This is a genomic window from Mycobacterium paraense, assembly GCF_002101815.1.
Lineage (GTDB): Bacteria > Actinomycetota > Actinomycetes > Mycobacteriales > Mycobacteriaceae > Mycobacterium > Mycobacterium paraense.
This window is the reverse complement of record NZ_LQPM01000026.1, coordinates 1-52,536: the sequence shown is the minus strand read 5'-3', so window position 1 is coordinate 52,536 and position 52,536 is coordinate 1. Positions and strand designations below refer to the sequence as shown.

The 52,536-nt window shown below is 67.3% G+C and carries 36 protein-coding genes, 1 pseudogene and 1 riboswitch; of the genes and pseudogenes, 25 read left to right on the top strand and 12 right to left on the bottom strand.

Translation table 11 applies throughout. The annotated features are described in order from the left end of the window. Together AWB89_RS27080 and AWB89_RS20470 are read right to left on the bottom strand one after the other, a co-directional pair. Positions 1 to 255: pseudogene (locus AWB89_RS27080) on the bottom strand (hypothetical protein); the annotation flags it as partial. Between the two features lie 124 nt (positions 256 to 379). Beyond that, entirely contained in the window at positions 380 to 1,132 is a 753-nt protein-coding gene (locus AWB89_RS20470) for a TVP38/TMEM64 family protein (protein WP_085096760.1), read from the bottom strand. Positions 1,133 to 1,299: 167 nt separating this feature from the next. Between AWB89_RS20470 and mutA the strand changes: the two genes are divergently transcribed. From mutA to AWB89_RS20420, 10 genes are all read left to right on the top strand, one after another. Next, entirely contained in the window at positions 1,300 to 3,141 is a 1,842-nt protein-coding gene (gene mutA / locus AWB89_RS20465) for a methylmalonyl-CoA mutase small subunit (RefSeq protein WP_085176127.1), read from the top strand. A gap of 2 nt (positions 3,142 to 3,143) precedes the next feature. Further along, on the top strand, positions 3,144 to 5,396 hold the full coding sequence (gene scpA, locus AWB89_RS20460; RefSeq protein WP_085096753.1) for a methylmalonyl-CoA mutase: 2,253 nt from the start codon (positions 3,144 to 3,146) through the stop codon (positions 5,394 to 5,396). A 242-nt stretch (positions 5,397 to 5,638) separates the two neighbouring features. Then, entirely contained in the window at positions 5,639 to 6,940 is a 1,302-nt protein-coding gene (locus AWB89_RS20455; RefSeq protein ID WP_241520550.1) for a hypothetical protein, read from the top strand. Positions 6,941 to 6,967: 27 nt separating this feature from the next. Further along, positions 6,968 to 7,960 carry a methylmalonyl Co-A mutase-associated GTPase MeaB gene (meaB, locus tag AWB89_RS20450; protein ID WP_085096750.1) on the top strand — a complete coding sequence of 331 codons (993 nt, stop codon included), beginning with the start codon at positions 6,968 to 6,970 and terminating at the stop codon, positions 7,958 to 7,960. Positions 7,961 to 8,030: 70 nt separating this feature from the next. Then, positions 8,031 to 9,311, top strand: coding sequence for an esterase/beta-lactamase LipL (gene lipL / locus AWB89_RS20445; protein WP_276073958.1), 1,281 nt, complete (start codon positions 8,031 to 8,033; stop codon positions 9,309 to 9,311). A 193-nt stretch (positions 9,312 to 9,504) separates the two neighbouring features. Beyond that, positions 9,505 to 10,764, top strand: coding sequence for a nucleotide sugar dehydrogenase (locus tag AWB89_RS20440; RefSeq protein ID WP_085176123.1), 1,260 nt, complete (start codon positions 9,505 to 9,507; stop codon positions 10,762 to 10,764). Continuing rightward, the gene (locus tag AWB89_RS20435; protein WP_085176120.1) at positions 10,761 to 11,780 is read left to right on the top strand and encodes an NAD-dependent epimerase/dehydratase family protein; all 1,020 of its coding nucleotides are present in this window, start codon (positions 10,761 to 10,763) and stop codon (positions 11,778 to 11,780) included. The genes AWB89_RS20440 and AWB89_RS20435 overlap by 4 nt, the downstream gene beginning before the upstream one ends. 29 nt (positions 11,781 to 11,809) lie before the next feature. Further along, positions 11,810 to 13,273, top strand: a complete 1,464-nt coding sequence (locus AWB89_RS20430; protein WP_085176118.1) for a glycosyltransferase — start codon at positions 11,810 to 11,812, stop codon at positions 13,271 to 13,273. Next, a complete protein-coding gene (locus AWB89_RS20425; RefSeq protein WP_085176116.1) occupies positions 13,270 to 14,802 on the top strand; it encodes a hypothetical protein in 1,533 nt (510 codons plus the stop codon). The genes AWB89_RS20430 and AWB89_RS20425 overlap by 4 nt, the downstream gene beginning before the upstream one ends. A 91-nt stretch (positions 14,803 to 14,893) precedes the next feature. After that, positions 14,894 to 15,664, top strand: coding sequence for a methyltransferase domain-containing protein (locus AWB89_RS20420; RefSeq protein WP_085176114.1), 771 nt, complete (start codon positions 14,894 to 14,896; stop codon positions 15,662 to 15,664). A gap of 7 nt (positions 15,665 to 15,671) precedes the next feature. Here the strand turns inward: AWB89_RS20420 and AWB89_RS20415 are convergent, their stop codons facing one another. Then, complete coding sequence (locus AWB89_RS20415) at positions 15,672 to 16,520, bottom strand: class I SAM-dependent methyltransferase (protein WP_085176112.1); 849 nt, start codon at positions 16,518 to 16,520, stop codon at positions 15,672 to 15,674. A gap of 215 nt (positions 16,521 to 16,735) precedes the next feature. Between AWB89_RS20415 and AWB89_RS28045 the strand changes: the two genes are divergently transcribed. Further along, a complete protein-coding gene (locus tag AWB89_RS28045) occupies positions 16,736 to 17,527 on the top strand; it encodes a methyltransferase domain-containing protein (protein ID WP_241520549.1) in 792 nt (263 codons plus the stop codon). On the opposite strand, the gene AWB89_RS20405 is transcribed toward AWB89_RS28045, so the two are convergent. The 3 genes from AWB89_RS20405 to AWB89_RS20395 are packed head-to-tail and all read right to left on the bottom strand — an operon-like array spanning position 17,524 to position 20,330. After that, positions 17,524 to 18,546, bottom strand: a complete 1,023-nt coding sequence (locus tag AWB89_RS20405) for a glycosyltransferase (protein ID WP_142282590.1) — start codon at positions 18,544 to 18,546, stop codon at positions 17,524 to 17,526. The genes AWB89_RS28045 and AWB89_RS20405 overlap by 4 nt on opposite strands. Next, positions 18,539 to 19,678: a DegT/DnrJ/EryC1/StrS family aminotransferase gene (locus AWB89_RS20400; protein ID WP_085176108.1), complete on the bottom strand. Its 1,140-nt coding sequence runs from the start codon at positions 19,676 to 19,678 to the stop codon at positions 18,539 to 18,541. Before AWB89_RS20400 ends, AWB89_RS20405 begins: the two co-directional genes overlap by 8 nt. Further along, the gene (locus AWB89_RS20395) at positions 19,668 to 20,330 is read right to left on the bottom strand and encodes an LbetaH domain-containing protein (RefSeq protein WP_085176107.1); all 663 of its coding nucleotides are present in this window, start codon (positions 20,328 to 20,330) and stop codon (positions 19,668 to 19,670) included. The genes AWB89_RS20400 and AWB89_RS20395 overlap by 11 nt, the downstream gene beginning before the upstream one ends. A 190-nt stretch (positions 20,331 to 20,520) precedes the next feature. Between AWB89_RS20395 and AWB89_RS20390 the strand changes: the two genes are divergently transcribed. Next, positions 20,521 to 21,516, top strand: coding sequence for a rhamnan synthesis F family protein (locus tag AWB89_RS20390; RefSeq protein WP_158089839.1), 996 nt, complete (start codon positions 20,521 to 20,523; stop codon positions 21,514 to 21,516). On the opposite strand, the gene AWB89_RS20385 is transcribed toward AWB89_RS20390, so the two are convergent. Beyond that, a complete protein-coding gene (locus tag AWB89_RS20385) occupies positions 21,503 to 22,438 on the bottom strand; it encodes a glycosyltransferase family 2 protein (protein ID WP_085176102.1) in 936 nt (311 codons plus the stop codon). The two genes, AWB89_RS20390 and AWB89_RS20385, sit on opposite strands and share 14 nt — an antisense overlap. Positions 22,439 to 22,676: 238 nt before the next feature. On the opposite strand from AWB89_RS20385, the gene AWB89_RS20380 reads away from it, so the two are divergent. Further along, complete coding sequence (locus tag AWB89_RS20380) at positions 22,677 to 23,441, top strand: GAP family protein (RefSeq protein ID WP_241520548.1); 765 nt, start codon at positions 22,677 to 22,679, stop codon at positions 23,439 to 23,441. Next, positions 23,428 to 24,393, top strand: coding sequence for a glycosyltransferase family 2 protein (locus AWB89_RS20375; protein ID WP_263992928.1), 966 nt, complete (start codon positions 23,428 to 23,430; stop codon positions 24,391 to 24,393). The genes AWB89_RS20380 and AWB89_RS20375 overlap by 14 nt, the downstream gene beginning before the upstream one ends. On the opposite strand, the gene AWB89_RS20370 is transcribed toward AWB89_RS20375, so the two are convergent. After that, positions 24,346 to 25,665: a hypothetical protein gene (locus AWB89_RS20370; RefSeq protein ID WP_085176099.1), complete on the bottom strand. Its 1,320-nt coding sequence runs from the start codon at positions 25,663 to 25,665 to the stop codon at positions 24,346 to 24,348. The two genes, AWB89_RS20375 and AWB89_RS20370, sit on opposite strands and share 48 nt — an antisense overlap. A gap of 141 nt (positions 25,666 to 25,806) precedes the next feature. Between AWB89_RS20370 and AWB89_RS20365 the strand changes: the two genes are divergently transcribed. Further along, positions 25,807 to 27,561 carry an AMP-binding protein gene (locus AWB89_RS20365; protein ID WP_085176135.1) on the top strand — a complete coding sequence of 585 codons (1,755 nt, stop codon included), beginning with the start codon at positions 25,807 to 25,809 and terminating at the stop codon, positions 27,559 to 27,561. A gap of 121 nt (positions 27,562 to 27,682) precedes the next feature. Here AWB89_RS20365 and AWB89_RS20360 read toward each other — a convergent pair whose 3' ends face one another. Further along, positions 27,683 to 31,378 carry an MMPL/RND family transporter gene (locus AWB89_RS20360; protein ID WP_085176097.1) on the bottom strand — a complete coding sequence of 1,232 codons (3,696 nt, stop codon included), beginning with the start codon at positions 31,376 to 31,378 and terminating at the stop codon, positions 27,683 to 27,685. A gap of 204 nt (positions 31,379 to 31,582) precedes the next feature. Here AWB89_RS20360 and AWB89_RS20355 point away from each other — a divergent pair, with 204 nt between their 5' ends. Genes AWB89_RS20355 through AWB89_RS20345 form a run of 3 tightly spaced genes read left to right on the top strand, consistent with a single transcriptional unit; the run spans position 31,583 to position 34,466 of the window. Continuing rightward, positions 31,583 to 32,368, top strand: a complete 786-nt coding sequence (locus tag AWB89_RS20355) for a phthiotriol/phenolphthiotriol dimycocerosates methyltransferase (protein ID WP_142282589.1) — start codon at positions 31,583 to 31,585, stop codon at positions 32,366 to 32,368. A gap of 17 nt (positions 32,369 to 32,385) precedes the next feature. Beyond that, positions 32,386 to 33,633 (top strand): glycosyltransferase, encoded by a 1,248-nt coding sequence (locus AWB89_RS20350; RefSeq protein WP_085176133.1) that lies wholly within the window; start codon positions 32,386 to 32,388, stop codon positions 33,631 to 33,633. After that, complete coding sequence (locus AWB89_RS20345; RefSeq protein ID WP_085176092.1) at positions 33,633 to 34,466, top strand: glycosyltransferase family protein; 834 nt, start codon at positions 33,633 to 33,635, stop codon at positions 34,464 to 34,466. The genes AWB89_RS20350 and AWB89_RS20345 overlap by 1 nt, the downstream gene beginning before the upstream one ends. A 14-nt stretch (positions 34,467 to 34,480) precedes the next feature. Here the strand turns inward: AWB89_RS20345 and AWB89_RS20340 are convergent, their stop codons facing one another. Genes AWB89_RS20340 through pks2 form a run of 3 tightly spaced genes read right to left on the bottom strand, consistent with a single transcriptional unit; the run spans position 34,481 to position 43,582 of the window. Next, on the bottom strand, positions 34,481 to 35,728 hold the full coding sequence (locus tag AWB89_RS20340) for a glycosyltransferase (protein WP_085176090.1): 1,248 nt from the start codon (positions 35,726 to 35,728) through the stop codon (positions 34,481 to 34,483). A 55-nt stretch (positions 35,729 to 35,783) separates the two neighbouring features. Beyond that, positions 35,784 to 37,226, bottom strand: coding sequence for a condensation domain-containing protein (locus AWB89_RS20335; RefSeq protein WP_085176088.1), 1,443 nt, complete (start codon positions 37,224 to 37,226; stop codon positions 35,784 to 35,786). Positions 37,227 to 37,285: 59 nt separating this feature from the next. Continuing rightward, entirely contained in the window at positions 37,286 to 43,582 is a 6,297-nt protein-coding gene (gene pks2 / locus AWB89_RS20330) for a sulfolipid-1 biosynthesis phthioceranic/hydroxyphthioceranic acid synthase (RefSeq protein ID WP_085176086.1), read from the bottom strand. 773 nt (positions 43,583 to 44,355) lie between these two features. Here pks2 and AWB89_RS20325 point away from each other — a divergent pair. The 7 genes from AWB89_RS20325 to AWB89_RS20295 form a co-directional block, all read left to right on the top strand. After that, positions 44,356 to 44,937, top strand: a complete 582-nt coding sequence (locus AWB89_RS20325) for a carboxymuconolactone decarboxylase family protein (protein WP_085096681.1) — start codon at positions 44,356 to 44,358, stop codon at positions 44,935 to 44,937. A gap of 31 nt (positions 44,938 to 44,968) precedes the next feature. After that, the gene (locus AWB89_RS20320; protein WP_085176085.1) at positions 44,969 to 46,093 is read left to right on the top strand and encodes an NAD(P)H-dependent flavin oxidoreductase; all 1,125 of its coding nucleotides are present in this window, start codon (positions 44,969 to 44,971) and stop codon (positions 46,091 to 46,093) included. Further along, the gene (locus tag AWB89_RS20315) at positions 46,090 to 46,725 is read left to right on the top strand and encodes a TetR/AcrR family transcriptional regulator (RefSeq protein WP_241520547.1); all 636 of its coding nucleotides are present in this window, start codon (positions 46,090 to 46,092) and stop codon (positions 46,723 to 46,725) included. The genes AWB89_RS20320 and AWB89_RS20315 overlap by 4 nt, the downstream gene beginning before the upstream one ends. 94 nt (positions 46,726 to 46,819) lie before the next feature. Further along, positions 46,820 to 46,988, top strand: a riboswitch (M-box (ykoK) riboswitch). 275 nt (positions 46,989 to 47,263) lie between these two features. Beyond that, positions 47,264 to 47,497 carry an Rv1535 family protein gene (locus AWB89_RS20310; protein WP_085096672.1) on the top strand — a complete coding sequence of 78 codons (234 nt, stop codon included), beginning with the start codon at positions 47,264 to 47,266 and terminating at the stop codon, positions 47,495 to 47,497. A gap of 305 nt (positions 47,498 to 47,802) precedes the next feature. Further along, positions 47,803 to 50,931 carry an isoleucine--tRNA ligase gene (gene ileS / locus AWB89_RS20305; protein ID WP_085176083.1) on the top strand — a complete coding sequence of 1,043 codons (3,129 nt, stop codon included), beginning with the start codon at positions 47,803 to 47,805 and terminating at the stop codon, positions 50,929 to 50,931. Between the two features lie 64 nt (positions 50,932 to 50,995). Further along, positions 50,996 to 51,889 (top strand): DUF559 domain-containing protein, encoded by an 894-nt coding sequence (locus AWB89_RS20300; protein WP_241520546.1) that lies wholly within the window; start codon positions 50,996 to 50,998, stop codon positions 51,887 to 51,889. A gap of 162 nt (positions 51,890 to 52,051) precedes the next feature. Next, positions 52,052 to 52,536, top strand: a 485-nt coding sequence (locus AWB89_RS20295; RefSeq protein WP_420914896.1) for a hypothetical protein, incomplete at its 3' end; no start/stop codon positions are given.

Genomic DNA, 52,536 nt, shown 5'->3' with positions numbered 1-52,536 from the left:
GGGCGGGGCGGCCCAGGGCGGCGGCGGATGCCAGGCGAACGGCGGCGGTCCCCAGGCGCCCGCCGGCGGTGGCGGAAGACCGAGCCCCGGCGGCAGGGAGGGCGGGGCCCAGAGGCCGATCAGCGTGGCGGCCCCGAACGCCCCCACGACGAGCCCGGCCAGCCCGCTGCCGACCGCGACGCCGACGGGGTGCCGATGCAGGACCGAGGGTGGGGCTGCGGGGTGTGTGCTGTTTATCGGTTCCTCGACGGTCACTGTGCCTCCTGGTTTGCTGTGCTGGTGGCAGCGACGGTAGGAAGCGAAGCTGAAATCAAGCTGAAGCGGGCCGATTACGGCGCATGTCTTCAGGTTGGCTTCAGGAAACCGAGCCCCGGCGCGGTTAGCTGACGGCGGCGGGCTCGGGGGCGGTGTGCGTGGTGCGGCGGTGGTGCCGGCGGTGCTGGCGGATCTCGAAGACCAGCCCGGTCACCCCGAGGCTGGCCGTGCACAGCGACACCAGGAGCAGCGCCGGGCTGGGATGACCGGCGAGCGCATCGCCCAGGATCACCACCGCGGCGGTGCCGGGCAGCAACCCGGCGATGGTGGCGAACGTGTAAGGCGCCAGCCGCACGGTCGACGCGCCGGCGGCGTAGTTGATCGCCGAAAATGGCACCGCGGGGATCAGCCGCAGCGACAGGACGGCCAGCCAGCCGCGTTGGCGCAGGCGTTCGTCGACGGTGTCGATCGATCGGTGGCGAATCAGGCGGTTGAGCTGCCACCCGGCCGCGCGCACCAGCAGCAGCGCGAGCACCGCGCTGACCGTGCTGGCGACGACCGCGATCGCGACGCCCAGCAGCGGGCCGAACAGGAGCCCGGCGGCCAGGGTGAACGCCGTGCGGGGCACCGGCACCACCGTGGCCAGAACGTGAGTGCCCAGGAAAGCCAACGGGAACCAGGGGCCCACCGCCTCCGCCCAGTCCCGCATCTGCAGCGGCGTCGGCAGGGGGAGCCAGGTGGCCGCCGCGATCAGCGCTGTGATCCCGACCACTGCCGCAAGGGCCCGCGGTCGGGAGAGCTGACGCGCCGCCGCGCCCATCGTGGCACGGAGATCACGCAGTCTGGCGTTGATTTTGCAGGTGGCGGAAGCCGTCACGCCTGACAAGGGTACGGGCCGGGAGTGAATTATTCCTTTCCCGTCGCGGCGTTTCCCCGGCCATCCGCCTGTACTGCGGCCCGCGCGGTTTTTAGCCGGGAGGCCCCATCAATTAGCCTCATTAGTACGTGGCAGAGCCCCATTTGCAGGGATAAAGGGAGCAATCGGTGTCCATTGATGTACCCGAGCTCGCCGACCTAGAACAGGTTCGCGGGCGTTGGCGCAGTGCGGTCGCCGGTGTGCTGGCCAAGAGCACCCGCAAGGATCCCGACCAGCTCGGGGACGAGCCGGAGCGGCTGCTGGAGACCCCCACGTATGACGGAATCGCCATCCGGGCGCTCTACTCCGCGCTCGACGAGTTGCCCGAACCGCCGCTGCCCGGCGAGTGGCCGTACGTGCGTGGCGGAGACGCGCTGCGCGACGTCAACGCCGGCTGGAAGGTGGCCGAGGCGTTCCCCGTTGCCGGCGGCGACGGCAACGCGGCGGTGCTGGCCGCCCTCACCGAAGGCGTCAGCGCGCTGCGGATCAGGGTGGGCCAGTCCGGGGTCGCACCCGCCGAACTCGCGCAATTGCTCTCGGGGGTGTACCTCGACCTGGTGCCCGTCATCCTCGACGCCGGCGCCGACTACCCCGAGGCCTGCGACGCCCTGCTGGCGCTGATCGACGAGCTGGGTCCGGACCAGCGCGGCACGCTCTCGGTCGACCTGGGCGCCGACCCGCTGACCGCGAAGCTCAGCGGCCGCGAGTCCGCCTCGACGGAGCAAGTGGTCGCGGCGGCGACCCGCGCGGCCGCGAGCCGCGGCGTGCGGGCGATCACCGTCGACGGCCCCGCCCTGCACAACCTGGGCGCCAACGCGACCTGGGAGCTGGCCGGCAGCATCGCGGCCGCGGTCGGCTACCTGCGGTTGCTCACCGAATCCGGGCTCCCCGTCGCACAAGCCTTGCGGCAGATCAGCTTCCGGCTGGCCGCCGACGACGACCAGTTCCTGACAATCGCCAAGCTGCGCGCCGCGCGCCGGCTCTGGGCGCGGGTCGCCGAGGTCGTCGGCGACCCCGAGGGCGGCGCCGCCGTCGTGCACGCGGAGACCTCGCTGCCGATGATGACCCAGCGCGACCCGTGGGTGAACATGCTGCGCGGCACCGTGGCCGCCTTCGGCGCGGGGGTCGGCGGCGCCGACACCGTGCTGGTGCTCCCGTTCGACGTGGCCATCGCGGGCGGCTTTCCCGGTGTGGCCAACGGCTTCTCGCGGCGCATCGCCCGCAACACCCAGCTGCTGCTGCTGGAGGAGTCGCACGTCGGGCAGGTGCTGGACCCCGCCGGCGGGTCGTGGTTCGTCGAGGACCTCACCGAGCAGCTGGCGCAACAGGCCTGGAAGCACTTCCAGGACATCGAGGCTCGCGGCGGATTCGCCGACGCCACCGACCACATCGCGGAGCGGATCGCCGGCGTCGCCGCGGGGCGCGCCGACGACATCGCGCATCGGCGCACCGCGATCACCGGCGTCAACGAATACCCGAACCTCGAGGAACCGCCGCTGCCCCAAGCCGATTCGGCGACCGAAATCCGGCGCTACGCCGCGCAATTCGAGGAGCTGCGGGATCGGTCCGACGCCTATTTGGCCCGCACCGGCGCGCGCCCGAAGGCGCTGCTGCTGCCGCTGGGGCCGTTGGCGGAACACAACATTCGCGCGACGTTCGCCGCCAACCTGCTGGCCTCGGGCGGCATCGAGGCGATCAACCCCGGGCCGGTCGACGCCGCGGGGATCGCGGCGGCCGTAGCGGCGGCCGGCTCGCCGGCCGTGGCCGTTATCTGCGGTACCGACAAGCGCTATCACGACGAGGCCGCGGGCGCCGTCGAGGCGGCCCGGACCGCCGGCGTCAAGACGGTCTGCCTGGCCGGGCCCGAGCGCGCGCTGGGCGACGCCCAGCACCGGCCGGACGAATACCTGACCGCGAAGATCAATGCGGTGCAAGCCTTGTCGGATCTGCTCACGCGATTGGGGGCGTAGCTATGACGATGACCACACCCGCGATCGGCAACTTCTCGGACGTCCCGCTGCACGGCGATCGCGACGGGCGGCCGCCCACCGAGGCCGCCGCGGAAGAGCAGGCCGCCGCGTCCGCGTCGGCGCACGGATACGCCCCCGAACAGCTGCACTGGCACACGCCCGAGGGCATCGACGTCAAGCCGGTGTACATCGCCGCAGACCGCGCCACCGCGGTGGCCGAGGGCTATCCGCTGAACAGCTTCCCCGGCGAGCCGCCCTTCGTGCGCGGCCCCTATCCGACCATGTACGTCAACCAGCCCTGGACGATCCGCCAGTACGCCGGGTTCTCCACCGCCGCGGATTCCAACGCGTTCTACCGGCGCAACCTCGCCGCCGGCCAGAAGGGCCTATCCGTGGCCTTCGACCTGGCCACGCACCGCGGCTACGACTCCGACCACCCCCGCGTCCAGGGTGACGTCGGAATGGCCGGTGTGGCAATCGATTCCATCCTCGACATGCGGCAGCTGTTCGACGGCATCGACCTGTCGGCGGTGTCCGTGTCGATGACCATGAACGGCGCAGTGCTGCCCATCCTGGCGCTGTACGTGGTGGCTGCCGAGGAACAGGGGGTGCCGCCGGAGAAGCTGGCCGGCACCATCCAGAACGACATCCTCAAAGAGTTCATGGTGCGCAACACCTACATCTACCCGCCCAAGCCGTCGATGCGCATCATCTCCGACATCTTCGCCTACACCAGCGCCAAGATGCCGAAGTTCAACTCCATCTCGATCTCCGGTTACCACATCCAGGAGGCCGGTGCCACAGCGGATTTGGAGCTCGCCTACACGCTGGCCGACGGCGTTGACTACATCAAGGCGGGCCTGGACGCCGGCCTGGACATCGACAAGTTCGCGCCCCGGCTGTCGTTCTTCTGGGGCATCGGCATGAACTTCTTCATGGAGGTCGCCAAGCTGCGCGCCGGCCGGCTGCTGTGGAGCGAACTGGTGTCGCAGTTCGGGCCCAAGAATCCCAAATCGCTGTCGCTGCGCACACATTCGCAGACCTCCGGCTGGTCGCTGACCGCCCAGGACGCCTTCAACAACGTCGCGCGCACCTGCATCGAGGCGATGGCCGCCACCCAGGGGCACACCCAGTCGCTGCACACCAATGCGCTGGACGAGGCGCTGGCGCTGCCCACCGACTTCTCCGCCCGGATCGCGCGCAACACCCAGCTTTTGTTGGCGCAGGAGTCGGGGACCACCCGGCCGATCGACCCGTGGGGCGGTTCCTATTACGTGGAGTGGCTGACCCATCGGCTCGCGCAGGCGGCCCGCGCCCACATGGCCGAGATCGCGGAGCACGGCGGCATGGCGCAGGCCATCGACGACGGCATCCCCAAGATGCGCATCGAGGAGGCCGCCGCGCGCACCCAGGCCCGCATCGACTCCGGCCAGCAGCCGGTGATCGGGGTGAACAAGTACCAGGTCGACGAGGACCAGGAGATCGAGGTCCTCAAGGTCGAGAACAGCCGCGTGCGCGCCGAGCAGCTGGCGAAACTTCAAGAGCTGCGCGCGAACCGGGACCAGCAGGCCGTCGACGCCGCCCTGGCCGAGCTGTCGCGCGCCGCGGCCGCCACCGGCCGCGCCGGTGACGACGGTTTGGGCAACAACCTGCTGGCGCTGGCCATCGACGCGGCCCGGGCCAAGGCCACGGTCGGCGAGATCTCCGACGCGCTGGAAAAGGTGTATGGCCGTCACCAGGCGGAGATCCGTACTATCGCCGGGGTCTACCGTCACGAAGCCGGAAAGGCCACCAACATCGCCACCGCCACCGAATTGGTCGAGAAATTCGCCGAGGCCGACGGGCGCCGGCCCAGGATTCTGGTGGCCAAGATGGGTCAGGACGGCCACGACCGCGGGCAGAAGGTGATCGCGACGGCTTTCGCCGACATCGGGTTCGACGTCGACGTCGGGTCGCTGTTCTCCACGCCCGAGGAGGTCGCCCGCCAGGCCGCCGACAACGACGTGCATGTCATCGGGGTGTCCTCACTGGCCGCGGGCCACCTGACGCTGGTGCCGGCACTCCGCGACGCCCTGGCCGAGGTCGGACGGCCCGACATCATGATCGTCGTCGGTGGCGTCATCCCGCCCGGCGACTTCGACGACCTGTACGCCGCCGGGGCCACCGCCATCTTCCCGCCCGGGACGGTGATCGCCGACGCCGCGATCGGTCTGCTGCACAAGCTCGCCGAGCGGCTTGAATACAAGCTGGATTAGTTCGCGGTGCGCGGAACGCCGTGCTGATCTTGGCTTGTCACTGATGCGCCTGTAGCTTCGCCGACGGCCGTCGCGTTTCGTATTCATACCGGGCCATTTGATCGTGGATTTCGCCAATTTTGGATATTGTCCAAACAATTCCAAGAACCGAAAATCCCTTCCGCTGAAGGGCCAAAGTCCCTATCGCATTCGTGCGGTGTCGGTTATTCTCCGGCCAACCTTTATCGGGAAAGGTGGCCGCGATGCCGGTATTGGCAATTTACACGCATCCTGCCGGTCACCTTATTGGACGCAGACAGCCGGACCTGGCGGACCGGCTGCCACGCGTATACGCCCTGACGTCGGTTTGGGTGATCGCCTGGGTCGCCGCCCACATGTTTTTTCAGCGGATCGTCTTTTCGAACGATTTATGGTGGTTGCAGTACTACGTCGTCAATTACGAATCGGGATTCGTGCGCCGCGGGCTCGGCGGCGAACTCCTCCGCATATTTCCCCGGTCCCACTACTTCACCGCCGCGTATGCGGTCCTGTGGGTGTCCATGGCGGTTTGGCTGATCGCGCTGGCCGTGCTGATGTGGCGGATTGTGTCGACGGGCGCCAGATCGCAGCGCAAAACACTTCTTGCGCTGGTCGTTCCGGTGCTGCCGTTCGCGTTTTCCTATGCCGTCTACAGCCCGCATCCGGAACTGTTCGGCATGGCCGCATTGCTGGCCTTCAGCGTTTCGCTTACCGCGGTAAGCACGCCCCGCTCCCGGATGATCCTGAGCGCGTTATATGGCATCGCGATCGCGGTGCTGGCGTTCGTCCACGAAGCGATTCCGCTGGCGTTCGCGCTCGGCGCCGTGCTGGCGATCATCGTTCTGTCGAAGGACGCGACGCGTCGCTCACAACGAGTATGCGCGGTGTTGGCCGTCGGTCCGGGGATCCTTTCGACGCTGTCGGTCGCCGCGCTGAGCCGCCGCGATCTCGTGGCGCAGTTGTGTGCCCAAGTGCCCCACGGGATGGTGGAAAATCCGTGGGCGGTTTCGACGACGCCGAACAGGGCCCTGGATTACATGCTCGGTCGCGTCGAGAGCCGGACGGACTTCCACGACTTCATGTGCAGCCGCGTGATCCCGATTTTCGAGGCCGACACATCCGGCGCCGTCAGCATGCTGATCCGGTGGGGCTTTTTCCCGCTCCTTGGCGCATTCCTCCTCGGGTTGGTGTACTTCGTCGGCACGGCCTGGACGATCCGCTATTTCTCCGGCGTTCCGGTCCGGGCCTTCCTCCACGAGCTTCGGCACAATCTGACGTTGCCCCTGCTGGCGTCGGCGTTGCTGGTTCCGGTGTTCGTCACGGCCGTCGACTGGACCCGCTGGTGGATCCTGATCACCTGCGATGTGGCAATGGTCTACGTCCTCTACGCGATCAACCGTCGGGAGATCGAGCAAGCGCCGTCGAGGAGAAACCTGCTGGCCTTCGTCTGCATCGTGGCGGCGCTTGCCGTGATACCGACGGGAGCCGCCAACAACGTCGGCGTGTGGAGCGTGCACCTTTTCTGACCCGGCGGCCCTATACGCTGGTGGACCGTGCCGGTATCCGGAAACGACGACGCCGTCGATCAATTGGCCAAGGCCGTCCTCGGTGGCGACCGCGCGGCGCTGCCCCGGGCCATCACGCTGCTGGAGTCCACCCGTGCCGACCACCACGAGCAGGCCCAACGGCTGCTGCTGGAGTTGACGCCGCACGCCGGCAATGCCCACCGGGTCGGCATCACCGGGACCCCCGGGGTGGGAAAGTCCACCAGCATCGAGGCGCTCGGCATGCATCTGATCGAGCACGGCCACCGGGTGGCGGTGTTGGCCGTCGACCCGTCGTCGACGCGCACCGGCGGGTCGATCCTCGGCGACAAGACGCGGATGGCGCGGCTGGCGGTGCACCCCGACGCCTACATCCGCCCGTCGCCGACCTCGGGCACGTTGGGCGGTGTCGCGAAGGCCACCCGGGAGGCGATCGTGCTGCTGGAGGCCGCCGGGTTCGACGTGATCCTCGTCGAGACCGTTGGTGTGGGCCAGTCCGAGGTGGCCGTGGCAAACATGGTGGACACGTTCGTCCTGCTGACCCTGGCCCGCAGCGGCGACCAGCTGCAGGGCATCAAGAAGGGCGCGCTGGAGTTGGCCGACATCGTGGTGGTCAACAAGGCCGACGGGGAGCACCTGCCCGAGGCGCGTAAGGCCGCCCGTGAGCTGTCCGCGGCGATCAGGTTGATCCATCCGGGTGAAACGCTCTGGCGGCCACCGGTTCTCACCATGAGCGCGACGGAGGGAACCGGCCTGGCCGAGCTGTGGGAGACCATCGAGCGCCACCGCCGGGTGCTCGCCGACGCCGGCGAGCTGGACGAGCGCCGCCGGGCCCAGCAGGTCGACTGGACCTGGCAGATGGTTCGCGACGCCGTGCTGGACCGGGTGCTGTCCAACCCGGCCGTCCGCAAACTTCGCGCCGACGTGGAACGCCAGGTCAAGGCCGGGGAGCTGACCCCGGCGCTCGCGGCCCAGCAAATACTTAAGGCTGCGTCCGGCTAACGGAAAGGTAAATTAACGGCCGATTCCCCGACGGACGGTATGAATTCCAAGTAAATTCAATACTGTGACGATGGAGTCCCGGGTCGCTCGCCGCGCGGTCCCTGTCCACGATGGCCCCGACGCAGGCCACCGTGTGTCCGGTGCGGCGGACCCACATTTCGCCTGCGCCGTTCGAAGTTTTTCCACCATGTTCCCGGCCCGCCGGTTCGGCGGCGGGGCGCTGGCCGTCTACGTCGACGGTCAACCCGCCGTCGACGTGTGGACCGGCTGGGAGGACCGCGGCGGTGACATACCGTGGTCGGCCGACACCGCCCCGATGGTGTTCTCGGCGACCAAGGGCATGGCCGCCACCGTCATCCACCGGCTCGCCGACCGTGGGCTCATCGACTACGAGGCGCCCGTCGCCGAGTACTGGCCGGAGTTCGGGGCCAACGGCAAAGCCGAAATCACCGTGCGGCAGGTGATGAGACATCACGCCGGGCTGTCGGGCCTGCGCGGCGCCAGCCAGGAAGACCTGCTGGACCACGCGCTGATGGAGGAACGGCTGGCGGCCGCGTCGCCGGGACGCCTGCTGGGCAAATCCGCCTATCACGCGCTGACCTTCGGCTGGCTGATGTCCGGGCTCGCCCGGGGCGTGACCGGCAAGGGCATGCGCGCGCTGATCCGCGAGGAGCTCGCCGAGCCGCTGGGCACCGACGGAATGCACCTGGGCCGCCCGCCGGCCGAGTCCCCGACGCGGGCCGCGCAGATCATCATGCCGCAGAACATCGTCGTCAATCCGGTCCTCAACTACGTGACGCAAAAGGTCGCCCACGAGCTGTCCGGCGGCTGGCGGTCGATGTACTTCCCGGGGTTCATCGCCGCGGCCCAGGGCGAGATCCCGTTGCTGGACGCCGAGATCCCGGCGGCCAACGGCGTGGTGACCGCCCGCGCGCTCGCCCGCATGTACGGGGCGATCGCCAACGGCGGCGAGATCGACGGCACCCAATTCTTGTCCCGCGAGCTGGTCGCCGGGCTGACCGGTCGGCGGAGCCTGCGGCCGGACCGAAACCTGTTCGTGCCGTTGGCTTTCCACCTGGGCTACCACAGTCTGCCGATCGGCAACGTGATGCCGGGCTTCGGCCACGTCGGGCTGGGCGGTTCGGTCGGCTGGGCCAACCCGGCGGAGGGAGTGGCGTTCGCGCTGGTGCACAACCGGCTGCTCACGCCGTTCGTGATGACCGATCACGCCGCGTTCGTCGGGATCTACAAGCTGATCCGCGACGCCGCCGCGAAGGTGCGCAAGCGCGGTCTGCAGCCCGTGACTGAGTTCGGCGCGCCGTTCTCGGAGCCTGGAGCCGTCGCCGGCTAGCGGCATCGGCTCGTAAAGCCGAGGTGACGCGGTGCGTTATTTGGACAGCCTCGGTTTGCTGAAAACGCCCACGCTCGGATGCGTCAACTCGTACGCTCCAAACCGATGGGGCCCACATAGCAAACGTATCGCCCTTGTCGTCGCGCAACCCATGGGCCGGGTTTGAGGCAAGGGGCCGGAGGGGGCATCTGGCATGGTGAATCAACCCGATAAGCGCATCTGCATCATCGGCGGAGCCGGCCACGTCGGTCTTCCGCTCGCGCTGGTGCTCGCAGACGTCGGATTCAACGTCGACATCCTGGACACCAACGCGGCCGCGTTGAAGACGATCATGGCCGGCCGGATGCCATTCGTCGAAAACGGAGCCCAGGATCTGCTCAAGCGGTTGCTGCCGACCGGGCGCATCTCGGCCACCACGGACTCGTGGGCGGTCAGGAATTCCGACATCGTGATCTGCGTCGTCGGGACGCCGGTGGACGAATACCTGACGCCGCAGGCGCACACCTTCTTCCGCATCATCGACGAGATCAGCCCGTACTTCCACGACGGCCAGACGCTCGTGCTCAGAAGCACCGTCTACCCGGGCCTGAGCCAGCGCGTCCACGACATGTTCGCCGACCGGGGTATCGGCGTTCACGTCACCTTCTGCCCGGAGCGCATCGCGCAGGGCCACTCGATTCGCGAGCTGCGGATGATCCCGCAGATCATCAGCGGCTTCGACACCGAGGGGCGCCGGATCGTCCGCGAGCTCTTCTCGCAGATCACCAGCGAGATCATCGAGGTCGAGCCGCAGGAGGCCGAGCTGGCCAAGCTGTTCTGCAACGCGTACCGCTACATCCAGTTTGCGGTCGCCAACCAGTTCTACCTGCTCAGCCGCGAGGCCGGGCTCGACTTCGACCGCGTCCATCACGCGGCCACCTACAAGAACAGCCGGGTCGACAGCCTGCCCCGGGCCGGACTGGCGGCGGGCCCCTGCCTGCTGAAGGACACCATGCAGCTCGCCGCGTTCAGCAACAACAACTTCATGCTGGGGCACGCGGCCATGCTGATCAACGAGGGCCAGCCGCAGTTCATCGTCAACATGCTCAAGCGCCGGGTTGACTTGCGCGACAAGACCGTTGGCCTGCTCGGCATGACGTTCAAGGCGGACTGTGACGACACGCGCGACTCGCTGAGCTTCAAGCTCCGGCACCTGCTCATGCTGGAGGCCAAGAAGGTGATGCTGCACGACCCGTTCCTGGACGGCCCGGATTACTACGCGCTGGACGCCGTCTTGGGCCGGGCCGATGTGATCGTCATCGGCGTGCCCCACTCGATCTACCGGGGTCTGCAGATTCCGCGGGACAAGATCGTCGAGGACGTCTGGGGCTGCCTGGATGTCGCCGAACCCGAAGCGGAGGCGCCGAACGGAGCCCGGCTGGCGGCGCTGGGCACGGGAACGCCGGCCCAGTGAAGGTTCTCGTCACCGGCAGCGCGGGATTCATCAACGGCTACGTTGTCGACGAGCTGCTGTGCGCCGGCCATGAGGTCGTCGGTATCGACAACTACTCCAAATACGGCAAGGTCAAGAAGAGCTACGACGACCACCCGCGCTACACCTTCGTCGAGGGTGACGTCAAAGACGTCGATTTGATGTTTCAGCTGATCGAGGGGTGCGACCAGCTGGTGGCCAGTGCGGCCCGCATCGGCGGCATCACCTACTTCCACGAGTACGCCTACGACCTGTTGGCCGAGAACGAGCGCATCGCCGCCGCCCATTTCGACGCCGCCATCTACGCCTACCGCAAGGGCTGGCTCAAGAAGATCAACGTGATCAGTTCCTCGATGGTGTTCGAGAACGCCACGGTTTTCCCGACGCCGGAAAAGCACATCACCGAGTGTCCGCCCCCGACAAGCACTTACGGCTTTCAGAAGCTGGCCTGCGAGTACTTCGCGCACGGTGCCTATGAGCAGTACGGCCTGCCGTACACGATCATCCGACCCTTCAACTGCGTGGGCACCGGCGAGCAGCGGGCGCTCGGCGGCCGCGAAATCCCCAGCGGCAACGTCAAACTCGCGATGAGCCACGTCGTGCCCGACCTCATCCAGAAGGTGGCGAAGGGCCAGGACCCCCTGCACATCCTCGGCGACGGCACCCAGGTGCGCCACTACACCTACGGCGGCGACCTGGCGCGCGGCATCCGCACCTGCATGGAGCATCCGGCCGCGCTGAACGGGGACTTCAACCTTTCCACGCCCCAAGCCACCACCGTGCTGGAGCTGGCGGAGGTGATCTGGAAAAAGATGCGCCCCGACACTCCGTTTCGCTACGAGAGCGATCCGCCGTTCGAGCACGACGTCCAGTTGCGCTCACCGGATGTCCACAAGGCGTCCGAGGTTCTGGGTTTCGAGGCGGCGACGACGCTCGATGCCATGCTGGACGAGGTCATACCCTGGATCGTCGACGCCGTCGAGGCCGGAACCATCTGACGTGCAAGAGTTGTCGCCACCAGAACGTCATGCGCATCGCGGGTAAGCCCGACCTTCAACAGCTTTACCGCAATCGCTTCGGCCACGCCCGCGAGTCGCGGTCGGCCATCTGGGCCGTCTTGGTCCGGGACTTTTTCCAGGCGTGGATCAGGCGCAGCGACACGGTGGTCGACCTCGGTTGCGGCTACGGCGAGTTCCTCAACCACGTAAGCGCCGCGCGCCGGATCGGGGTTGACCTGAACCCGGACAGCGCCGACATGCTGGAGCCCGGCGTCGAGTTCCACCAGGGCCGGGCCGACGACCTCGGCTTCCTCGCAGACGGGTCGGTGGACGTCGTCTTCACGAGCAACCTGCTGGAACACCTGCGCAGCAAGGAAGAGGTGGAGCGCACCATCGCCGCCGCCCGCCGGATACTCAAGCCGGGCGGCCACCTCATCGCGATGGGACCGAACATTCGCTTCGTCCCCGGCGACTATTGGGACTTCTGGGATCACATGGTGCCGATCAGCGATCGCTCACTCACGGAGTTGCTGCTGTCCTGCGGCTTCGAGGTCGTGGACAGCTGCGACCGGTTTCTGCCCTACACCTCGTCCTCGCCGTTGCCGCAGGCGCCGATCCTGGTGCGCGGGTACCTACGGTCCAGAATGGCGTGGCCAATCTTGGGCAAGCAGTTCGTGATTCGCGCCCGCAAGCCGGGACCTCCGTCCGGTGCGGACGATCTGGTGAGCGTGGTCATCCCGGTTTACAACGAGGGCGAAAACATTCAGGTCTGTGTCCGCAGGCTCACCGAGGCGTTGGCCGACACCCCGCATGAGCTGCTGGTGTGCTACGACTTCGACGAGGACACCACGCTGCCGGCGCTGGCCGCGATGCCCGGCAGGCCGGACACCGTGCGGCTGGTGCGTAACTCGCTAGGGAAGGGCGTGGCGAACGCCCTGATCGCCGGTTTTGCGGCCGCCCGCGGTGACGTCGTCGTCACCAGCATGGCGGACCTATCCGATCCACCTTCGGTGATTCCGTTGATGGCGGCCAAGATTCGCGACGAGGGGGCGCACGTCGTCAGCGGGTCCCGGTATATGCCAGGGGGCACCCAGCGCGGCGGCCCCCGGCTGAAGACGCTGATGTCGCGGACCGCCGGGCTCAGCCTGCATTACGTGGGCCGCGTCCGGACGCACGACGCCACCACGAACTTCCGCGCCTACAGCCGCCGGTTTCTCGACGAGGTTCCCGTCGAGAGCGGGCGAGGGTTCGAGGTGGGGCTGGAGCTCACCACGAAGGCGCATCTGCTCGGCTACCGGGTCGACGAGGTCCCCAGCAGCTGGGATGACCGAACCGCCGGCACCAGCAAGTTCGATTTGGTCGGCTGGCTGCCCGCCTACCTGCATTGGTACGGCTTGGCCATGCGGCGTCCGGTATTGCAGTGGGCGGGAGGCGGTTTGGCGTCGCTCGGGGCGCTGCGGCTGCTGCGGCGGTACGGAAAGACCCCACGATGAAGGTGCCCCTGGTCGACCGCCGCCATCACTCGGCGCCCGACGACGCACCGGGGGACACGCCGACACCTCGGAAGGGCGTTGTCGTGCTGCTGGCCGCGGTCGCCTGCACCGTCCTCGGCGCGAAGCTGATCGCCATTTGGGCACTGGGTTCCCCGGTGCCGCTGGTGGATCAGTGGGACGGCGAGGCGGCCGGGCTGTATTCGCCGTATCTGCGGGGCACGCTTTCTCTCGGCGATCTCTTTGCCGCGCACAACGAACACCGCATCTTCGTTTTCCGCGTGCTGGCGCTGGTGCACCTCGAACTTGCCGGCGAATGGAACACGCGCCTCGAGATGATCCTGGGCGCGATCGTGCACACGGCGGCGATCACCTGGCTGGCGGCGCTGCTCGTGCCCCTGGTCGCGCCGCAACGCCGGATCGTCCTGGCGGCCTTCATCGCATTGGCGTTCGCACTTCCGATCGGCTTCGAGAACGAGCTGTCGGGTTTCCAGACGCAGGTGTACCTCTCGTTGCTCTTCGGCATCGCGGCTGTGGTTGCGTTCGCGTACGCGCGCCCGTTCTCCGCGCGCTGGTTCGGCGGATTGGCCGCCGCGGTCCTCAGCTACTTCTCTTTCGCGACCGGGGTGGCCGCCGCGCTCGGCGCCGCGGCGCTGGTCGGCTTGCAGATGGCCACCGGCGCCCGGCGGCGGTGCGGTCGGGAGTTCGCCGGCGTCGCCGTCGTCGCAGCACTCGTGCTGGCGGCGATCCTGTGGTCGGCGTCGACGGCCAAGCAGATGAGCACGCCGTGGACCCTCGTCCAGGGATTGCTGCTCGTCGGCGGTCAGGTGATCGTCGGACTGGTCCCGATGATCTGGTTCTGCCGGCACACGCTGTCGCGGCGGCCGGCCCTGTCCGACCGCGCCTGGCTGGCGGTCGGAATTTCGGTGTGGCTGGTCATTCAGCTTGCGCTGCTCGCCTACGGGCGGGGGGCCGCGCTGGCGGTGCGATATATGGACATCGTTTTGCTGGTCTACCCGGTGGGTTTGATGGCGATACTGGCGCTCTTCGAGAGCGCGCGGGCCTCGAGATTCGGCCGATACGCCGGCCCGGGCGCCGTGACGTGGGTGTTCGTCGTGGTAGCCGCCTTTGCGCTGCTGGGCTATGTGTCCGCGGTGGGGGCCATCGGGTGGGGGGAATCGGCGCGCCAACAGGCGGTCAACGTCCAGACCTACTTCGCCACGCGCAATGTCGACGACCTCAAAGCCACGGGCGGCGGCGGCCACCTGTTCGATCTCTCGTATCCGAATTCCCGGCGATTGGCCGCGATTTTGGCCGATCCCGGCGTGCGAGGGATCCTGCCGCACGAAGTCAGGCCCGCCGACGGCGACAATGCCGCCGCCCGCAGTCGCATGGTGCTCAAGGGGGCGCTCGCGCACGTCACCGCCGGCGGCGTGCGCCTGGCATTCCTGCTGGGACCCGCGTTGCTGGCGGTCGGAATGGGTGTGTTTTTCGCGGTCGGTGCGCGGCGAAGCCTCGCCGCTTCATCATGAACGATTAGCTTTTGCCGGTGTGGTCGCCGAACCCCGCCCGGGGTATCCCGTCGGCGCGTAAGCTTGGCGCCGTCCTACGAAGAGGGGGAAAATGCGTTCGGCGATCAAGGAATTCGCGCGGCCCAACTCCGCGGCCAGCGTCTTCTCATTTCTGAAATACGCCCAGTGGCGATTGCCGTTTCGTCAGTACCGTTCGTTCGTCGAGAACAAGCACGGTGTCGAGGTTGGCGGCCCGAGCGCACTCTTCAGGACGGTGCTGCCGGTCTACGAATTCGTCGGCCGATTGGATGGTGTGAATTTCTCCACGGACACCATCTGGGAGGGCCGGCTCGAATCGGGCGAGAATTTTAATTACTACAAGAACAGGACCGGCCACCAGTTCATCGCGGACGCGACCGACCTGAGCGATATCGCGAGTGAGAGCCGCGACTTCCTCTTGTCGTCGAATTGCCTGGAGCACGTCGCCAATCCCCTCAAGGCCCTCACCGAGTGGAAAAGGGTGATCAAGCCCGGCGGCGCGCTGATACTCGTGCTGCCCAACAAAGACAGCAACTTCGACCATCGCCGTCCGTTCACCACGTTCGAGCACTTGCTGGACGATTTCAACGGCGACGTGGGGGAGGACGACCTCACGCACCTGGAGGAAATCCTCGCGCTGCACGACTTGCCGATGGACCCTCCCGCCGGTGATTTAGAGCATTTTCGGCAGCGCAGCCTGAAGAACTTCGAGAACCGGACTCTGCACCACCACGTGTTCGACGTCCCGCTGATCGAAAGGATGCTGGATCACGTCGGGTTCGAGATCCTGGACGTGACGACCACGAGAACGGACTTCTTCGCGTTGAGCCGGAAGAAATCCTGAGGCCCGGTCAGTCGGCTTTGACGCCGATGAATGTCCCTCGGAGGTTCGATTCGTAGGAGCCGCCAAGCAAATTCTCGGCGATGCTCGGTTCGAGGTTGGCATACTCTTCCATCACCAGGTCGAACCCTACGTCCTTGAGCGTCTGGAGCAGGTATTCGCGCTGGATCCAGAACGATTGCCGATTATCCCAGGACGACCATTTGGCGGTGTCTCGCGTGCCAAACGATTGGTCGTTCGAAAACTCCATGAACCACCTGCCGGGGAGGCCCTCGTTCTCCGTGGGCGATGAAAGGCGGTGCATCGTGGGTGAGGGCCGTCTCGCGAACCGTGCCGCTATCCGCCGCGCCAACAACCCCAATTTGGTGTCCCTCGGACCGATAAGCGAAAAATGCGTCTGCAGTATCAACAGCTTCTTCGTGACGGCTGACAGGGTTTCGAGGTACTTCTTCGGCTGGTCGAGGTGGTAGAGCAGGCCGCAGCAGAAGACGGCGTCGAACTGGCCGTAGTTCGCGATGTTCAAGGCGTTGTCCTGGACAAACTCCAGATGCGGAAGGTCGGTCTTCGATTTGACGTAGTTGCAGGCGGCGACGTTCAATTCCCGCACCTCAATGCCCAGCACCTGAAATCCCAGCCGGGCAAACTCGACCGAATACCCGCCCTCCAGGCAGCCCACGTCCGCCAGGCGCAGTTGACTTTTGTCGCCGGGGAACACCGTTTCCAAGATCTTGCGGGACGAGATGAACCACGGATGATCCACCATCGAATGCGTAGAGTCAGGCTTCGTGTACGTTCCGTCGTCAAGGCGGATGTTATGCGCGGTGAACTCTAGCGTGTTTTCAAATTTTCCAAGTGCCATGCCAACTGAGTCCTTCATGTGGGTAAGCCGTCCGACAACGGGAGGGCCGCACCGAGTGTCCCCCCTTCGCGCGTTGATAGGTTAGGCCAACCCCCCGTCCTTCGTGCGTGAACCGCGAAATCGGATGACGAGCCCGGTCCCTTTGCCGCGATCACCCGCGCGCCCAAGCCGTCCGCGATGAGAGCCGCCGGGCCGGCTGTTGTTGAATGAGACGCATGGCGCTCTCGGACACCGGTCATCGCGCTGGCCGCCTCATCCGCCGCATCGGCTATTTCGGACCCGGGCAATGCAACGTGTGCGGGAGCAGGGTCCGCTTCCGGAGCGTCAGCCGCATGCTGGGCGGTGTGCTGGCCAAGTACGGTCACCCCTACTCCCTCGACGACTTCGAGACCTTGAACCATCGCCGCTACCTCTGCCCGGTGTGCGGTTCCTCGGACCGGGACCGCCTCTACAAGCTCTATCTCGACAACTTCCTGCGGCCCGACGGTGTGCGACGCGTCCTGGAGTTCGCGCCGGTGCCGGCCCTGTCCAGCTACTTGCGCGGTCGCGGGGACCTCAAATACCGCACGGCGGATTTGCTGATGTCCGGGGTGGACGACGTCGTCGACATCACCGACATGACGATGTACGCCGACGGCTCGTTCGACTTCTTCATCTGCTCGCACATCCTCGAGCACGTCTCCGACGACGGCCGCGCCCTGAGCGAGCTGTACCGGATCCTGACGCCGGGCGGGCGCGGCATCGTGATGACACCGGTGGCTCCCGAGGGCGCCTTCGACGAGGACCCCGCGGTGACCGACGAGGGGGAGCGATGGCGCCGCTTCGCGCAGGGCGACCACGTGCGGCTCTACGATCGCGCCACCCTGTGCTCGCGGATCGTGCAGAGCGGCTTCGAGCTGACCGCACTCGACTCCGGCACCTTCGGAGAAGACGTGTTCTCGCGGCATGGCATCGCGCCCGGCTCCGTGCTGTACGTCGTCCACAAGCCGGCGGCCGACACCGCCTAACGGTCGCTGGATCGGGTGATCCGGCGCTTCGCCCGGCCGGAGTACTCGTCGAGATGCGCTCTCCAGCCGGACAATTCGCTGGAAAGCCGTTTCTTGAGCCGCCGCTGCGGCGTCTGCGTCCGCAAATACTGCAGGGCCAGCATCGCGAGCCGCGGGCGCCGCGCGATGACGTCGGCGAGCGCGGCGCGCCCCTCGGGGCCTGGCACCTTCGCCATCTCGCCGAGGACCCAGTCGGCGCTCTGGCCGATGACTGCCTCGCGGGAGGCTTCGCCGGGGAACAGGTCGAGCATCGCCTCGAGCATCGCCGCCACGCCGGGGCCCCGCGACAGCCAGAACTTAGGCGGGTCCGTGTAGGCCGTGTGCCAGATGCCGTGACTGTGGCGGCGGTAGACCCCCATCGTGTCGGGCAGCATGGCGATGGCGCCGCGGGCCGCATGCAGGACGTGCAGATACCAGTCCAGCGGCATCACGTCGGGTGGGATGTCGTCATAGCGCGGGAGGCGGCGGTAGACGACCGAGTTGGTCTGGATGAAGTTGCGCGCGATCAAGGCCTCAACGGTCAAGTCGCGCCGCCATGAGATCGGCGGGTGCTCAGCGTCTTTGGACCCGTCGTCACAGATCACCCGCACCGGATGAAAGCACACTGTCGTGTCCGAATGCTGATCCAGGAAGGCCACCTGCTTGCTCAGCTTCAGCGGGTCGTCCCAGAAATCGTCGCCCTCGCACACGGCGACGTAGTCGCCCCGAGCGGCTGATAGGGCGTCCATCAGGTTGGTGTGAACGCCGACGTTCGCGGACCTGAGGATCGGCCGAAACAGGTGCGGGTGACGGTCGGCATACTCCCGGATGATTGCCGGCGTGCCGTCGGTCGATGCGTCGTCAGCGACGATGATTTCTATTGGGAAATCGGTCTTTTGGGAGACAAACCCGTCGAGCGCCTGTCGGATATAGGCCTCGTGGTTGTACGAGATCGACACGACGCTGACTTTGGGTGAACTGTCAGGCGGGCTCTCATTCACTGCGGACAAGCCCTTCCTGGACGGCGGCCACCACCCGTGCGAGATCCTCCGGCGCCATGTCGTCGTGAATCGGCAGGGAGACGATTCGCGAGCAGATGTCCTCCGTGACTGGCAAGTCGGCCGAGCGGACCCAGTGGGGGTTCGCCGCAAAGTATGGGTGAAGATGCTGTGGCGGGTTGTAGTAATCGCGGGCTTGCACCGCGTGCTTACTCAGGCTCGCCAGTACCGTCGCCTTCTGCTGGGGCGTCGGACAGCAGGCGCTGGCAAAGCAGAGCGACGATGCTTGCGCATTGGGTTGAAAGCGCAGGCCTTTGGTTGCGAGCTCGGCGCGATAGCGCTCGAAAACCTGGCGGCGGCTGGCAAGACGTCGGTCGAGCCCGACCAGCTGCCGGAGGCCGATGGCGGCATTGATTTCTTGGAGCTTGGCGTTGATGCCGAGCTGCGTAGACTCGCGCGACGCCGCGAAGCCGAAATTCTGGAAGTTGTGAACCCGCTCGACGAGGCGGCGATCGCGAGAGACCAGCGCGCCGCCCTCACCGACAGCGAACGGCTTGGTCGCATGAAACGAGAAGATCTCGCAGGTGCCGCGCCCGCCTACGCGCTCGCCGTCGTCGTACGACGAGCCGAAGCCGGCCGCCGAGTCAATGACGACCGGTAGCTCCCACTCGTTTGCCAAGTCTTCCCAGACGTCAACTTGGGGATTGCCGACACCGAATACGTTGGTCAGCAGGATGCCGGCGATCTGGTCACGAGAGCGTTCGAGGACCGCCAGCGCCGAGGACACGCTCGGCTGCCACGTGTCGGCGTCGATATCGATGAACCACGGGCGGTAGCCAGTCCACACAGCTGACTCGGCTACGGCGACGAAGGTGAAAGAAGGCATGAGTAGATAGCGGTCTCGCGCTCCACTACCAAGAGTCGCGTGGAGTGCTGCAACGAGCGCCAGCGTGCCGTTGGCGAGGGTCGCCACATGCAGGTCGGGCCCAAGGTACTTGCCCAAAGCACGCGCGAACTGACGTTCCTTCGGGCCGAAATTTGTGTACCAGTTGGCTTCGACGATCTCCGCGAACTCTTTGGCAAGCTCAGCAGGGGTAGGAAAACTTGGCCGGATGAAGGGAATGTCAGAGGGCATCGAGCCACCCGTCGCGAACCTTCAAGACCGTGGCAGGAACGCCCACCACAACCGCATTGGGGATCGGCACATCGGCCAGCACCGTCGCACCTGCGCCGACCACCACTCCTGATGCGATCGTCAAATCGTTGGAAATGCTGGCGCCCACGCCGACGACGACGCCATCACCGAGGCGCACCCCGCCCGCCACGTGCGCGCCCGGCCCGATCGTCACGAACGACGAAAGGGTCACGTCATGACTCAGAGTCGCTCCGATGTTCACCTGGCAGTGCTCACCGACCACCACGTCTACGGTGAGTACCGCACCGGGCGCGATGACGGAGCCCGCGCCAATCGTGCAGGACGAATCGACATAAGCCGCGGGCGAGACGACGGTGACGAAGCGGTCGCCCGGCCATGCCGCGACCAGGTCACGACGCAACGCCGGCGCTCCCACGGCAGCGAGGACCCCGGCCTCGCGATCGGCCGGCGATGGGGAGTGGATGTCGATCTGGTCGCCCGCGCCGACGTCAAGGTAGTCGCGCGTGACGGCCCACAAAACCTCGGTGCCAGTTGGCAGATAGGACGCCGCCTCGCGGGCTTGGGCCCCTGCGCCGAGGAGGACGACGCGGCCCGGCATACAGCGGACCGCATGACCGACATGGTGGTTCATTCGGATTCAACCATTTGCATATCGAGCGACACACTAGTCGGGTGATCGGGCAAGCTCCGGCATTTTCGGGTTCTGGCAGCGTGTGGACCCTCGCGTTCTATCGTAGGGACCGGTGCCGGCCTTCAGCTGTATCGTCGGCCGAAGTTCCGGGAGAGCATGCAATCAATCAGCGACGCACCGACACTACGAGGTGACCTTGGAACTGCCGAGCAGACTACGCGCAGAGTCCGACCGCGCCCGCCGCTATGCAGCCGCCCTGCCGTACCGCTTCCACGGCAACGCTCTGCGCTTCATCCGCCAAACGCACCAGGAGCTTCCAGCGCAGCCTCCGCCCGGTCGAGGCACGCTCGTGCTCTTCGCACACTACGACTCCCAGGGAATCGTCGACCCCTACGTCGTTTACTACCTGAAGGCGCTGTCCCGGCTTGGAGCGACGATCCTGTTCGTCTCCGGTTCGGCACGACTCAGTCCGGAATCCGTCGCCCCCATCCGTTCCTTGTGCGCGGGCGTCTACACGCGGCGCACGCTCGTCCTGGACTTTGGCTCCTGGCACCTGGCATGGTGCATCCTCGAGCGGTACGGCTGGTCGCTCGACCAATTCGACCGCCTGGTTCTCGCCAACGACAGCGTGTTCGGACCGCTGTTTCCGATTGAAGAGATGTGGAGCTCTTTCCACGGTGCCGACATGTACGGCGCGATCGAAAGCGCCGAGTTCGATATCCACCTTCAGTCATTTTTCCTGGCCTGGGACCTCAATGCGCGCACCCGGCCCTTCGTTCGCGACTTCTGGAAGGACTTCCAGTACATCGTTGACAAGGTCAACATCGTTGACCGGTACGAGATCGGATTGTCCACGCGCGCTCGCGAAGCGGGGCTCAGCGTGAAACCGTTCGTATCCGTCGCCGACATCCGGGCGAGTTACGAGCGTTCACCGAATCACCAGTGGGCCAGTAAGTTTCACGAGGAGCCATTCAACAACACCCTTTATTTCTGGGACGGCCTGATCGAGCACTTCCGTTTCCCCTTCCTCAAGACGAGCTTGCCGCGATATAACGACCCATGGCACGACTCCATGGCGCGGTTGCGCCAATTCGTCCAGCAGCGCACCGACTATCCCTACGAGCTCATCCAAGCGAACCTGGACCGGCTCGGCTGCGGGCCGTCGACCTGGGTCAACCCGGCATAGGAAGATCGGCGCGCCAGCGCCGCGCTCGAGCGAATTCGTCGGCCGGCGCCGAGGCGAGCGTCTTCAAACGCGACCGCCGCTCGGGTCCGAACGCCAGCACGCGAAAAGGCAAAAACAGCCACATAATCGACCACTTGGATCTCGCGATGATCCGAATTGAGGTGGGCGAAGCCGGATCCACGATCAGCCAGGTGAGGATCCGCAGCTGGTCCAGCCAATTGCGCCCCGCTTTGACGATGTGCATCGATTCGTTGGACGCTGTGTGGGTACGCACCGAGAGCTCCTGCGGCACGAAGCAGACCGTCGATCGGACCATCAAGCGATACCAGAAATCGAGGTCGACGAGCTGATAGATGTCGCCCCGAAAACCGCCGGCATCGAGGGCAAGCCGGCGGCGGAACATCACGCAGGTCGGTTCGCCAATCCAGTTGCCCGCGCCGGCGCGCACCAGCTGCTGCGCGACCAGCCAAGATCCGCTGTTGCGCTCGCGCAGCCGCCAAAAGTGTTTGTGCGCGGGACCCACCCGTCGCCGCCACGGAAGATTTTCATCCTGCACCACGCGCCGGGGAGCGAACGCCATCCCCACCGCGGGGTCGTCGAAGTACGGGACGAGGGACTTGAGGGCCCCCGGCAGCAACCAGTCATCGCCGTGCACGAACTGGATGCACGTGCCGCGCGCGAGTTCCAAACACTTGTTGTGGTTTCCGTTCAGGCCGAGGCGAGACTCGTTGCGTATCAGCCGGTCTCCGGGCCTGAGCATCGCTTTGGCGATTGCGGCGCAATCGTCCGACGAATCGTCGTCGACGACCACGATCTCGAAGGCGACGCCGTCCTGGTCGAGGATGCTGCGCAGGCAACGCTCGATGGTGGCGCTGTTGTTGTACATCGGTACGCACACCGAGACAGCGGGATCGGCTGACATGCCCCCTCCATCGACGAACAGTGCGCGAAATCGGCTTGAGCATAGCCCCCGGTTGCTTTCGATCTCGCCGAGTTGCGCGGGCGATGCATAAGCCTGAAAACGCGGGTTGTCGGCACCGTCACCCCTCAACCGGTCGTTGTAACGTGGCCGTTCGGAATCCGTAAAGAGCTGGACGCCGAACGAACGAATTCGCCAGTTACGCCACGAGATACGCCCCGGCAAGGTACCGTCCCAACTGATGTTGTGGACATTCGTGCTGATATGCGGCTTCGGGATGGCGATTGATCCCGTCCGGCTGGGACTGGCGGTCGTCTTGTTGACGCGGCGGCGGCCGATGCCGAACCTGTTCGCGTTTTGGCTCGGCGGCATTGTCGCGGGGGTCGGGGTCGCCGTTGGCGTGCTGCTGCTGATGCGGGAGACGGCGCTGGTGGCCATCCGCAACGTGGGAACGGCGATTTCGCAGGTCAGGTCCGCAATATTCTTCCTCGAGGGCGCCCGTCTTCAAATCACCCTCGGCGTCCTTGCGCTGGTGGTTCTCGCAGTAATGACGGCCCGGGCTAGGGCGGCGGCGCAGGCGCCCGCGGCGGCGGTTCCGGTGAGCGGGGGCGCTTCGGACACGCTGGTGGAGGAGCGTCCTCGCAGCCTGTTCCAGCGACTGGGCGCCCGCACCCATGAAATGCTCAACACCGACGTGGTCTGGCCCGCGTTCGTGGTGGGCCTGGCCTCGTCATTTCCGCCGTACGAGGGCGTAGTTTTGCTGGCGTTCATCATGGCCTCGGGAGCCGCCATCACCACGCAGCTCGTCGCGTTCATCCTGTTCATCCTCATGGTGCTGGCGGTCATCGAGATCCCGCTGGTCGCCTACCTGGTGAAGCCGGACCAGACGCTGGCGCTGATGCTGCGGCTGCAGCATTGGCTGCGGACGTACCGCCAGCAGATCATGCAGGTCAGCTTCGGCGGCACCGGGCTCATACTGCTCACGCAGGGTCTTGTCGCCCTCTGACGGTCCGGCCACCCCGCTGGTCTCGGTCTGCGTGCCGATGTACAACAACGCCGGCACCATCGAGCGTTGCCTGCGCAGCATCCTCGAGCAGGACGGCGTCGACTTCGAGATCGTCGTCGTCGACGACGACTCGACCGACGACGGCGCCGCCATCGCCTCGTCGATGCTGCGGCCCGGGGACCGGTTGGTGAAGAATCAACCCCGCCTCGGCCTCAACGGGAACCACAACAAGTGTCTGGAGCTGGCGCGCGGCACGTGCGTCCAGTTCGTCCACGGCGATGACTGGCTGCTTCCCGGCGCCTTGGCAACGCTGACTCCGTATTTCGAGGACCCGGCCGTCGGGCTGGCGTTTGCGCCCCGGCAAGTGGTGGGTAACGACGAGCGGTGGCTGCGCCGATACGGGAAAATGCACAGGCACTTCCGGAACCTGCGGGAACGCAACGACGGGCCGTCGCTGGTACGCCAGGTCGCCTTGCGCGGCGCCAAGGAGAATTGGGTGGGGGAGCCGACCTGCGTGATGTTTCGGCGCCGGCTGGCGCTGGAGGCGGGGGGCCTGCGGAACGACATCTATCAGCTCGTCGACTCGGATTTCTGGTTGCGCCTGATGCTGCGGTCGACGGTCTGCTTCGTGCCCCGGGAACTGTCGGTGCGCAGCCACATGAAGGGGAACGAAACGACGCACGTCATGAGCACCCGACGGTACGTGCTCGACCAGCTACGCATCCTCAATTGGCTGGCCGTTGACCCGTTCTCACCGCGGTCGGTTCGGATTCTGGCGCGGCTGTGGTGGTTTCCCGCGTGGCTGGCGCTGGTCGTGGAGATCGCAAACTTCGGGCCGCAGCGGCGGGTGCACCTGAAGACGTTGGCGCGCGCCCCTTTTCAGGAGTTCAAGCACGCCCGGCGGCTAGCCGAAAATTTCGGCGGTCAGCCCGAACTCGCCGAACGTGCGTGAGACGTCCTCGCGCAGCGCGTCTTGCGTATTCGTCCGGCCTGGAAGGTAGGCGTTGACTGCAACGAAGATCTTGCCGGCGCCCCGCCCGGAAGCCAGAAACAGCTGGCCACCGACGCGCTCGAGGGCGCGCCGGTTGATGCCGGGTTCGATCAGCCTGCCGGCCGCGTAGTCGGCGTCGGCGCCGTCCGGGCGCAGCACGTCGGGGGGCATGTCGCCGATGTTGGAGCAACCGATGGGAAGGGCGGCCGCGCCGAGCCCCATTCCCGCCGCCCTGCGCGCCACCCACTTCGGCGTCAAGGAGGTCAGTGGCAGCGGTTCCAGGAGCTCCTCGGTGATCCCGGCCAGGTCGGCGAACGCCTGCTTGAATTTCAGACGGGCTTCCCCCAGGTCCGATGACAGGTGCGTCGGGTCGAGGGAAACGGTGGGAAACACCACCGCGTTGCCGCGCGTATCGTCCTCGGTGCGGTCGCTGATCGGGAACGACAGGGTGACCGTTCCGTCGCCGCACACCCGTTGCATGCGCACGCCCAGCCTGCCGGCGAATCCGGCGAGCAGCGTGAAGCTGTTTCCGCCAATGCTTTTCGCGCACGCGTCCCATTTCGCGACGTCGAGGAAGGCGATCAGGGAGGGCACCAGGACGGGGGGCTGGTTGTCGCCGGCTCGCCGCGGGGCCGGTGGCGCCGACCGCATCGAGGCCAAGACGTCCTGGCGCCGGCGCCGGGCAATCCGCACGGTTGCGCCCACCGCCCGCGCCAGTTCCGGTGCCGACGCGGCGGTTTGGCGCGCGTCCTGCGCGATCGCCCGCCGGCGGGCGCGCGAACGGGGATAGGGATAACCCAGGTAGCGGGTCCTGCCGCCCGCCGCATCCGCGATGGCCTGCAGGATTCCGAGCCCATCGACGAGGGTGTGCGACGTCGTCAGACACACCGCGTTGCCGCCGTCGTCGAGGGGGAGGACCCCGATGTGCCAGGCGGGCCCGTATTGGGGATCCAGCGGCAGGCAGGCCCGCTCGTAAAGCCAGGCGTTCAGGTCCGTGCGGGGCCGCTGCCGTTGGGCGATCTCGATGTCGTCCGGCCCGCGGGAGATCACCCAGCGATCGCGCGCGAAGGGCAGCGGGGACGGTTCGACCAGCCGCCCCAACAGCCCGAAGCCGAGATTGCGGTGGAAACGGCGCAAACCGTCCAGGTTCAGCGGGCGGTCGTAGACCCACACGAACTGCACGAGCGCCCCGTAGCCAAGCGCCCGCAGACCGAGAAAGGACGCTTGGTCCATGTGTGCGAGTCGATTGTCCACGCGATCACGCTAGTTTATTTGCCGGCGGGCGGGTCGCCGCGGCCGAGAGGGCGGGTTGTTACGGTTGTAACCTGGCCGTTCCTGGCCAGAAACGCTCTCGACGAAGGTAGTGTGTTGTCCGTGGTTCAGTCTTCGATCCCTGCCGTACTGCGCGAGCGCGCAAGCCTGCAGCCCAACGACGTGGCGTTCACATACCTTGACTACGACCATGATTGGGACGGCGTCGCGCACACGCTGACGTGGTCAGAGTTGTACCGGCGCGTGGTCAACCTCGGCGAGCAGCTCAAAGCCCATGGGTCGACCGGGGATCGGGCGCTCATCCTGGCCCCCCAGGGACTCGAGTATGTGCTGGGCTTTCTCGGTGCCCTGCAGGCCGGACTTGTCGCGGTTCCGCTTTCGGTTCCCTATGGCGGGGCGCACGACGAGCGCACCATCTCGGTGCTGGCCGATACGTCGCCCAAGGTCGTCCTCACCACATCCGCGGTGACGGAACTGGTCGGCGCGTCGGTGCAGTCGCAGGAGGGGCAATCCGCACCGACGATCGTCGAGGTCGATTTGCTGGACCTGGAGACGCGGCAGCGGCCCGCCGGCCCGAGACCCCGCACGGGGGCCGGCGAGGGTTCGGAATTCATCTACTTGCAGTACACCTCGGGATCCACCCGCACGCCCGCGGGCGTCATGGTGTCCAACAAGAACGTGTTCGCCAATTTCGAGCAGATCATGGGCGACTTTTTCGCCCCCGAGGGCGGGATCGCCCCGCCGGGCATCACCGTGGTGTCCTGGCTGCCGCTGTACCACGACATGGGTCTGCTCTTGGGAATCCTCATGCCGATTCTGGCGGGCGTACCGACGCTGCTGTCCAGCCCGGTCGGGTTCTTGCAGCGACCGGCCCGCTGGTTGCACATGATGGCCAAGAACGACTGCACGATTTCGGCGGGGCCGAACTTCGCCTACGAGCTCGCGGTGCGCAAGACCTCGGACGACGACATGGCCGGATACGACCTCGGCGGTGTGCACACGATCCTCAACGGCAGCGAGCGCGTGCAGCCCGCGACGCTCAAGCGCTTCGCGGACCGGTTCACCCGCTTCAACTTCGACACCAGGGCGCTGCGGCCGTGCTACGGCATGGCCGAAGCGACGGTGTACATGGCGACGCGTCAGGTGGGCGAACCACCCGAGATCGGTTACTTCGATTCGGAGAAGCTGCCCGGCGGGGAAGCGGTGCGGTGCGAAACCGGAAGCGGCACACCGCTGGTCAGTTACGGTGACCCCAAATCGATGCTGATCCGCATCGTCGACCCGGACACCGGCCGTGAGTGCCCGGACGGAACCGTCGGCGAGATCTGGGTGAACGGCGAGAACGTCGCCGCCGGATACTGGCAGAAGCCCGAGGAGACGGAGCGCACCTTCGGCGCGAAGATCGTCGAGCCGTCGCAGGGGACACCCGAAGGGCCCTGGCTGCGAACCGGGGACTCGGGGTTCTTCTCCGAGGGCGAGATGTTCATCATCGGCCGCATCAAGGACCTGCTGATCGTCTACGGGCGCAACCACTCGCCCGACGACATCGAGGCGACGATCCAGGAGATCACCGCGGGACGGTGCGCGGCCATCGCGGTTCCCGACAAGGGTGTCGAAAAGCTGGTCGCGATCATCGAGATGAAAAAGCGCGGCGACTCCGAAGAGGAGGTCGTCGACCGGCTGCGCGGCGTGAAACGCGAAGTCACCTCGGCGATTTCGAAGTCCCACGGGCTCAAGGTGGCGGATCTGGTCCTGGTGTCGCCCGGTTCGATTCCGATCACCACCAGCGGCAAGATCAGGCGCCACCAGTGCGTCGAGCTCTACCGGCAGGACGAGTTCGTCCGGTTGGACGCGTAACGCCGCCGCCCGCCTTTGAACGCCGAGATTGACGCTAGCGCGTCATCCACTCGTACTTCGTCGCGCCAGCGTCAATCTCGATAAAGGTTCACGCCGCCGCTAGAGGCTAGAGGATCGGGCGTCAGCCGTGCCCGTTGCCGTTGGCGCCCCGGGACGCCGGGCTGCTCGCACCGAACAGTGGCAGCGAATTGTCGGCGTCGTCCGCGGCGGATTCCTCGCTGTGCCCGTTGCCGTTCGAATGCCCATTTGCCTTGGCGCCGACAGTGATCGGGCGAGGCGACAGGAAGTCCTGACCGAACAGCGGCAGCGAGTGGCCCAGGTAGGGATCGTCGTTACCGTTCGTGGGCGACTGGAGATCCGACGCCGAATCGCGAAGATCGTCGGTCACGTGATCCGGCAGGCCACTGAGATCGAACAACGGAAGCGCATGCTCGGGCAGGCGTGCGCTCGAGCGTTGGCCGTTGCCGGAACCCGACCTCGCCTTCGCGATGCCGTTCGACCGCGGCCGACGTGATTTGCTCCGCGACTTGTGGCTTGGCGGAACGAGTTTCAAGCGGACCAGCAGGTCGTCGGGAATCAGCGGCGCAGCGGCCCCATTCGCCCCCGCGGAGGCGGTTGCCGGGGCCAACGCGTCCCGGCTCGGGATCACCTTCATCCGGACCAGCTGGTCGGTCAGCTGTTCCAGCTGTTGCTGCTTGCGCTGGTGGGCCGCGTACACCTGGGCCGCGCTCTTACCGAGATGCGATGGCCACCAGTTCTTCTGGCCGATCAGCGCGGCCATGGCCGGCACGGTGATCGTGCGCACCAGGAAGGTGTCGATCAAGATGCCCATCCCGAGGATGAAACCGGCCTCGGCCATGGTGTAGATGCTGGCGGTCATCAACCCGAACATCGAGGCCGCGAAGATCAGGCCGGCCGAGGTGATCACGCCACCGGTGGAACCGACGGTGCGAATCACACCGACGCGCACGCCGTGCGGTGATTCGTCGCGGATGCGCGAGATCAGAAGCATGTTGTAATCCGCGCCGACGGCGACGAGCAGGATGAACGACAAGCCGGGCAGGCTCCAGTGCAGGTTCTGTCCGAGGATCATCTGGAACACCAAGACGCCGAGACCCATTGCGGACAAATACGAAAGCAGCACCGAACCGATGAGGTACAGCGGCGCAACCACCGCCCGCAACAGGCCGACCAGGATCAGGAACACGATGATGATGGTCGCGAAGACGATGAAACCGATGTCGTCGTTGTAGTAGTTACGCGTGTCGTCAAGCCCACTGGGCAGGCCCGCCACCGCAACCTTGGCGTCCGACAGTTCGGTATTGGGCTGCGCCGACTGGGCAGCCTTGATGATCTTCGGGATCTGATCCATCGCCTCGGTGGAGAAGGGGTTGATGGCGCTCTGGATGAGGTACCGGGCCGCGTGCCCATCCGGGGAGAGGAAGATCGCGGCGCCCTTCTTGAACTCGTCCCTGGTCATGATCTGCGGCGGGATGTTGAAGCCGGCCATCGACGGCTTGCTGTCGGTGTCGTGCTTCATGCTCAGCAGGAATTGCGACGCCTCACCGAGGCCGCTGCCGATGTTTCTGGTCTGATCGACCAGTTCCTTCACGCCGCCGGCGATGGCGCGGCTACCGTCTGCGAGCGCGTTGGCGCCCTGCTCCGCCTGGCCCATCGTGGTCTGCAGGTTCTTGATCGTCTTCATGGCGCTGGAGGCCTGGGTCAGCGTCTGCTGGACCTTGTCCAGCGTCTGCCCGACGGTCTGCGCTTGCCCGGCCGATTGCAGGTTGTGGGCCATGATCTTGATCGAGTTCAGGGTGCCGTCGTTGTTGGCCTGCACCATCGCGGCCAGGCTGGCGCGGGAATTCACGCAGCCCGGGTCGGCATTGCAGTCCGGGCTGTTGTTGAGGGCCACCAGCATCGGGCCGGCCCAGGCGGCGATGTTTTCGGCGTTCACCGTGGACATGCTGAGGTTGTCGCCCAGCTTCTTCATCTGCCCGGTCATGGCGGCGCCCTGGTCGAGCGCGTTGATGGTGCGGTCACCGCCGGCCAGCTGTTCCATGGCCGTCAGCGCCGAGACGGCCGGGCCGAGGCTGGTCACCGCCCCGTTGACCTGATCGCGAAGTTGGGCCAGGGCGTCGGCCAACTGGTTGGAGCCGTTCACCAGCCGGTCCAGGTCGTTCCCATGCTCCTGAATCTGGGTGGAGCCCTCGGACAGCTTGTTGCCGACCTCGCCGGCCTGGAACGAGATCTTGGTCTGCTCCAGGGGCTCCCCGTTGGGCCGGGTCAGACCCCGCACCATCGTGATGCCGGGCAGCTGGCTCACCCGGCTGGCCATCTGCTCGAGGTCGGCGAGGGCGGTAGGCGACCGCAGGTCGTGGGACGGTGACTTGATGAACAGCACCATCGGTGTGAGCGCGTTCGCCGGGAAATGGGCGTTCATCGCGTCGTATCCCTTGGAGCTGTCCACGGACGCGGGCATCGTCTTGAGGTCGTCGTAGTTGAAGCGCATCACGCTCGTGCAACTGGCCAACGCGATGAGCACGACCAGGCTTCCGATCAAATGGATCTTGGGCCGGCGCACGACGCGCGTTCCGATGATCCGCCAGGTGCGGGTGGTCAGGTCGCGCCCGGGCTTGATCCAGCCGCGCCGGCCGGCGAGCACCATCAGGGCGGGTAGCAGCGTGACCGCGGACAGCAGTGCCACGACGACCGAAATCGAAATGGCCGGCCCGACGGCCGAGAACACCTGCAGCTTGGTGAAGGCCATCGCCAGGAATGCCACCGCGACGGTGGCCGCCGATGCCGTGATGACCTTGCCGATCGACATCATCGCCATCTTGACGGCCTGATCGGAGCTGTGGCCGTGCCGCACGTAGTCGTGATAGCGGCTGATCAGGAAGACGGCGTAGTCCGTTCCCGCCCCGACCATGACCGCGGTCATCAGCACGAGGCTCTGCAAGATCACCGGCAGGCCGAACTGCGTGCTCAGACCGGACAACAAGCCCTGTGATGCCGCGATGGATGCGCCGATGTTGAGCAGCGGCAGCAACATCGTGACCACGTTGCGATAGATGAGGAACAGGATGATCAGCACGGCCGCGACGGTGCCGATCTCAATGAAGTGCGCGTCCTCCATCGCCATTTCGGTGGCGTCGGCGAGAGTGGCCAGCGGCCCGCTGACGTAGGCGGTCAACGACGTTCCCTCGGTGACCTGTTTGGCGATGTCCTTGACGTGGTGGTAGCCCGCGATGGTCGTGGGCGCGGTGGCCGCCCCGGGGAAAGAAACCGGCAAGATGAAGGCCTTGCCGTCCTTGCTCGCCAGGACCTCGCGCATCTGGGGGGTGGTGAGGAAATCCTGCACCGTCATGGTGTCGGCTTTGTCCTGGTGCAGCTTGTCCACCAGCTTGGCGTAGACAGCCTCGTCGGCCGGTGAGATGCCGTTCTCGTCGGTCAGCAGGATCATCAGGAGCGAGCCGCCGCCGCCCAGCGGATTGTCGCCGCCCCCGTCGCCGCCGGCGTCGCCGGCCTTCTTGGCGTCCCCGGGACTCTTGGGGGCCGCGGAGTCCTTGCCGGGAGTGGAGAAGGCCTGGGCCATCTCCTGGTTGATGAGCACCGTCGGGGCGTTGTCCGGCAGGGGCTTTTGCTCGTGCCTGCCGGCCTCTACCATCAGCGGCGGAAATACCAGCCAGAGGATGGCCGCGAACCCTATCCAGCAGGCGATGACAAGCAGCGGCCACCGCACGACGACATCGCCTATGCGGTCGAAGATTCCCCCAGGCTTGGCTGCCTCGCCCGTGCCAGTCCGGCTCGACACGCAACCACCCTACAATCAAGGCCGCCGTCGCGCGGGCTAATCAAGATCTACACCCCGACCGTGATCCCGCCGTGATCTTGACAGCGAATGCGCTGGTCAGCCCCCTGGAATCCGGCGCGCGGGCGCGCCCAAAGCCCTGGTCGGCGACGAGGTCAAGGCGCCGATCGGGCGTGGGGCGCCGCGGATCCGTGTAACACTCTCCCCATGGCCATCGGTTACCGCCTGCAATCCAACCCGCTCGTCGGCAAGCTCACCACGAAGTACTTTCTGCCCCTTGGCACCCGCCAGGTCGGCGATGACGTGGTTTTCTTCAACTTCGGCTACGAGGAAGACCCGCCGATGGGCCTGACGCTGGCGGCGTCCGACGAGCCCAACCGGTACTGCATCCAGCTCTATCACGTGACCGCCTCGCAGGTGGATCTCACCGGCAAGAAGGTGCTCGAGGTCAGCTGCGGGGCCGGCGGGGGAGCGTCGTACATCATGCGCAACCTGGGCCCCGCCTCCTACACCGGGCTGGACCTCAACCCCGCCAGCATCGACAAGTGCCGGGAACGGCACCAGCTGTCGGGCCTGGAATTCGTGCAGGGCGACGCCCAAAACCTGCCGTTCCCCGACGAATCCTTCGACGCGGTGATCAACGTCGAGGCCTCCCATCAGTACCCGAACTTCCCCGGTTTCCTCGAGGAAGTCGCCCGCGTGCTGCGCCCCGGCGGGCATTTCCTCTACACCGATTCCCGGCGCGCTCCCGTCGTCGCCGAATGGGAGGCGGCGCTGGCCGCCGCGCCGCTACGCAAGATCTCGGAACGCGACATCGACAAAGAGGCCAAGCGCGGGTTGGACGCCAACACCCGGCGCACCCAGCAGCAGATCAGCGGCCGCCTGCCGGGATTCATGAACTCGTTGATCCGGTACGGCGTGGGCGTGTTGGACTGGGAGCTGCGCCGCTCCGGCGGGTTCTCCTACCGCGTCTACCACTTCGCCAAGGACTGATGTCGCCCAACTCCGTCATGAAGTTTGCCTTGGCAAGCTACGGAACTCGCGGCGACATCGAGCCCCTCGCGGCCGTCGGACGCGAGTTGCAGCGCCGTGGCCACGACGTCCGGGTTGCGGTGCCGCCCAACCTGATCGGCTTCGTCGAGTCGGCCGGGCTGCCCGCGGTGGCCTACGGCCAGCGGGATTCCCAGCAGCAGCTCGACGAGGATTTCCTGCACAACTCGTGGAAGTTCACCAATCCGGTCAAACTGGCGCGCGAGGCCATGGAGCCCGTCAGGGCGGGTTTCGAAGAGCTGGGCGCGGCGCTCAAGCCGCTCGCGGACGGGGCCGACCTGCTGCTGACGGGGCAGCTCTACCAAGAGATCGCCGCCAATGTTGCGGAGTACCACGACATTCCATTGGCCGCATTGCATTTTTACCCGATGCGGCCCAACGGCCACATCGCGTTCCCGGCGCGCTTGCCCGCGCCGGTGGTGCGCTCGACGATGAAGACCCTCGACTGGATGTACTGGCGGTTCACCCGGGGCGCCGAGGACGCGCAGCGCCGGGATCTGGGCCTGCCGAACGCCACTTGCCCTGCGCCGCAACGGATGTCCGACCGGAACGCGCTGGAGATCCAGGCCTACGACGGCCTGTGCTTCCCCGGGTTGGCGGCGGAGTGGGGCGCTCGGCGGCCCTTCGTCGGCGCGCTGACGATGGAGTGGCCCACCGACGCCGACGACGAGGTGGTGTCGTGGATCGCCGCCGGGACGCCGCCGATCTACTTCGGGTTCGGCAGCATGCCCGTCGGGTCCCTCAAGGACCTCGTCACCATGATCGGCCGGGCCTGCGCCGAGCTGGGCGAACGGGCACTGATCTGCTCACGCGCACACGACACCGGCGTCCCCGATTTCGGCCATGTGAAGGTTGTGACGGCGGTCAATCACGCCGCGATCTTCCCCACCTGCCGCGCGGTCGTGCACCACGGCGGCTCGGGCACCACGGCCGCGGGCTTGCGGGCCGGCGTCCCTGCGCTGATTCTGTGGATCACCTCCGATCAGCCGATCTGGGCGGCCCAGATCAAGCAGCTGAAAGTCGGCTCGGCCCGCCGGTTCTCCAGCACGACCGCCAAAACGCTGGCCGGCGACCTCAGGTCGGTCCTCGCGCCGACGTATGCGAGCCGGGCACGCGAGGTGGCCGCACAGATGACCAAGCCCGCCGAAAGCGTCACGACCGCCGCCGATCTGCTGGAAAAGGCCGCCCGCCGCGAAGGGTTTGGCTGATGTCGGAACGCCCCTCGGACCCGCGAGAGCCGGGGTACGCTCCGGTTGTGTCCCTACTGATCACCGTGCCGGTTTACGGCCAGCACGAGTACACACACGCGCTGCTGGCCGATCTGGAGCGCGAGGGCGCCAACTATCTGATCGTCGACAATCGGGGCGACTACCCCAAGATCGGCGATGAGCGCGTCGTCACGCCCGGCAAGAACCTCGGCTGGGCCGGCGGCAGCGAACTCGGATTCCGAACTGCGTTCGCGGAGGGGTATTCCCACGCGATGACGCTCAACAACGACACCCGCCTGTCGCGGGGATTCATCGCCGCCCTGCTCGACCCGCGGCTGCCCGCGGACGTCGGCATGGTGGGGCCGATGTTCAACATCGGGTTCCCCTACGCGGTGGTCGACGGCATACCCGACGCCGAAAGCTACGTCCCCCGGCCGCTGTATCGCGTGGTGCCCGCCATCGAGGGGACCGCGCTGGTGATGTCCCGGGAGTGCTGGGACGCCGTCGGCGGAATGGACCTGGACACCTTCGGGCGCTACGGCTGGGGGCTCGATCTCGACCTGGCGTTGCGGGCCCGCAAGGCCGGATTCGGTTTGTATACAACGGAAATGGCCTACGTCAACCACTTCGGGCGCAAGACCGCGAACACCTACTTCGGCAGCCGCAAGTACCACTGGGGCTCCAGCCGGGAGATGATTCGAGGCTTGCGCAGAAATCACGGCTGGCCCGCCGCCATGGGAATCCTGCGCGAGATGGGGGCGGCGCACCGCCGCAAGTGGTACAAGTCCTTCCCGCTCGTCCAGCGCGATGCGGCCGCCACGCGGCAACCCTAGACCCGCGAACGAATTCAGACGCCGACGCGGACGGTCTGCTCCAGCAGGTCGGCGGCGGTGGCGACGCCGACGGCGGGCTTGGTCATTTTCGGCGCTATCTCGCGGGCCCGGGCCACGCGGTCCGGCGCCAGGATCGTGCGGAGCTGCCGGACCAAAGATTTTCGCGTGATTCGCGAAAGCTTCTTGGCGGAACCGACTTTCAGGCGTTTGACCTGAGTCGCCCAGATGAACTGGTCGGCCACGTCCCACAAGATCAGCGTCGGCAGCCCGGCGCGCAGGCTGGCGGCCGTCGTGCCGGCTCCGCCATGGTGGACCGCCGCCCGGCAGGTGGGCAGGATCGTGGAGTAGTTGACGTGGCCGACCAGCTTCACGTCGGAACCCGGATCCGTATCGAGACCCTCGCCGCCGGAATAGATCAGCGCGCGTTCGCCCAATTCGGCGCAGGCGTCGGCGATCATCGCCACCGTCTGGGCGGGGGACTGGACCGGCGTGCTGCCGAAACCGAAGTAGATGGGCGGTTTCCCGGCGGCGATCCAGGACGCGACCTCGTCGTCGGTGTCGGCCCCCAACTCGAGCGTGAGGGAACCCACGAAGGGGCGCTTGCCATTCCATTCCGCGCCGAGACCCGGGAACAACGCCTGGTCGTAGGCCTGCAGCTCGAGGGTTCCGTTGTCGGCCATCCGCCGCCAGGCCGAAACCGTCGTGCCGGGCAGGCCCAGTTCCCGGCGTTGCGCGTCCTCGTTGGGCTTGGTGATCTGCGAATACAGCCACCAGCCCGCCGTCAAGGTCGCACGCACCGCGGGCGCCGGCGACGGGAGAAACGGAACGCCGAGCTGACCGTTGACCCGCACCGGGAAGTGATGTAGCCCCGCGACCGGAATGTCGTAGTACTCAGCGACATTGGCCACCACCCCGTGGTACGTCTGGCCCGTCACCAACAGGTCGGCCCCGTCGGCCAGCGAGGTGAGCGTGCGGCTCATCTCCGCCCAACCCTCGACGAAAAGCTCCCTCAGGTCGCGCATGAAGTTGACCGGGTTCTGGACCTTCAGCGCGTTGTGGGTGAAATCCGCGACGGCCACGACTTGCTCTCGCGTGTCCGGTCCGTAGGACACGGCGGGTACGCCGGCGGCCTCCACGAAGTCAACCAGGTTGGGCGGCACCGCCATTCGGACGTCGTGTCCTCGTCGCCGCAGCTCTGCACCGACCGTGGCGCAGGGTTCTATATCGCCGCGGGTCCCGTGGGCCGCCAGAACAAACTTCATCGACGGAGCTCAGCCTTTCACCCCATCCCCGCACGGGGATGAAGCGCCTTGGAGCCTACCTGGCTACGCGAACCGGAAGGGCGGCCAGCTTGCCCGCGACGACCCGCTCGAAGACCGACTTCATGGCCTCCGTGTAGCGCTGAACGGACTCCCGGGCAACCGGGTTGTTCGGGTAGGACACCATGATGGAGACCTCGTCGAACAACCGGAACACCGTGGAGTACATGTACGCCGGGCTGCGGCCATCGGTGAACGCGGTCGCGTTCACGCCGTCCAGGGCGGTGGCGACGATGGCGGACAGGGGAGGAAGGCCCGCGTCCATGTAGCTCATCATGGTGAACTGGGGTCCGTGCCGGCGCAGCCAGGGCGCCAGTTCCAGAACCCGGTCGAACGGCACGTTGGCCAGGTCCATGTTCGCGTCGAACGAGGCCTGCGCCGCGCGTGCGGTCTCCTCGAACGAGTTCGGGTCGACCGGAACGGTGAACGGCACCACACCGGTGAACCAGCCCACCGTCATGAAGTCCGCCGGGCTCTTGCGCTTGTCGGTCGGCGTGAGCCCGTAATACGTTTCCGCACCGGTCAATTCGTATTGGGCCAGGGCCGCGCAGGCGAACAGGCCGCCGCTGAACCGGGCACCCGCCTGCTGGCAGAGGGCCTCGAACTGAGCCGTTTGCTCCGGGCCCAGCAGCCGCTCGACGTGGGTGTCGCCGCCGCACGGGATCGATTGGTCACCCAGCGGCAGCGGGAAGTCGGGCAGGGTCCCGCCGTTGGCCTCGGCGAACTCGATCCACTTCTTCACCTCCGGCGACTCCAGCGTCATCCCGGACACGCAGGCGTGCTCCCGCATGCAGAAGTCGTCGTAGCTGGCCGCCGGGGGCAGCGTGACCGGCGCCTTGCCCTCCAGCAGGGCGTTGTAGTTCATCACGATCTCGACGTACAGCCCGGCGATCAACATCGGGTCGCAGTGCAGGTGGTCGACGACCGCGTACAACGCGAAGCGGTCCTCGTACTGGATGATCCCGAACCTGAAGCAGTCCCACTCCAACGGGTCCGGAGTCGCCAGTACGTGGTCGCGCCATTCCTGCTGCGTCAGTACGCCGTACTCCTTCGCGACGAAGTTGATGTCGCGCGGATTCTTCAGGGTGTGCCGGACGATGTTGTCATCGGAGTACTCGAACCAGCTGTGGTACGTCGCGTGGCGCCGCAGGTGCGCGTTGATGACGTACGTCATCGCGCGAATGTCGCACCGGCCGGGCACCTCCCAGGACCCCATGACCGCCCGCGAGTAGTCCAGACCGCGGTCCCGGAACTCCACGAAGCCACGAAGGTGGCCCGCCTGCATCGAGCTGGGCGGCACCGGGCTGACGGGTGCCTGCCGAGCCTTCGCAGCACAGCCGGGTGTGGGTTCCCACGTTACGACGGGACCCGGCTCCGGGTTCCAGTCGTAGGCGTTGCCAACTCGCAGGCTGTCGTGCTCAGAGCCTCCACCTATGAACACGTTTTCCCTCCTTGTAGTACCGGCCTAGCAGTGCAGTCGACTTTGACGTAGGACCTCTCTCACGCGGGCGCCGCAGCGTTTTCCTCCTGGGGCGCCAGCTTGTGGAACAGGTGATCCGCCAAACCCCGCACCGTCGTGATGTCGGCAGAGGTGATGCGTACCCCCGTTTGGGCCTCGATGTGAGTCCGCAATTCGAGGTTGCCCAGCGAGTCCAGGCCGTACTCGGAAAGCGGGTGGTCCACATCAATGTTGCGACGCAGGATCAGGCCGATCTGCTCGGAGAGCAGACGCCGCAGCCGGGTCGGCCACTCGTCGAGCGGCAGGTCGGCCAGCTCGGCGCGCAGTTTGCTTGAACCCGAACGCTTTTCACCCGCGGACTTGAACATCTCGAGGAACTTGCTGCGCTCCGCGAAGGACGCGATCCACGGTGTCCCGATCAGCGGGCTGTAGCCCGTGTACGCGCGGTCGTGGCGCAGCAGCGCCTCGAACGCGTACGCACCCTCGTCGGGAGCGATCGCGGCGCCGCTGCCTTCCGCGAAGTCCGCACCGCGGCCGATCTCGCCCCAGGCGCCCCAAGCGATCGCCGTGGCCGGCAGGCCCTGGGCGCGTCGCCAGTGGGTGAAGGCGTCGAGCCAGCTGTTGGCCGCGGCGTAGGCTCCCTGACCCGGCGAGCCCAGCAGGGCCGCCGCCGAGGAGAACGAGCAGAACCAGTCCAGGTCCGCGGATGCGGTGGCCTCGTGCAGGTTCCACGCGCCGTACACCTTGGGTGCCCAGTCGCGGTCGATCAGCTCGTCGGTGATGTTGGTCAGCGTGGCGTCCTCGACCACCGCGGCCGCGTGCAGCACGCCCCGCAGCGGCAGTCCGGTGGCCGTCGCCGTGGCCACCAGCCGCTGTGCGACGTCGGCCTGCGCGATGTCACCGCACTCCACGATCACGTCAGAACCTATCGCCCGGACGAGCTCGATCGTTTCAAGCGCCTTCTGCGACGGCTCGGAGCGGGAGGTGAGCACGATCCGGCCCGCGCCGGCAGCGGCCATCTTCTCGGCCAGGAACAGGCCCAGGCCACCGAGACCGCCGGTGATGATGTAGGAGCCGTCCTTGCGGAAGACCGGCGCCTGCTCCGGCGGCAGCACCACGCTGCTGCGCCCGGCCTGCGGGATGTCGAGGATGAGCTTGCCGGTGTGCTCGGCCGCGCTCATCACGCGAATCGCGGTGGCCGCCTCGGCGAGCGGGTAGTGCGTGCTCTCGGGCATCGGCAGCACGCCCTCGGCCGTCAACCGGTAGACGTTGCTCAGGATCTCGCTGACCTGCTGCGGGTGGCTGACGGACATCAGACCCAGGTCGACGCCCCAGAACGCCAGGTTGCGGCGGAACGGGAAGAGGCCCAGCTTGGTGTCCCCGTAGATGTCGCGCTTGCCGATCTCGACGAACCGCCCGCCCAGGGCCAGCAGTTTGATGCCGGCGAGCTGAGCCGCGCCCGTCACGGAGTTGAGCACGATGTCCACGCCGTAGCCGTCGGTGTCGCGACGGATCTGGTCCGCGAAGTCGACGGTCCGCGAGTCGTAGACGTGCTCGATTCCCATGTCGCGCAACAGCTGTCGACGCGCCTCGCTGCCGGCGGTGGCGAAGATCTCGGCACCCGCGGCGCGGGCGATGGCGATCGCCGCCTGCCCCACACCACCGGTCCCGGAGTGGATCAGCACCTTGTCGCCGGCCTTGATGCGGGCCAGGTCGTTCAGGCCGTACCAGGCGGTGGCGTGCGCGGTGGTGACCGCGGCCGCCTGCGCATCGGTGAGCCCCTCAGGCAGCGTCGTGGCCAGCCGCGCGTCGCAGGTGACGAACGTGGCCCAGCAGCCGTTGGGGGACATGCCGCCGACGTGGTCGCCGACCTTGTGGTTGGTGACGTCGGGTCCCACGGCCGTGACCACACCGGCGAAGTCGGTGCCGAGCGCGGGCAGGATGTTGTCCAGGCTCTGGTAGCGGCCGAACGCGTTCAGCACGTCGGCGAAGTTGATGCTCGACGCGGTGACCGCGACCTCGATCTGCCCGGGCCCCGGCGGAACCCGGTCGAACGCCGCGAACTCCATCGTCTGCAGGTCACCCGGCGTGCGGATCTGCATCCGCATCCCGTCGTTCTCGTGATCCGCGATGGTGGACAGCCGCTCCTCCGGACGCAGGGGAGTGGGGCACAGGCGCGCGATGTACCACTCGTCGTTGCGCCAGGCCGTCTCGTCCTCGCCGGGCCCCGTCGTCAGCAGCTGGCGCACCACTTGCTCGGCACTGGTCTGCTCGTCGACGTCGATGTGGGTGGTGTGCAGGTGCGGGTGCTCGGACCCGATCACCCGCAGCAGCCCGCGGACCCCGCCCTGGTCGAGGTTCGGGACGTCCTCCGACAACACCTTCTGCGCGTTGCGGGTCACCACGAACAGCCGCGGCGACTCACCCTGCAGCTCCGGGAGCTCGCGGGCGATGCGCACCAGGTGGTGCACGTACTCACCGCCGCGCACGGCGCTCTCGTCGTCCGGGTTGCCGTTCTTCGGCTCGGTGAGCACCACCACGCCGGCGTAGCCGCCCTTTTCGACCTCGTCGCGCAGCCGCTCGGCGATGGCCGGGTGGTCGCCCCGCGCCGGCCAGGACAGCGTGTTGCAGTCCGCCTCGTGCAGCTTCATCGCGTCGGTGAACGCCGTCGCCACGAGGTCGGCGGCGTCGGAGGTGCTGACCAGCAGCCAGGCGCCGGTCTCGGTGGCGGGCACCTCGGGCAGCTGGCGCTGCTGCCATTCCACGGTCAGCAACCGCTCGGCCATCACCCGGGCCCGCTCGCCGCTCGGCGAGACGCCGGTGCCCATCTGCAGCCCGCGCACGGTCAGCAGGACGGTGCCGTGCTTGTCCAGGATGTCCAGGTCGGCCTCGACGGACCCGCCGGTGGCCGCGGTCACCCGCGAGTAGCAGTAGCGGGCCGAGCTCACCGATCCGTGGATCCGCAGCTCGCGAACGCCGAGCGGCAACAGCAGGCCGCCCAGGCTGGCGTTGGCGACGCTCGGGTGCGCGGCGACCGACTGGAAGCACGCGTCGAGCAGCGCCGGGTGCACGCCGTAGTTGGTTTGTTGCGTCCGGATCACGCTGGGCAGCCCGATCTCGGCCAGCACCGTGGTGCCGGTGCCCTCGGCGGTGTGCGCGGCGGCCAGGCCGGTGAAGGCGGGGCCGTACTGAATGCCGCACAGGTCCATCGCGTCGCGAAGGTCGGTGCCCTCCAGGCGGCTCGGGTGCGCCGCCAGCAGCTCCTCGATGTCCACCGCGGCGGGCCGCGCCGCGTCGCCCGAGTCGTCGACGTCCACCAGCACCGCGGACGCCCGCCGTGCCTGGACACCGTCCTCGTTGGTCTCCACGGCGAAGGTGAGCGCGCCGGGCAGCTCCGCGGTCGCGGTGAGGCTGATCTGCGTCTCCTCGTCGAGCATCAGCATCTGCTCGAAGCGGACGTCGCGAACCCCGGACGCGTCACCGAAGACGGTGCGGGCCGCGGCCAGCGCCATCTCGCAGTAGGCCGCGCCCGGCAGCGTCGCCGTGCCGTGGACCTGGTGGTCGGCCAGCCACGGCAGGGTCGCGGTGCCGATCTCGGCCTGCCACACGTGGCGTTCCGGCTCCTCGGGCAGCCGCACGTGCTGGCCCATCAGCGGGTGCACCGCGACGCTGGAGGCCAGCGCGCGCGAGCTGTGACCCTCGCGGCTCAGCAGCAGCGAGCGGTGCGTCCAGGCCGCCAGCGGGGCGTCCATCAGGTGCCCACCGGGGTAGAGCACGGAGAAGTCGACCGTGGCGCCCGTGGCGTACAGGTCTCCCAACAACCCGAGCAGCCCGTGCGGCAGCGGCTGTTCGCGCCGCATCGCGGCGAGCGCGGCCACCGTCATGTCCAGGCTGCGGGCGGTCTGGTCGACCGCGTGGGTCAGCAGCGGGTGCGGCGACAACTCACCGAACACCCGGTAGCCGTCTTCCAGCGCCGCCTGGACCGCGGCGGAGAACCGCACCGTGTGGCGCAGGTTGTCCACCCAGTAGTTGGCGTCGCAGTACGGCTCCTCGCGCGGATCGAAGGAGGTGGCCGAGTAGTACGGCACCTCCGGGGTCAGCGGTTCGATCTCGGCCAGCACGTCGTAGAGCTCGTCGAGGATCGGGTCGACCTGCGGCGAGTGCGACGCCACGTCGACGGCCACCTCGCGGGCCATCACCTCGCGCTGCTCCCACGCCGCCACCAACTCGCGGACCGTGTTCGTCGCGCCACCGATGACGGTGGACTGCGGGGACGCCACCACGGCCACGACGGCGTCGTTGACGCCGCGGGCCATCAGCTCCGAAAGCACTTGCTGCGCAGGCAGTTCCACCGACGCCATCGCGCCTGAACCGGCGATCTTGGTCATCAGTCGCGAGCGGCGGCAGATGACGCGCGCCCCGTCCTCTAGCGACAGCGCCCCGGCGACGACGGCCGCCGCGGACTCGCCCATCGAGTGGCCGATGACGGCACCGGGCGAGACCCCGTAGGACTTCATCGTGGCCGCGAGCGCGACCTGCATAGCGAAGATCGTCGGCTGCACGCGGTCGATGCCCGTCACCTTCTCGGGTGCGGTCAGCGCCTCGGTCACCGAGAAGCCGGACTCGTGGGCGATCAGCGGCTCGATCTCGGCGATGGCCGCCGCGAATGCGGGCTCCTTGGCCAGCAGGTCCGAGCCCATGGTGGCCCACTGCGAACCCTGCCCGGAGAACACCCACACCGGGCCGCGCTGCTCCTGGCCGACGACCTCCTGGAACAGGGCGTCGCCGCTGGCGACCTCCCGCAGCGCGGTGAGCAGCTCCGGGGTGTCGCTGGCCAGCACGGTGGTCCGCACCGAGCGGTGCCCGCGCCTGCGCGCGAGGGTGTAGGCCAGGTCGGGCGCCGGCACGTCCGACGCGTGCGCCTCGACCCAGTCGGCCAACCGTGCGGCGGTTTCGCGCAGCCCGTCGGCCGAGGTGGCCGACAGCGGGAACAGCAGCGTGCCGTCCTCGCGGCTCGGCCGGGGTGCGGCGCCGTTGCGGGACAGCGGCGCCGGAGCCTGCTCGACGATGGCGTGCACGTTGGTGCCGGAGATGCCGTACGCCGACACCGCCGCGCGTCGCGGCTGCACACTGCTCAGCGGCCACGGCGTATTCTCTTGCGGCACAAACAATCCGGTGTCGATCCGGGCCATCTCGTCGGGCAACGCCTCGAAGTGCAGGTTCTTGGGGACCACCCCGTGCTGGACGGAGAGGACCGCCTTCATCACGCCCAGCGCACCGGCGGCCGCCTGGAGGTGCCCGAAGTTGGTCTTCGAGGCGCCCAGCACGCAGGGGTTGCCGATGCCGTAGACCTCGGCGAGGCTGCCGTATTCGATCGGGTCACCCACGGGGGTGCCCGTGCCGTGCGCCTCGACCATGCCAACCGTGCCGGCGTCGACGCCCGCCGCAGCGAGCGCGGCGCGGTACACCTTGGCCTGCGCCTCGCCCGACGGCATCGCGATGTTCATGGTGTGGCCGTCCTGGTTGGCGGCAGTGGCGCGAATCACACCCAACACCCGGTCGCCGTCGCGCTGCGCATCGGAGAGCCGCTTGAGCAACAGCACCACGCAGCCCTCGCCGGAGACGAAGCCGTCGGCCTTGATGTCGAACGCGTGGCAGTGCCCCGTGCCCGAGAGCATGCCCCCCGCCGACGCGGAGGCGGACCGGCGCGGCTCCATCATCACGTTGACGCCGCCGGCGAACGCGAGCTCGCTCTCGCCGTCGTTCAGGCTGCGGCAGGCCTGGTGGATCGCGAACAGGCCGGACGAGCACGCGGTGTCGATCGTGACCGCGGGGCCGTGCAGTCCGAGCGCGTAGGAGATGCGCCCGGACGCCATGCACGAGATGGTGCCGGGGTTTCCGTACGGTCCGTCGAAGGCGTCGGTGGCGGCGTGCACGAATTGGTAGTCGCCGTAGTTCAATCCGACGAAAACGCCCGTTTCCTGGGAGATGGTGTCCTTGGTGAGGCCGGCGTGTTCCATGGCCTCCCACGAGGTTTCCATGAGCAACCGGTGCTGCGGATCCATCGCCGTGGCTTCTTTTTCGGTGATGCCGAAGAACTCGGGGTCGAAGTCGCCCACGTTGTCCAGGAAGGAACCCCACTTGCACACGGAGCGCCCAGGCACGCCCGGCTCGGGGTCGTAGTAGTAGTCGACATCCCAGCGTTCGCCCGGGATTTCCTTGACAAAGTCATCCCCCCGCAGCAACGCTTCCCAAAAGAGGTCAGGGGAGTTGATGCCCCCCGGCAGCCGGCACGCCATCCCGATGACGGCGACCGGAGTCACGACTGCCTTATCCACTGTCCTTCACCTCTCCTTGCCTATCCACAAGTTCCTATCACTGCTGCTCGCTCTTATCTCAGCTTCGAGAAATCTCGCCGAATTTTTTTGCGCGAGCTAGCAACTCCGCGAGCAACACACAAACAACCCACCGACCCCCGCTATCGAAGCCCGCCGTAACAACGTGGCGCGATCAGCAGCGTAGCGGCTCGGCCCGAACCGCGTGGAAAAATCGTGCGAACGTACAAAAATTTAACAACGGCCGAAGCATCGTCGCTGACAGGAAGCTTGGGTCACAGGGTGGTCACATACTTTTCGCACGATTATCGGGCGTAGCGCCGGGCTCGAGTCGCTGCCAGAGCGCCTGTGCCGCAACTGCTCCGGCGACGTGGCGTGCGTGGTGGGCAAACATGACCACGGGCGTTGTCTGCGGGCGCCGCGGTGGGGGTAGCACGAACCGCCCAACCCTGCGCGGGCGAGGCGGAAACAAAATTGGACGCGCCGATGCACTGCATCGGTGATGCGTAATCCCGCCATAGTAGGGGTTATTGAGAAGCCCCGCAGGGAAATCGCTGAAATCTTTAAGATTGCAAGTTAAGCCCGATTTAAAGGTCGCCGAATCATGCGGCGCGGCGATATGACGGGGCGGGCGGCGTAGGTCGTCGAGGGCCGGGCCGGTATTCGGCCTTGGCACTCCGGGCTTTTCGCCCGCACTTGGGCCGGCATCGCCCCGCCCCTGGCTACGATGGCCGATGAACGTGAGGTGTCTCACCAGTACACGGAGTGTTCACGCGATGACCGCACCTATCGGGCAAGCCCGGGTCCCCCGACTGCCGGTTGACGAGGCCAAAGCCGCCGCCGACGAGGCCGCGGTGCCCGACTACATGGCCGAGCTCAGCATCTTTCAGGTGTTGCTCAATCATCCGACGCTGGCGCGAGCCCTCAACGACCTGCTCGCCACCATGCTGTGGCACGGCGCCCTGGACCCGCGGTTGCGGGAGCTGGTCATCATGCGGATCGGCTGGCTCACCGGGTGCGATTACGAGTGGACGCAGCATTGGCGGGTCGCGTCGGGACTGGGCGTGAGCCCCGACGACATGCTCGGCGTGCGCGATTGGCGGGGGTATGACGGCTTCGGGCCCACCGAGCGCGCGGTGCTGGCGGCCACCGACGAGGTGGTGCAAGACGGCGCGGTGAGCGCGGAGAGTTGGGCCGCATGCTCGCGCGAATTACGTGGCGACACAACGGTTCTCATCGAGCTCGTCACCGCCATCGGGGCGTGGCGGATGGTCGCGTCGATCCTGCACAGCCTCCAGGTTCCGTTGGAAGAAGGCGTGTCGAGCTGGCCGCCGGACGGCCGGTCGCCTGACGATTGACTTATCAGTCAGTAACTCTTAGCGTCGGGCGATGCGAACCAGGGTCGCCGAGATGCTCGGCGTTGAGTTTCCGATCTGCGCCTTCAGCCATTGCCGCGATGTGGTGGCGGCGGTCACCAACGCGGGAGGCTTCGGGGTCCTCGGCGCCGTCGCGCACAGCCCGCAGCGTCTGCAGAACGAGCTGACCTGGATCGAGGAGCAGACGGGCGGCAAGCCGTACGGTGTGGACCTGTTGTTGCCGCCCAAATACGTGGGCGCCGAGCAGGGCGGGATCGACCCCAAACAAACCAGGGAGCTGCTTCCCGAGGAGCACCGCGCGTTCGTCGAGGACATCCTGGCCCGCTACGGCGTCGCGGCGCCCACCGAGGAGCCCAAGGCGTCCTCGGGCGGCCTCAACATCTCGCCCAAGGGCTACGAGCCGCTGCTGGAGGTGGCCTTCGCCCACAACATCCGGCTGATCGCCAGCGCGCTCGGGCCGCCCCCCGCCGACCTCGTCGAACGCGCCCACCAACACGACGTTCTGGTCGCCGCGCTGGCCGGCACCACCGAACACGCGCGACGCCACGCGGCCGCGGGCGTCGACCTGATCGTCGCGCAGGGCACCGAGGCCGGCGGCCACACCGGAGAGGTGGCGACCATGGTCCTGGTGCCCGAGGTGGTGGACGCGGTGGCGCCGGTTCCCGTGCTGGCCGCCGGCGGCATCGCCCGCGGTCGCCAGGTCGCCGCGGCCCTGGCCCTGGGCGCGGAGGGGGTGTGGTGCGGGTCGGTGTGGCTGACCACCGAAGAGGCCGAGACGGTGCCGGTCGTCAAGGAGAAGTTCTTGGCGGCCAGCTCCTCGGACACCGTGCGGTCCCGGTCGATGACCGGCAAGCCGGCCCGGATGCTGCGCACCGCCTGGACCGACGAGTGGGCCCGCCCGGACACCCCCGACCCCCTCGGCATGCCGCTGCAGACGGCGCTGGTCACCGGCGCGCAGGTGCGCATCAACCAGGCGGCCACCCATCCGGGCGCCGAGGCGCGGCAGCTCGCGACGTACTTCGTCGGTCAGGTGGTCGGCTCGCTCGACAAGGTCCGCCCGGTGCGCTCGGTGGTGCTCGACATGGTGGAGGAGTTCATCGACACGATCGGCCGGCTCGACGGCCTGGTCGATACGTGACCAGCGCGACCCGGCGGCGCCGCGCGGTCAGCGACGAGGACAAGTCGCAGCGGCGCGACCAGATCATGGGCGCGGCCAAAGAAGCCTTCGCGCGCAAGGGTTTTCACGCCACGACGATCGCCGACATCGCCAAGCGGGCCGGCCTGGCGTACGGCTCGGTCTACTGGTACTTCGACTCCAAGGACGAGCTGTTCCACGCGCTGATGGCCGCCGAGGAGGCAGCGCTGCGCGGCCACATCGCCGCGGCGCTCGGTGTTCCGCTGGACCGCAACGGGCAGGAGGAATCGCTTCGCGTCGCGGTTCGCGCGACGCTGGAGTTCTTCGAGTCCGACAAGGCCACCGTCAAGCTGCTGCTCCGCGACCCGTACGCGATGGGCGAGCGATTCGAGAAGCACCTCGGCGGGATCTACGAGCGGTTCGTCGACGACATCGAAACCTTCATCGTCGCGGCCCAGGAGCGCGGTGAGGTGGTGGCCGCGCCGCCGCGCATGGTGGCGTACACGCTGGCGGCGCTCGTCGGGCAGCTGGCGCAGCGGCGGCTGAGCACCGACGACGACGTCACGGCGGCCGAGGTCGCCGACTTCGTCGTGGCGCTGGCCCTGGACGGGCTGCGACCGCGCAACGCTGGCTAAAGCCTGTGTGCGCGCGTAATGAACGCATAAAGATTGGGTGACACGGCGCCGGCGGGTTTGACCCGGTCGTGACCGTCGTGCATTATCGGTCGCGTATGCACCTCGTTAGGTGAGGCGTCTACACGAATACAGGCCACTGACCCCGAACGTCCAAAGACGCCCCGGGTCAGGACAGCTCCTCCCGGCTTAAGGGTTGAGCCCAGGTGGCTTCCGGATATCGGACACGTCGTGTAGTGCCAAAGCTCTGACGAGAGGGGTGCGGATCTCCGGCGAGCGCCGGTTTCTGTACTCCTTTTGGTGCGCGTAGATCGTGCGACAACCGCACGCGTCGTGACGTCGAGGAGGTGAGGGACGTATGAGTTCCAGCGACAGTCCGGGCCGAAGTCCGAACTGTGTTTCGTCCCGATCCGTTCTCCGAAGCGACCTTCGCGGCTAGCCAATCGGCTTCGCGGCCAAGCGTTCTGGGGTTCGGAACCACTGCGGGACGGGACACGTCAGTCCATTCAGTCCTCGTTTTTGATTCCGACAGGAGACGATCATGACCGCAGTTCTGCACGACGAAGTGGTAAGCGTGGCGCCCGCCCCCGTGCTGACGGTGGTGCGCGACGGCGACCCGGCCCCCGCCCGCGAGAAGGCGGCACGCCCGGTCGAGCGCCGGACCATCGTCATCAGCGACCCGGTGGTGGACGGCGCCGCCCACCTGTTGAGCATCGGCCTGCGTCACGTGTACGCGGCGCTGTGGCGCGTTGGTGTGCTCGAAGTCCGGGCGTGACCGGATGGAGAGCGACCACGGCTCCGAGGGGCTACCCGGCCGCAGGTCTTTCCTGAGGCCAGGTAGCCCCTCGGAGTGCGGCGTTTGAGTAGAATCGGCGCAGTGGCATCGATCCGGCGATCACCGGGGAGCCTTCGGAAGAACGGCCGGCGCGGCTCAGTAGAACCGAACGGGTAGGCCCGTGACAGCCTGCATCGAGCGGTCGCGCGCGAGCGCGGCAAGCGGGGTGGTACCGCGGCGCTCGCGCACCGTGCGCGTCGTCGTCCCCGGCCTGAGCAGGACGGCCACAGGAGACGACACACATCGTGACCGACAACGCTGACGTCAAGGCGTATCCGAAGCTGGCGGGCGGGGCGCCGGACTTCCCGGCGCTGGAGCTCGAGGTGCTCGACTACTGGGCCCGCGACGACACCTTCCGGGCCAGCATCGCGCGCCGCGACGGCGCCCCGGAGTACGTCTTCTACGACGGGCCGCCGTTCGCCAACGGGTTGCCCCACTACGGGCACCTGCTCACCGGGTATGTGAAGGACATCGTTCCGCGCTATCGCACCATGCGCGGCTACAAGGTCGAGCGCCGGTTCGGCTGGGACACCCACGGGCTGCCCGCCGAGTTGGAAGTCGAGCGCCAGCTCGGCATCACCGACAAGTCCCAGATCGACGACATGGGCATCGCGGCGTTCAACGAGGCCTGCCGCGAATCGGTGCTGCGCTACACCGACGAGTGGCAGGCGTACGTCACGCGCCAGGCGCGCTGGGTCGACTTCGACAACGACTACAAGACGCTGGACCCCAGCTACATGGAGTCGGTGATCTGGGCGTTCAAACAGCTCTGGGACAAGGGCCTGGCGTATGAGGGCTACCGGGTGCTGCCGTACTGCTGGCGCGACGAAACCCCGTTGTCCAACCACGAATTGCGGATGGACGACGACGTCTATCAGAGCCGCCAGGACCCGGCGCTGACCGTCGGATTCAGGGTGGTCGGGGGAGAACTGGACGGCGCCTACCTGTTGGTGTGGACGACCACGCCGTGGACCCTGCCGTCGAACCTCGCGGTGGCGGTAAACCCGGACGTGACCTACGTGCAGGTCCGGGAAGGCGAGCGCCGATTCGTGCTGGCCGAGGCCCGGCTGGGCGCCTATGCCCGCGAGCTGGGTGAAGAGCCCGAGGTGCTGGGCACGTACCAGGGCGCGGATTTGTTGGGCACCCGCTACCTGCCGCCCTTCCCGTATTTCATGGACGCGGCCGACGCTTTCCGGGTGCTGCGGGGCGATTTCGTCACCACCGAGGACGGCACCGGAATCGTGCACATGGCGCCGGCCTACGGCGAGGACGACATGGCGGTCTGCGAGGCGGCCGGCATCGCGCCGGTGACCCCGGTGGATTCCAAGGGCCGCTTCGACGCGACCGTCCCGGATTACCGGGGGCAGCGCGTCTTTGACGCCAACCCGAACATCATCCGGGATCTGAAGAACGGCAGCGGCCCGGCGGCGGCGAACGGCGCGGTGCTGGTCCGCCACGAAACCTACGAGCACCCCTACCCGCACTGCTGGCGGTGCCGCAACCCGTTGATCTACCGGGCGGTGTCGTCGTGGTTCGTCGCGGTCACCGCATTCCGGGACCGCATGGTCGAACTCAACCAGCAGATCACCTGGTACCCCGAACACGTCAAGGACGGCCAGTTCGGCAAGTGGCTGCAAGGTGCGCGCGACTGGTCGATCTCGCGAAACCGCTACTGGGGCACGCCGATTCCGGTGTGGAAGTCCGATGACCCGGCCTACCCGCGCGTCGACGTCTACGGCAGCCTGGACGAGCTGGAGCGCGACTTCGGGGTGCGGCCCACCAATTTGCACCGGCCCTACATCGACGAACTCACCCGGCCCAACCCCGACGACCCCACCGGTCGCAGCACGATGCGGCGCATCCCCGACGTGCTCGACGTGTGGTTCGACTCGGGCTCGATGCCCTATGCCCAGGTGCACTACCCGTTCGAGAACGACGAGTGGTTCGACAGCCACTACCCGGGCGACTTCATCGTGGAGTACATCGGCCAGACCCGCGGCTGGTTCTACACACTGCACGTGCTGGCCACCGCGCTGTTCGACCGGCCCGCCTTCAAAACGTGTGTGGCGCACGGGATCGTGCTGGGCTCCGACGGCCAGAAGATGAGCAAGTCGCTGCGCAACTACCCGGACGTGTCCGAGGTGTTCGACCGCGACGGCTCCGACGCCATGCGGTGGTTCCTGATGGCCTCGCCGATCCTGCGCGGCGGCAACCTGATCGTCACCGAGCAGGGCATCCGCGAGGGCGTGCGGCAGGTGCTGCTGCCGTTGTGGAACGCGTACAGCTTCCTGGCTTTGTATGCACCGAAAGTCGGTACCTGGCGCACGGATTCGACCAACGTGCTGGACCGCTACATCCTGGCCAAGCTCGCGGAGCTGCGCGCGGACCTCACCGAGTCGATGGAGACCTGCGACATCTCCGGGGCGTGTGAGCAGCTGCGCCAGTTCACCGAGGCGCTGACGAATTGGTATGTGCGACGGTCGCGTTCGCGGTTCTGGGAGGAAGACGCCGAGGCGATCGATACCCTGCACACCGTGCTGGAGGTGACCGCTAGGTTGGCTGCGCCGCTGTTGCCGTCGGTCACCGAGATCATCTGGCGCGGGTTGACCTTCGGCCGCTCGGTGCACCTGACCGACTGGCCCGAGGCCGACGCCGTTCCGGCGGACGCCGATCTGGTCGCCGCGATGGACCAGGTGCGGGAGGTCTGCTCTGCCGCGTCGTCGCTGCGCAAGGCCAAGAAGCTGCGGGTGCGCCTGCCGCTGCCGAAACTGACCGTGGCGGTGGACGATCCGCGGCGGCTGGAGCCGTTCGTCGACCTGATCGCCGACGAGCTAAACGTCAAGCGCGTCGAACTCACCGACGCGATCGACACCTACGGCCGGTTCGAGCTCACCGTCAACGCGCGGGTGGCGGGCCCGCGGCTGGGCAAGGACGTGCAGGCCGCCATCAAGGCGGTCAAGGCCGGCGAGGGCGTCGTCAACCCCGACGGCACCCTGAGCGCCGGTCCCGCGGTGCTGCAGCCCGACGAGTACAGCTCCCGCCTGGTGGCCGCGGACCCCGACTACACCGCGGCGCTGCCCGACGGTTCCGGCCTGGTAGTGCTGGACGGCACCGTCACCCCCGAGCTGGAGGCCGAGGGTTGGGCCAAGGACCGGATCCGCGAGTTGCAGGAGCTGCGCAAGTCGACCGGGCTGGACGTGTCCGACCGCATTCGCGTGGTGATGGCGGTGCCCGCCGAGCGGGCCGACTGGGCGCAGGCGCACCGTGATCTGATTGCGGGGGAGATCCTCGCGACCAGTTTCCAGTTCGCCGAGCTAATACCCGAGGCCGTCGCCATCGGCGACGGCGTTAGGGTCGCCATCAGCAAGGTGTGACCGCGAAAGTGCAACTGGCGACGCGTTTCCCGAGTGAGGGCGTCGGCAGTTGCACTCTCGCGCGGTGTCGGAGGCCCGTGGCACTCTTCGGCCATGGGGGAAGGGCACACCATTCATCGGCACGCACGCGGTCGATGCCGGCACGTTGACGGAGCGTGAGCTGCGACGGTCGTGCACCCGGATTTATCGCAACGTCTACCAACGCCGTGGCAGCGTCCTGACCGCGAAGGATAGGGCGGTGGCCGCCTGGCTGTGGTCGGGTAAGCAGGCGGTCGTCGCCGGGAACTCCGCGGCCGCATTGCTCGGCGCGGAGTGGGTCGATCCCGAGGCGCCGGCTGAACTCATCAGCAGCCGCAAACGTCCGCCGCGCTTGATCGTGACCTGGGACGAGTCGTTGTCGGCCGGGGAGATCACCGCGGTCAACGGCGTCGCGGTCACCTCGCCGGCCCGCACGGCGTTCGACTTGGGACGACGGCCCGGGCTGGTGCCCGCCGTCGTCGCCGTCGATTCATTGGCGAGGGCCACCCGCCTTGCGGTCGAGGAGGTGCTGCCGCTCATAAAGGCGCACCGCGGCGCGCGCGGGATGAAGCAGTTGCGACGAGTGCTCGCCCTCTTCGATGCGGGCGCCGAATCGCCTCAGGAGACTCGGACCAGGCTCGTGATCATCTCCGCAGGCTTGCCCAGACCGCGGACACAGATACCGGTGCACAACGAGTGGGGCGCAGTCGTGGCGCGCATCGACATGGGCTGGGAGCAGTGGCGCGTCGGTGTCGAATACGACGGCGCGCAGCACTGGACCGACCCGCGCATTCGGGCCAACGACATCGACCGCGCCGCTGAATTGGAGCGACGGGGCTGGCGCATCGTTCGAGTGAGTGCCGACCTGTTGCGCAGCCGTCCGGACCTCGTCATAGCCCGGATCCGTGAGGCTCTGGCGGCGGCGGGCTGTCCCTGCTGACCGCGAAAGTGCAGCTGGCGACGCATTTCGCGAGTGAGGGCGTCGGTAGTTGCACGCTCAGGAGAAAAAGTTTCGAAAAAAGTGTCCGAGCCGTCGGGGATGGCTGCTCCTACCTGTGACGGCGGCCCAACGGGGGTCGCGACCACAGTTAAGGAACACACCATGAGCACCATCGAAGACTTCCAGTCGATGACCTTCGCCGCCCTCCCGCACGACGAGCTGACGGTCGCGGCCGTCCCGCACGAGGACCTCACCGTCGCCGAGGCGTGGGCGTCGAGCCCGCTGGGGGACCCGGCCATCGAGGACGGATCCCTGTCCAAGCCGTCGAACTTCGAGGACTTTCCGGCCACCACCGCGACCGCGAAGCCGCGGTCCAGGAGCACGAACGCCCTGGTGGCCGGCGCCGTCGTCGCGGCGCTCGGCGCGGTCGCCGGCCTGGGCCTGATGCTCATGGACGGGTGGGGCAATGAGCAGAAGCCGGCCGTCGTGGTGCCGAATTCGGCCGTCAGCCCGGTGGCGCCGCAGGCCCCGAGCGCGGTTGCGCCGCCACCCGTGGCGCCGGCCCCGCCCCCCGCGGCGACGCCTCCCGACGCCAACCAGGTTGCGCCCGCCACCAGCGGACCCGCCGCCCCCGTCGTCATCCTGCC

Excerpts from the sequence above, each read along its gene's own strand:
- AWB89_RS20430 (WP_085176118.1), top strand. The coding sequence starts at position 11,810 with ATGCGCATCGCGGGTAAGCCCGACCTTCAACAGCTTTACCGCAATCGC.
- AWB89_RS20420 (WP_085176114.1), top strand. The coding sequence starts at position 14,894 with ATGCGTTCGGCGATCAAGGAATTCGCGCGGCCCAACTCCGCGGCCAGC.
- AWB89_RS20320 (WP_085176085.1), top strand. The coding sequence starts at position 44,969 with ATGCGAACCAGGGTCGCCGAGATGCTCGGCGTTGAGTTTCCGATCTGC.
- AWB89_RS20350 (WP_085176133.1), top strand. The coding sequence starts at position 32,386 with ATGAAGTTTGCCTTGGCAAGCTACGGAACTCGCGGCGACATCGAGCCC.
- AWB89_RS20370 (WP_085176099.1), bottom strand. The coding sequence starts at position 25,665 with ATGGACCAAGCGTCCTTTCTCGGTCTGCGGGCGCTTGGCTACGGGGCG.
- lipL (WP_276073958.1), top strand. The coding sequence starts at position 8,031 with ATGGAGTCCCGGGTCGCTCGCCGCGCGGTCCCTGTCCACGATGGCCCC.
- AWB89_RS28045 (WP_241520549.1), top strand. The coding sequence starts at position 16,736 with ATGGCGCTCTCGGACACCGGTCATCGCGCTGGCCGCCTCATCCGCCGC.
- AWB89_RS20345 (WP_085176092.1), top strand. The coding sequence starts at position 33,633 with ATGTCGGAACGCCCCTCGGACCCGCGAGAGCCGGGGTACGCTCCGGTT.
- AWB89_RS20425 (WP_085176116.1), top strand. The coding sequence starts at position 13,270 with ATGAAGGTGCCCCTGGTCGACCGCCGCCATCACTCGGCGCCCGACGAC.
- AWB89_RS20340 (WP_085176090.1), bottom strand. The coding sequence starts at position 35,728 with ATGAAGTTTGTTCTGGCGGCCCACGGGACCCGCGGCGATATAGAACCC.
- AWB89_RS20380 (WP_241520548.1), top strand. The coding sequence starts at position 22,677 with ATGTTGTGGACATTCGTGCTGATATGCGGCTTCGGGATGGCGATTGAT.
- AWB89_RS20325 (WP_085096681.1), top strand. The coding sequence starts at position 44,356 with ATGACCGCACCTATCGGGCAAGCCCGGGTCCCCCGACTGCCGGTTGAC.
- AWB89_RS20440 (WP_085176123.1), top strand. The coding sequence starts at position 9,505 with ATGGTGAATCAACCCGATAAGCGCATCTGCATCATCGGCGGAGCCGGC.
- AWB89_RS20415 (WP_085176112.1), bottom strand. The coding sequence starts at position 16,520 with ATGGCACTTGGAAAATTTGAAAACACGCTAGAGTTCACCGCGCATAAC.
- AWB89_RS20400 (WP_085176108.1), bottom strand. The coding sequence starts at position 19,678 with ATGCCCTCTGACATTCCCTTCATCCGGCCAAGTTTTCCTACCCCTGCT.
- AWB89_RS20355 (WP_142282589.1), top strand. The coding sequence starts at position 31,583 with ATGGCCATCGGTTACCGCCTGCAATCCAACCCGCTCGTCGGCAAGCTC.
- scpA (WP_085096753.1), top strand. The coding sequence starts at position 3,144 with ATGACGATGACCACACCCGCGATCGGCAACTTCTCGGACGTCCCGCTG.
- AWB89_RS20455 (WP_241520550.1), top strand. The coding sequence starts at position 5,639 with ATGCCGGTATTGGCAATTTACACGCATCCTGCCGGTCACCTTATTGGA.
- AWB89_RS20385 (WP_085176102.1), bottom strand. The coding sequence starts at position 22,438 with ATGTCAGCCGATCCCGCTGTCTCGGTGTGCGTACCGATGTACAACAAC.
- AWB89_RS20310 (WP_085096672.1), top strand. The coding sequence starts at position 47,264 with ATGACCGCAGTTCTGCACGACGAAGTGGTAAGCGTGGCGCCCGCCCCC.
- AWB89_RS20395 (WP_085176107.1), bottom strand. The coding sequence starts at position 20,330 with ATGAACCACCATGTCGGTCATGCGGTCCGCTGTATGCCGGGCCGCGTC.